The sequence below is a fragment of the Bradyrhizobium nivariense genome (genome assembly GCF_029846695.2).
Classification (GTDB): Bacteria; Pseudomonadota; Alphaproteobacteria; order Rhizobiales; family Xanthobacteraceae; genus Bradyrhizobium.
This window is the reverse complement of record NZ_JARWCR020000010.1, coordinates 115,344-172,154: the sequence shown is the minus strand read 5'-3', so window position 1 is coordinate 172,154 and position 56,811 is coordinate 115,344. Positions and strand designations below refer to the sequence as shown.

Here is a 56,811-nt window from a genome sequence, read left to right as displayed (position 1 = left end):
CACGACATGCCCGGTCACCAGCGCGTCGCCGGGCGTGTCGATGTCGCCCACCGTTCCGCCCGCTTCGCGCACCATGATCAGGCCGGCGGCGACGTCCCAGGATTGCAAATTGCGCTCCCAGTAGCCGTCGAGGCGCCCGGCGGCGACGAAGGCGAGGTCGAGGGAGGCGGCGCCGAAGCGGCGCAAGCCCGCGACGCGGTCCTGGATCGCGGTCATCTCGCGGCGGAATTCCTCGTGGTCGCCGCGGCCGATATGGGGCAGGCCGCAGGCCACCACGCATTCGTTGAGCTGGCGGCGGCCGGCGACGCGCAGGCGCTGGTCGTTGAGGAAGGCGCCCTTGCCGCGCTCGGCGATGTAGAGCTCGTCATTGGCGGGGTTGTAGATCACGCCGGCGATGATCGTGCCTTCGCGCGAAAGCCCGATCGAGATCGCGAATTGCGGGATGCCGTGCAGGAAGTTGGTGGTGCCGTCGAGGGGATCGACGATCCAGGTGTGGCTCTTGTCGGAGCCCTCGCGCATTCCGCCTTCCTCGCCGATGAAACCGTAGCCGGGGCGAGCCTTGGCGAGGTCCTGGTAGAGGATCTCCTCGGCGCGCTTGTCGGCCAGCGAGACGAAATTCGCCGGTCCCTTCAGCGAGACCTGGAGATGCTCGATCTCACCGAGATCGCGCTTGAGGCTGCGGCCGGCACGGCGCGCGGCCTTGACCATGACGTTGATAGTTGCGGAATACAGCATGAGCTCTGGTCTTGATCGGGGGAAATGGCGCGAAATCGCGCCTGTTTGGGGGATTGGGTGCCCTGCGAGGGGGCCAACGTCAAGTCATTGCTTCAAGTCATTCGGCGTCAAATCATTTGGTCCCGAGCCATTTCCTGGCGGCGGCCTCGGCCTTGCTCCGGTCGTCGGCCGGCAAATCGGACAATTGCTTGTCCAGCTCCGGATCGCCCTTGCCGGCGGTCTTGGCCACCAGATGCCATTTAAAGCCCTCGACCTTGTCCACGGATGTACCCATGCCGTTGATCAGGACCCAGGCCAGCCGGTTCTGCGCGATCGCGCTGCCCTGGCGGGAGGCCTTGCGGAGCAGGGCTACGGCCGCCGGCTGGTTCTTCGGCGTGCCGGTGCCGTTGAACAGCGCGATCGCGTATTCGACCTCGGCATCGACATTGTCGGTCAGCGTGGCGGCCTGGAGCAGACGCACCGCCCGTTCCGGGTCCTTCGGCACGCCAGTGCCTTCCTTGTAAAAGGTCGCGAGCGCGTATTGCGCCTCGGGCAGGCCGGCATCGGCCGCCTGGCGCAGCAGCTCGGCGGAACGCTTGACGTCCTGCGGCAGGGTCTGGCCATCGAGATAGAGCAGAGCGAGGTTATAGGCCGCCTTGGGCTCGCCGAGCTTGGCGGCGGAGGCCATCAACTTCACGGCTTCGTTTTTGTCGACCGGGCCGCCGCGGCCGGAAATCCTGAGCATGGCGAGCGCGAACATCGCCTCGCGGTCGCCGGCGTCGGAGGCGCGCTTGTACCATTGCAGCGCCTTGGCGTAGTCGCGCCGGATACCCATGGCGTTGGAATAGAGCTCACCCAGCATGGTCATCGCCTTGGCATCGCCGGTCTCGGCACGGGCGGTGGCGAGATCGAAGGCGGTCTTGTACTGGCCGCGCTGATAGGCGCCGAACACCAGATCGACGTTGGAATTGTCCGACGGAGGCGCCGGGATCACGGTCGCGGCTGGGGCAGGCTTTGGGGAAGCTGAAGGCTTGGGGGAGGTTGAAGGCTTGGGGGAGGCTGAAGGTTTGGGTGCGGGCGCGGCCTCCTTCTTCTTGGTGACCGGAGGCGGCTTCGGCTTCTGTTTCTCGGCCGGTGGGCTCGGCGTTGCGGCTGGCGGCGTGATCTGGAGCTGCGCGGCCGCGGGCACTGTGAGCAGCAGCGTGGCCAGGATCGTGATGCGCGGAAGCTTCATGTCGGGCGCTAGCCGTGCTCGCGGCTCGCGGGATCTTGGCCCGCAGTCGCATGGGCCTTCTTGATCGCAGCGTCTATCTCGACCAGCGCGGCCTTGGGTCCGCGCGGATCGGCCCAGATGAAATCGCCCACCAGCACGAAATCGGCGCCGCTGGCGGCGAATTCGTGGGCCTCTTCCAGCGAAATGGCAAAGCCGACGCAGGGCGGCTCGAACAGCTCGGCCCACCAATCCAGCCGCTCGGCGATCGCTTGCGACGACGGCCGCTGGCCCTTCGCGTCGGGTTCGCCGAACAGCACGTAATCCGCGCCGATCTCGCCCGCATCCATGGAATGGTGCCGCGTCGTCAGCCCAGCGACGCCGGCGATGCGATCGGGCTTGAGCGATGGCAGCGCCTCCTTCAGCGCGGCGATGCCGGGCAGGTGCGCGCCGTCGGCGCCGCCGCGTGCGACCAATTCGGCATGGCCGTCGATCAATAGCGCCGCGCCCGCTTTCTGGACCGGCGGCGCCAAAGCCTTGATCCGCGAGATCATGGTGCGCTGGTCGGTCTCCTTGAGCCGCAGCAGCACGGCCGCGACGTCGGCGGAGGCGAGCAGGCCGGGCAGCTCGGCCAGAAGCGAAGCGTGATCGTCGACCACAGGTGTCGCGAGATAAAGGCGCGGCGCCGGGCGCGGCGGAGGCGATTTGTTCGACAAGATCTAGGCTGCTTTCTGTTCCAGGCTGCTTTGCCATTCGCCCCTGGAGGCGAGGCCGTTCATCCGCGCGCGATGACTGAATGCGTTTTGTCCGGCTGCGACGTTCTCGGCCTTGCCCGACCAGGCCTTCTGCGGTGCGGCCTGGAGCGCGCGGCCGTAGGAGAAGGTCAGGCCCCAGGGCAGCGGGCCGAGCTTATGCATGGCGTTGAGATGCGCGGTCGCCGCTTCATCCGACTGGCCGCCGGAGAGGAAGGCGATCCCGGGCACCGCCGCGGGCACGCAAGCCCTGAGCAGCCGTATCGTCTTCTCCGCGACCTCCTCGACGGAAGCCTGCTTCGCGCATTTCTTGCCGGAGACGGCCATGTTCGGCTTCAGCACCATGCCCTCGAGCGCGACGCGCTGCACGCGCAGCTCCTGAAACGTCTTGTTGAGCACACGGCTCGTCACTTCATAGCAGCGATCGATGTCGTGATCGCCGTCCATCAGCACTTCCGGCTCGACGATCGGCACGATCTGCGCAGCCTGGCACAGCGCGGCATAGCGCGCCAGCGCATGGGCGTTGACGCTGATCGCGGTCATCGAGGGAATGCCGCTCGCGATATCGATCACCGCGCGCCATTTCGCGAAGCGTGCGCCGCGCTCGTAGTATGTCTTCAAGCGCTCGGCGAGCTTGTCGAGCCCGACGGTGACGAGCTCGCCCGGGCACATCGGCAAGCCTTGCGTGCCCTCGTCGACCTTGATGCCGGGAATGGCGCCGCTCAGTTCGATCAGCTTGACCAGGGGCGTGCCGTCCTTCGCGTCCTGCCAGATCGTCTCGTCATAGAGGATCACGCCGGAGATGTACTGGCTCATGGCTTCCTTCGAGCGGAACAGCATCTCACGGTAGGCGCGGCGGCTCTCTTCGGTCGATGCCACGCCGATCGCGTCGAAACGCTTCTTGATGGTGCCGGAGGATTCGTCGGCGGCGAGAATGCCCTTGCCGGGCACGACCATGGCGGTCGCGATCCTGTTGAGCTCAGTCAGATTCATCGAGATGTCCTCCCAAAACGATTCTGCCCTTGCCGGTGAAAATAGACCGTTCTCGGGCAAATGCCGAGTTAACGTTCGTCGCAGGGTAAGGGGGGAGGGCTTGTTCACCTCTCCCCGCCTGCGGGGAGAGGTCGGATCGCCCTTGCGATCCGGGTGAGGGGGTACAGGTCCCGCAGTCATCTCATCCGCGGATAGAGCCCCTCACCCCAACCCTCTCCCCGCGAAGGGCGGGGCGAGGGAGGGAAAGAGCGTGTCCGGCCTCAAGCCACCGCGCGATCGCCTACGCGACGCGGGGGGCGAGCTCGCCCTTGGCGTAGCGCTTGGCCATCTCGGCCGTGGTCAGCACCTTCTTGATCTTGGAGGCTTGCCCGGCGGTATTGAATTCCTGGAGCCGCTGCTTGCACAGCCTGGTCATCGCTTCCATCGCGGGCTTGAGGTACTTGCGCGGATCGAACTCTTCCGGATTGTCCTTGAGCACTTTCCGGATCTGGCCGGTCATCGCCATGCGGTTGTCGGTGTCGATGTTGATCTTGCGCACGCCGTGCTTGATGCCGCGCTGGATCTCGGCCACCGGCACGCCCCAGGTCGGCTTCATCTTGCCGCCATGGGCGTTGATGATGTCCTGGAGGTCCTGCGGCACCGACGAGGAGCCGTGCATGACGAGATGCGTGTTCGGCAGCTTGCGGTGGATCTCCTCGATCACGTTCATGGCGAGGATGTCGCCGTCGGGCTTGCGGGTAAATTTGTAAGCACCGTGAGAAGTCCCCATCGCGATCGCGAGCGCGTCGACCTGGGTCTCCTGGACGAACTTCACGGCTTCTTCCGGATTGGTCAGGAGCTGGTCGTGGCTTAGCTTGCCCTCGGCGCCGTGGCCGTCTTCCTTGTCGCCCATGCCGGTCTCGAGCGAGCCGAGCACGCCGAGTTCGCCCTCGACCGAAATGCCGCCGAGATGGGCCATGTCGGTGACGGTCTTGGTGACACCGACATTGTAGCCCCAGTCAGCCGGGGTCTTGCCGTCGGCCTTGAGCGAACCGTCCATCATCACCGAGGTGAAGCCGGCCTGGATCGCGGTCATGCAGGTGTCGGGGCCGTTGCCGTGGTCGAGATGCACGCAGACCGGAATATGCGGATAGATCTCGGTCACCGCGTCCATCATGTGCTTGAGCATGATGTCGTTGGCGTAGGAGCGCGCACCGCGCGAGGCCTGGATGATGACGGGCGCGTCGACCGTGTTGGCCGCGTCCATGATCGCCAGCGCCTGCTCCATGTTGTTGATGTTGAAGGCCGGCACGCCGTAATCGTTCTCCGCCGCATGGTCGAGCAATTGACGCAACGTGATCCGAGCCATGTGTCTTTTTCTCCCGTTTGGGCCTGCAAGGCCACTGCTTGAAGGCCGCTAACTATTCGCCGACTGATTACTTGGTGTGCAGAACTTCGACGCCGGGCAGGGGCTTGCCTTCCATCCATTCAAGAAATGCGCCACCGGCGGTCGAGACATAGGTGAACTGACCGGCCACACGGGCCTGGTTGAGGGCCGCGACGGTGTCGCCGCCGCCCGCGATCGAGATCAGTTTCTTGGCCTTGGTGCGCTCGGCGGCATGCTTGGCGGCGGACATCGTGCCGCGGTCGAAGGGCTGCATCTCGAAGGCACCGAGCGGTCCGTTCCAGACCAGCGTCGCCGCATCGTCGATCGCGGCATGGACACGTGCGATCGACTGCGGACCGACGTCGAGGATCATGCCGTCGGCCGGGATCGCGTCGAGGCCATAGGCATGCGACGGCGCGTTGGCCGCGAAATGATAGGCGACCGTGGCGTCGACCGGCAGGATGATGGCGCAGTTGGCGGCTTCCGCCTTCTCCATGATGCGTAGCGCAGTCGCGGCGAGATCCTTCTCGGCCAGCGACTTGCCGATACCGACGCCCTGGGCGTGCAGGAAGGTGTTGGCCATGCCGCCGCCGATCACCAGCGCGTCGACATTGGTCACGAGGTTTTCGAGCAGGTCGATCTTGGTCGAGACCTTTGCACCGCCGATGATCGCGATGACGGGCTTGGTCGGTGAGCCCAGCGCCTTCTCCAGCGCAACCAGTTCGGCCTGCATGGTGCGGCCGGCATAGGCCGGCAGCTTGTGGCCGAGGCCTTCGGTCGAGGCGTGGGCGCGGTGCGCGGCCGAGAACGCGTCGTTGACCCAGATGTCGCCAAGCTTGGCCAGTTCGGCGACGAAGGCGGGATCGTTCTTTTCCTCTTCCTTGTGGAAGCGGGTGTTTTCCAGGCAGAGGATGTCGCCGTCGTTCAAGCCGGCAACGGCCGTGGCCGCGGGCTCGCCGATGCAGTCGTCGGCGAAGGCGACGGGCTTCTTGACGACCTTCGACAGCGCCTCGGCAACGGGCTTGAGCGAGTCCTTGGCATCGCGCCCCTTCGGCCGGCCGAAATGCGCGAGCAGGATGACCTTGGCCCCCTTGTCGGCGAGTTCCGTGATGGTCGGCGCGACGCGCTCGAGCCGGGTCGCGTCACTGACGCGCCCGTTGTCCATGGGCACGTTGAGATCGACGCGCAGCAGCACGCGCTTGCCCTTCACGTCGACGTCGTCGAGGGTGCGGAATGATTTCGTCATTGGAGGCCCTTGTCCCGGGCGCACTTGCGGCGCGCAGTGCCGCCGTGCAGAACCGGGACCCACGTTGCGGCGAGTCCCGCGGTTAAATGGGTCCCGGCTCCGCGAAGCAGCGTTTCACGTTGCATCGCGTCCGGGACACGAGAGCGGAGTTAGATCACCTTCGACATCGCGACGGCGGTATCCGCCATGCGGTTCGAGAAACCCCACTCGTTGTCGTACCAGGACATCACGCGCACCAGCGTTCCGTTCTGCACCTTGGTCTGGTCCTCGTGGAACGTCGAGGAGTGCGGGTCGTGGTTGAAGTCGATCGAGACGTTCGGCGCGGTGGTGTAGCCGAGAATGCCCTTGAGCTGCTGCTCGGAGGCGCGCTTCATCGCCGCGTTGATTTCCTTCGGATCGGTGGCGCGCTTGGCGACGATCTTGAGGTCGATCACAGAGACGTTCGGTGTCGGCACGCGGATCGCGACGCCGTCGAGCTTGCCCTTCAGCTCCGGCAGCACCAGGCCGATCGCCTTGGCGGCACCAGTCGAGGTCGGGATCATCGACATCGCAGCCGCGCGGCCGCGGTAGAGATCCTTGTGCATGGTGTCGAGCGTCGGCTGGTCGCCGGTGTAGGCGTGGATCGTGGTCATGAAGCCGGTCTCGATCCCGACCAGGTCGTTCAGCACCTTGGCAACCGGCGCGAGGCAGTTGGTGGTGCAGGAGCCGTTGGAGACGATCAGATGATCCCTGGTCAGCGTCTCATGGTTGACGCCGTAGACGATGGTGGCGTCGGCGCCGTCGGCCGGCGCGGAGACCAGCACGCGCTTGGCGCCGGCGGTCAGATGCGCGGAAGCCTTCTCCTTCGCGGTGAAGATGCCGGTGCATTCCATCGCGATGTCGACGCCGAGATCCTTCCACGGCAGCTTCGAGGGATCGCGCTCGGCGGTCACCTTGATCTTGTTGCCACCGAGGCTGATCGTGTCGCCCTCGACGGTCACGGTGCCGGGGAAGCGGCCATGGACGCTGTCGAAGCGGAGCAGATGGGCGTTGGTCTCGACCGGGCCGAGGTCGTTGATGCCGACGACCTCGATGTCCTTGCGGCCGGACTCGGCAATAGCCCGCAGGATGTTGCGGCCGATGCGGCCAAAACCGTTAATTCCGACGCGGACCACCATGTTTCGTCTCCTTATGACCGTTCAATGACGGGTGTTCGATAACGCCTATCATCCCGCACAACGCGCTTAGCGCGCCTGCGAGGGTTTTTTTAGGGCGGACGCCCGGTTCGGCCGGGCGGTGCTTGATCATATGAGAAACTACGTAGTCCTTTTTTTTGGCAAGCTCAACTCTCAGGAAACGCGCTTCAGCACGGCGTTCACCGCAGCCTCGGCGGTAATGCCGAAATGCTTGTAGAGCTCCTTTGCCGGCCCGCTCTCGCCGAAGGAATGCATGCCAACGAATTCGCCATCCTGGCCGATCACGGCATCCCAGCCCCAGCGCACCGCCGCCTCGATCGCGACCTTCACCGGCGCGTTCCCGATGATGGCGGCACGCTTGGCCTCTGGTTGCGCTAACAACAGCTCGAGCGAGGGCACCGAGACCACCCGTGACGCGATGCCGCGCTCGGCGAGCTGCTTCTGCGCAGCGACCGCGATCTCGACCTCGGAGCCGGAGGCGAACAGCGTTGCCTTGGCTTCGCCCTGGGCGGCCACCAGCTCGTAGGCACCCTGAGCGCAAGGGCTGTCGTTCGGCGCGGTGGTGCGGAGCTGCGGCAGGTTCTGCCGCGTCAGCGCCAGCACGGTCGGGCCGTCGATGCGGTTGAGCGCGAGTTCCCAGCACTCGGCAACCTCGATGGAATCGCAGGGGCGGAACACGCGCATGTTGGGGATGGCACGGAGCGCGGCGAGATGCTCGACCGGCTGATGGGTCGGGCCATCTTCGCCGAGGCCGATGGAGTCGTGCGTCATCACATAGACGACGCCGGCGCCCATCAACGCGGCAAGGCGCATCGCCGGCCGCGCGTAATCGGTGAACACCAGGAAGGTCGCGCCGTTCGGCGCGAAGCCGCCGTGCAGGAAGATGCCGTTCATGGCCGCGCACATGCCGTGCTCGCGGATGCCGTAATGAATGAAGCGGCCCTTCGGCGTCTTGGCCGAGAAGGCGGTTGCCGACTTCGCCTTGTTGTTGTTGGAGCCGGTGAGGTCGGCCGAGCCTGCCAGGAATTCCATCGGCATGGCGGCGGCAATGACTTCGATCACGGCTTCCGAGGATTTGCGGGTGGCTGCAACCATCGGCTTCTCCAGCAGCTCCTTCTTGTAGGCGCGCACCGCCTTGGCGAGCGAGGCCGGGCGCTCATGGCGCACGCGGCGCTCGAATTCGGCGCGCTTGCGGCTGCCGAGCTCTCCGAGCCGGCCTTCCCATTCCTGGCGCGCCACAGCACCGCGGCTGCCGGCTTCCCGCCACGCCTTCAGCACGTCGTCGGCGACCGCGAACGGCTCGAGCGAGATGCCGAGATTCTCCTTGGCGGCCTTGAGCTCCTCGGCGCCGAGCGCCTCGCCATGGGCCTTCGCCGTGCCGGCCTTATGCGGCGCGCCGAAGCCGATGGTGGTGCGGCAAGCGATCAGCGTCGGCTTGCTCGACTTCTTCGCCCGCGTGATCGCGGCGCTGATCGCGGCCTGGTCGTGGCCGTCGATCTTCTCGGCCGCCCAGCCTGCGGATTTGAAGCGCTTCACCTGGTCGACGGAATCGGAAATCGAGGTCGGGCCGTCGATCGAGATGCCGTTGTCGTCGTAGAGAACGATCATCTTGTTGAGCTTCCAGTGCCCGGCCATCGCGATCGCTTCCTGCGACACGCCTTCCATCAGGTCGCCGTCCGAAGCGAGCACGAAGGTGTGGTGGTCGACGATCTTCTTGCCGAACTCGGCGGCGAGCATCTTCTCGGCGAGCGCCATGCCGACCGCGGTCGAGATGCCCTGGCCGAGCGGGCCCGTCGTGGTCTCGATGCCGTTGGTGCGGAAATTCTCGGGATGTCCGGGGGTCAGCGAGTCGACCTGGCGGAACTGCTTGATCTGGTCCAGCGTCATTTCGGAATTGCCGGTCAGGTACAGCAGCGAATACAGCAGCATCGAGCCGTGGCCGGCCGAGAGCACGAAGCGGTCGCGGTCGGGCCAGCTCGGTGCGGTTGCATCGTATTTCAGAAACTGGGTGAACAGCACTGTGGCCATGTCGGCCGCGCCCATCGGCAGGCCGGGATGGCCCGACTTGGCCTTCTCGACCGCGTCCATCGCGAGGCCGCGGATCGCATTGGCCATGCGGGTGGCATCGACCTGCGTATGGGCCATACGGGTGGCATCGAGCTGCATCATGATGAAAATCCGTCTGGAATGAGGTGCTTGATGGCCGTGTGCGCCGCGCTGGATCGAGCCTGGCGGTCACGGGAGGTTTGGGGGCTGGATAGCATCTCGGTTCCGGGACTCCAAGGCAATCAAACGCCATCCCCGGGCGAAAAGTTGCGCACCGCGCGATCAGGAAAAGCCGCAGCCGGAGATGGTGCAGACCAGGAACCAGCCGGCCGGGATGCCCATGGCCGATCTAGCAGTGCATAGTTTCGCGGCGGCGTTGCGCTTCCCTAGCTTGCCACGTAAATTTCTGCTTCTAACCGCTTGCCGAACCGAGTCTTTTGCCGGGCGGCAAGCCCCAGAAAAAGCCCAAGGAAAAGCCCACGGGCAAGGCCACAGGTTCCGCCGCTGACTGCATGAACGATCGCGTATCCAACAGCTCTGCCATGACGGAGTCCTCCGCCGTCGAGATCGAGATCGCGACCCGCAGGCTCATGGCGGCGCTCGACTCGCTCGAAAGCGCGGTGGAGCGGCGGCGCGATGCCGATCGCGACGAGAACGAGCTCGCGGCGCGGATCCAGGCGCTGGGCGCGGACCGCTCGCGGCTTGCCGACGAGCTCGACGGCGCGCTGGTGAAAGCGCGCAAGCTCGAGCGCTCCAGCCGCGAGATCTCCGATCGGCTGGATTCCGCGATCGTCACGATACGCTCGGTGCTCGATACCGGAGAGGACGGATGAGCCACATCAACGTCACCATCAACGGCCGGCAATACCGCATGGCCTGCGAGGAGGGCCAGGAGGTGCGGCTGCTCAAGCTCGCCGAAAGTCTGGAGACGCGGATTCAGTCGCTACGCGGAAAATTTGGCGAGATCGGTGATGCCAGGCTCACCGTGATGGCGGCGCTGACCGTCTGCGACGAGCTGGTCGACGCCGGCAACCGCATCCGTACCATGGAGCAGGAGCTGACCGAACTGCGGGATTTCCGCAACGCCGCCGTCGAGCGCGCCCGGCTGACCCAGACCGCGGTCGTGAACGCACTGAACGCCGCCGCCGAGCGTATCGAGAAGTCGACCCAGGTCCTGAACCGGACCGTCGGCAACGGGATCGCCATCGGCTGACCGTGGGAGTGCTTGGGGCCCATCCTTCGAGACGCCCGCTTGGGCGGGCTCCTCAGGATGAGGTCTTGTTTCTCGGTAAAATCTCAAACCCTCATGGTGAGGAGCCCGCCCAAGCGGAGCGTCTCGAACCATGCAGGCCCGGCATTTTCGCCGCATCCGGGCGGCCGCGTGGGATCGCTATGGCGATTCGTCAGTAACGTTGTTACATTGCCTGGGCGAGGCTGCGGCGCGCGTCAGGAGCCATTATCCCCGGGGCCTTATCGATCCTTTAGGGAACTGTCCCTGGCCGGGCCCGTGGGCCCGGACATATGGTGCCCACCTACTTTCGTAGGGAACTCCGGGATCGAGTGCTTCAACGGCGTCCGCGGCTTCGTACTTGTACTTTCTGGCAATACGTTCTTCGAATTGCGTCCACGACAAACCGGCGGTCCCATTCACTCTCAGTGTCATGCCCCGCGAAAGCGGGGCATCCAGTACGCCGCGGCGTCGACGTTTGACTATTGGCGTCTCTGGAATACTGGATCGTCCGCTTTCGCGGACGATGACGGCGGAGCGAAAACGCACATGTCCAATTCGAAAGCCGAACTCCGTGCCAAAGCCCTCGCGGCGCGCGATGCGCTGAGCGAAAAGAAACGCACCGCCGCCGCCGCCAAGCTCGCCATGCGTGGGCTGCCGTTCAAGCTCGTGCCCGGCAGCATCGTGTCCGGCTATTCGCCGATCCGAAGCGAGATCGATCCGATACCGCTGATGAAAAAACTCGCCGAGGAGGGCGCTAGGCTCGCGCTGCCTTGCGTCACCGCGCGCGGCCAGTCGCTGATCTTCCGCATCTTCCATCCGAACGATCGCCTGATGCTCGGCCCGCTCGGCATTCCCGAGCCGTCGCCTGGGGCCGCTGAAGTCATCCCGGACATCATGCTGACGCCGCTCGCTGCGTTCGACCGTCTCGGCCATCGCATCGGCTATGGCGCGGGGCACTACGACCACACCTTCGCGCATCTGCGAAAAGCCAAGAACATCGTCGGCATCGGGCTCGCTTTTGCAGCGCAGGAGATCAAGGCGGTTCCGGCACTATCCCACGACGTGGCGCTGGATTATGTGCTAACGGAATCGGATGTTTTCGATTTCCGGAGTTCTGAAGTTGCGCATTCTCTTCGTGGGTGATGTCGTCGGCCGTAGCGGCCGCAACGCCATCGCCGAATATCTGCCCGGCATGGTCAAGGACTGGTCGCTCGATTTCGTCGTCGTCAACGGTGAGAATTCCGCCGGCGGCTTCGGCATCACGGAAGCGATCTATCAGGAGTTTCTCGACGCCGGCGCCGACGCGGTGACGCTCGGCAATCACTCCTGGGACCAGCGCGAAGCGCTTGTTTTCATCGAGCGCGCGGAGCGTTTGGTGCGGCCGGCGAACTATCCGCGCGGTACGCCCGGCCGCGGCGCCGCATTGGTTGAGACCAAGAACGGCAAGCACGCGCTCGTCGTCAACGCGCTCGGCCGCGTCTTCATGACCCCGTTCGACGATCCCTTCGCAGCCCTGGAGCGCGAGCTCGGCGCCTGCCCGCTCGGCATTGCCGCGGACGCCATCGTCGTCGATTTCCATTGCGAGGCGACCAGCGAGAAGCAGGGCATCGGCTTCTTCTGCGACGGCCGCGCCAGCCTCGTCGTTGGCACCCACACCCATGTGCCGACCGCCGACCACCAGATCCTGTCAGGCGGCACCGCCTACATGACCGACGCCGGCATGACCGGCGATTACGACTCCATCATCGGCATGCAGAAGGAAGAGCCGCTGCGCCGGTTCACCTCCGGGATACCGTCGGGCCGCTTCGAGCCGGCGGCCGGTGTCGCGACGCTCAGCGGCGTCGCGGTGGAGACGGATGATGCGACGGGGCTTGCGCTGCGGATTGCACCCGTGCGTGCCGGCGGCCGGCTGGAGCCGACGACGCCGAAATTCTGGCTGAGCTGAACGGTCGCACCACACACTCGGTGTCGTCCTGGCGAAAGCCAGGACCCATTACCAACGGCCGTAGTAATGGGCACATTCGTGGTCGAGGGCGTCGCGCCAAACAGGCCGTCGGGGTAATGGGTCCTGGCTTTCGCCAGGACGACACCAGTGATTATTCCGCCGTCTGCTCTCGCAACTCCGCCACGTCCTTCGCCGTCAGCTTCGAGCCCTTCGTCCCAAACCGCGCCGTGACGTAATTCGCGACCGCGGCGATCTCGTCGTCGCTATACGCATTGCCGAACGCGGGCATCGACAGCGCGCCGTCGGGTGTGTGGCGCTTGGTGCCTGACAGCACGATCTGCGCGACGTTGGTGGCGGCGGGGTCGTTGACGGCCCAGGTGCCGGTCAGCGTTGCCGTCGGCGAGACCGGGCTCTCGCCGCTCCAGCCGTGGCAGCTGGCGCAGGCGCTGGCGAACACGTTCTTGCCGCGTGCATCCGCCGTGACGCCGTCCTTGTGCGAGGCGGGCGCGACAGGTGCCGTGGTAGCGGGCAGATCGGACGAAGGCACCGGCGGCACGCTGCGCAGATAGGCGACGATGCTTCGGATGTCCTCGGGGGCGAACTGGCTAAAACTGTGATCGACAGCTTCGCCCATCGGACCCGAGGCCGAGCCGTGGCCCGGCGCGTGGCCGAGCGAGAGATAGGAAATCAGGTCCTCGTCACGCCAGCTGCCGAGGCCGGTTGCCTTGTCGGAAGAAATATTGAAGGCGCGCCAGCCGGCCGTGATCGCGCCGCCGAACTTCTTGCGGTTGTCGAGCGCAAAGCCGAGATTCCGCGGCGTATGGCACTCGCCGCAATGCGCCAGCGCCTCCGCGAGATAGGCACCGCGATTCCACTCCGGGCTCTTCGACGTGTCAGGCGTAAAACGCGTGTCCGGATTGAATACGGCCGACCAGAAGATCATCGCCCAGCGTTGGTTGAACGGGAACGACAGCGTGTTGTCCGGCGCCGTTGCGCGCACCGCCGGCAGGCTGAACAGATAGGCCTTCACCGCCAGCACGTCCTCGTCGGTCATGGTGGTGTAGGACGTATACGGCATCGCCGGATAGAGCCGGGCGCCGTCGTGGCGCTTGCCGCGCTGGACGGCGTTGAGAAAATCCTGGTCGCTGTAATTGCCGATGCCGGTGTCCTTGTCCGGCGTGATGTTGGTGGAATAGAGCGTGCCGAACGGCAGCTTGAAGCCGAGCCCGCCGGCATAGTCCTTCTCGCCCGGCTTGGTGTGGCAGACCATGCAGTCGGCCGCCTTCGCGAGATATTCGCCGCGCTCGACCAGGCTCGCCTTCTCGAGCTTCGCCGGCACGCCGGTCGGCTTGCCGGCACGGTAATCCGCCAGCGCAACCTTGGGGCCGCCCGCGAAGTCGAGCGGGCCGGGCCCGCGGATGATCCAGACGCCGAGCGCCACCACGACAATGGCGATCACGACGATGCCAGTGAGGATTCGCATCTTGCCGCTCATGCCTTTTTCCCCGCAGCCAGCAGTTTCCGGTCGATCGGCAGGCGCCGCAGCGCCACGCCGGTCGCAGCGTAAATCGCATTGCGCAGCGCCGGCGGTCCCGCCGTCGTGCCGGTCTCGCCAATTCCGCCCGGTGCCTCGCCGCTCTTGACGACGTGAACCTCGATCTTGGGCGTCTGATTGATCCGCAACATCCGGTAGTCATTGAAGTTGGATTGCTGGACGCGCCCCTTTTCGATGGTGATCTCGCCGTAGAGCGCGGCGGTAAGGCCGAAGATCAGCCCGCCCTCGACCTGAGCCACGATCGTATCGGGATTGACGGCAATGCCTGTATCCACCACCGAGGTCGCACGGCGCAGATTGACCTCGCCTTGCTCGTCGACCTCCGCTTCCACGACGGTGGCGATGAAACTCCCGAAGGACGGCTGCAGGCACACGCCGCGCCCGACGCGCGCCGGCAACGGTTGACCCCAATTGGCCTTTTCTGCCGCGAGATTGAGGACGGACAGGAAGCGCGGCTGATTGGCCAGCATTCCACGGCGAAACTCGACGGGGTCCTTGCCGGCCTTGCGCGCCAGTTCGTCCACGAAGCATTCGGCGGCAAACACGTTGTTGTTGGGGCCGACCCCGCGCCAGAACCCGGTCGGGATCGCCGGCGGTTCGGCCCGCACAAATTCGACGTGGAAGTTCGGGATCTCGTACGGCACGTCGGTGGCGCTGTCGATCGCGTCGATATCGATGCCCTTCTGGAACGCCGGCGGCAGCCAGCGCGCGATGATCGCAGCGCCGGCGATCTTGTATTTCCAGCTGGCGATCTTGCCATTGGACAGGGTCGCTGCGATCGTGTCGCGATAGACCGGTCGATAGACGTCGTGCTGAATGTCTTCCTCGCGGGTCCACACCACCTTGACCGGCCCGTCGACCTGCTTGGCGATGCGAACGGCCGCGACCACCATGTCGGGCTCGAGCTTGCGGCCGAAGCCGCCACCGAGCAGGTGCTGGTTGACGGTCACCTTCTCGACCGGGAGTCCGGCGGCCTTGGCCGCCTCCGACTGCACGCGCGCCATGATCTGCGTTCCGGTCCAGATTTCGCAGGAGTCGGGCTTGCAATGCACCGTGGCGTTCAACGGCTCCATCGTTGCATGCGCCAGGAATGGCAGCTCGAACGAAGCCTCGATCTTTTCGCCGGAGGCGAGGCCCTTGGTGATGTCGCCGGTGGATTTGGCGACCACGCCGTCCTTTGCGCTGGCGGCGCGCAAATCGTCCCAGATCGCTTTCGAATCGATCTTCGCGTTCGGTCCCTCGTTCCACTCGATGTCGAGCGCGTCCAGGCCTTTCTTCGCCGCCCACATGTGATCGCCGACGACGGCAACGAGATCGTCGAGCACGACGATCTGCCGCACGCCCGGAATCTTCTTGGCGGCACGGTCATCGACCTTGCCGACCTTGCCCCCGAAAACCGGGCACTGCGCTAGCGTTGCGAACTTCATGTTCGGCACGATGGCGTCGATGCCGTAGACCGCCTTGCCGTTGACCTTCTCGGGCGTGTCGAGCCGCTTGAACGGCTGGCCGATATAGACGAAATCCTTGGGGTCCTTGAGCGGGACGTCCTTGGGCGGCGTCTGGCCGCTTGCGGCAGCCGCAAGCGCGCCATAGGCAAGCGTCCGGCCGCTCGCCTTGTGGGTCACCTCACCCTTCGAGGTCGTGCAACTGGCGGGATCGACGCCCCATTGCGCGGCCGCAGCCTGCACCAGCATGGCGCGCGCACTGGCGCCGGCATCGCGCAGCGGCTTCCAGAACGCTCGGACCGACGTGGAGCCTCCGGTCGCCTGAATGATGAAAATGGGATTGCCGTAAAGCTTCTCGTTGGCGGGTGCGTGCAGCAGTTGGACCTTCGCCCAGTCGGCGTCGAGCTCCTCTGCCAGGATCATTGAGACCGCGGTGTAGATTCCCTGTCCCATCTCGACTTGCGGCATCACCAGCGTCGTCAGACCTTCCGGGTCGATGCGGATGAAGGCGTTGGGCGCGAACTTCCCATCGGTCGCGTCAGGCGGCTGCACCGGCTCGTTGACGGCGGCGCGCAGCGGCAGATGGAAGGCGAGCAGAAAGCCCGTGGCGAGGCCGCCGGTCAGAAGCGTGCGGCGGGAGACGCTGCTATGTGCGATCATGGCGGACCTCACGACTGCCGGCCGGAGGCGGCCTGCTTGATGGCCTCGCGGATGCGCACATAGGTGCCGCAGCGGCAGATGTTGCCGGCCATCGCGGCGTCGATGTCGGAGTCGTCGGGGCTGGGCGTTGCCGCCAGCAGTGCGGCGGCCGACATGATCTGGCCGGACTGGCAGTAACCGCACTGGATCACTTCGAGGTCGAGCCAGGCCTTCTGCACCTTCGCCCCCGCTGGCGTACTGCCGACATGCTCGATCGTGGTGATGGCGCGGTTCGCGACCGCGCTGACCGGCAATACGCAGGAGCGCACTGCCTTGCCGTCGACGTGCACGGTGCAGGCGCCGCACTGCGCGATGCCGCAGCCGAATTTGGTGCCGGTCATGCCGAGGACGTCGCGCAGCACCCACAGCAGCGGCATTTCAGGTGGCGCGTCGAAGGATTTCGTTTCGCCGTTGATGGTGAGAACAGTTGCCATATGCATCCCCTTGCTCGCTCGATCGCTTACGGCGATCTAGTCAGCGAATTTGCGCGCGACAATAATCATAACGATGCGAAACGATGAAGCGTCGAAGTTTTCTGCGATGCATATTTGCGCAGCGAGCCCGTCAGGCCATGACGTTCACGAATTTGTGCGGCGATCGCTGCTGTGATTTTGGGCTAATTGATATGATAACCGTCATTTTCTGACGTATTTTCTTCAGTTGCGCCGTTGCTCGGCGCACATGGCCGTGCGAACTCGCAAAATCATGCGATGACGAAAGTCGTGCGATTATGGAAGTCGATCGACGGCGCGGATTATCGCATATGATCTCAGCGGGGCCTGAGCGAGCGCCTCGTCCTTCGAGACGACCGCTTCGCGGCCTCCTCAGGATGAGGCTGACTGGCAGCTGTGCCTGTCGAAATTGCTGCCACATACTCCGTCCTCATCCTGAGGGCCCGCCGGAGGCGGGCGTCTCGAAGGACGGCCGCAGGGGAGATTCGCAACGCGGGTAAGAACGATGGCGCCGGCAGATGCTGACTCACTCGCGTGAGGGGTCTGACTCTTTATATGCGCAGCTTCGGAATAATAGCAGTATACGCCTGTTTTGCCCGACGGCGCAACGGCCGCACGAGGCGCCTAGATCGACGGCTTCATCAGGCGCTTAAGCCATTGATTCCGCTCGCCCCGGCTACTGTGCATGGGGTTGTTTTCGAGCTTTTTGATTCAGGGACGTCATAGCGCCGTCGCAGTAGGCGCGTCGCGACGGCCCGTCAGCTCTGCCGAAAGCCCATCCGGAAGGCGCCCCAGTGCTTGCCGCGGATCATGATCGGCGAAGACAGATCCTTCATCAGCACGAACTGCCCGCCGCCCATGTCGCGGCGATAGGTCTGGAGCAGGAACGGCTTGGTGTTGGCAGCGACCTTCTTCACTGCGCGATCGGTGAACAGGCGGCGGTTGCGGCAATTGGCGTTATTCCAGACCGGGTCCTTGCCCTGCGGCAGGCGGTAGTTCGGGTTGTGCGTCGGCAGATAGCCGCCCTTGGCCCAGGCGACGCAGAACACGATCCGGGAATCGGATTTCTGGATCGGATCCTGGATCGCGGGCAGCAGGCGGTCGGTGAACTCGACATAGTTGGTGTTGTACTGCTTGGGATCGCTGCCGAAGATTTCCCGGTAGTTCTCGTCCATGAGCTGGTCGAGCGTGATCTCGCCGCGGTCGATTGCGGCTTCGAACTCGGCCGAGATCCGCTTTGCGGTCTCGATGACGACGCGGATCAGCGGCGCATCGGATGTCTCCACGCCGCTGTCGGCGATCAGTGCGATCAGGCCTTCAGACGTGTCGAGCAGTTTTGTCACGCGCTGATCGGCGTGCTTGAGGTCGCGCGAGGAGAGGTCGACGCCCTTGGCAAGCTCGTTGAGTTCGCTGATGACGGTGTCGCAGTGTCCGAGATTGGAGGTCGCCGCGCGTGTGACGCTGCCGATTTCCGCTTCCACGGAGGCGAAGCCCTGCTGGACCCGCGAGATGATGCCGGAGATCTGCTGGGCGCCTTCGCCGGCAGTCTTTGCGCGCTGCGATGCGTCGCTGCTCTCCCCGATCAGGCCTTCGATCTGGCCGTCGAGATCGCGCACGGTGTCGGAGATCTGGTGCGTGGCCTGACGGGTGGCTTCCGCGAGGTTCTTCACCTCGCTTGCGACCACGGCGAAGCCGCGGCCGGCATTGCCGGCGCGTGCCGCCTCGATGGTGGCGTTGAGCGCGAGCAGATTGGTCTGCTTCGCGATCGCCTCGATCGAGCCGGACACCTTTGCCACCTGCGCCAGCGCCGAGCCGACGGCGCTCAAGCGTGCCTCGATCCGCTCCACTGCCGCGACGAGCTCGGAGATATGGCTCACCGCGGCGTCGACTGCGCCGCGCGACTGCGCGATCTCGCCGACAGCCGCTGACGTGGTCGATTGCACCGCCTGTGACGCATTGGCGATGTCGTGGTTGGCCGAGACCATTGTCTCGGCCGTTTCCTGGAGGTGATGGAACCGTTCCGACTGGTTCGCGACGCGGTTTGCGACTTCCTGGACGTTGCCGGCGATGTCGGCGAGTTCCACGCCGAGGCCGCCGATGCGGTCCGCGAGCTGATCAATCAGCCGTTCGGCAAGTGTTCGGTTGGAGTCGGTGTCCAGTACTGCAAGTTGCACGACGGACATGTCTTGAGAGTCCTCCAGTCAGAGCCGTTCGCCGGCTCTCCGCGGCATTCCCATTCCAATTCCAATCCTAAAGGATGATTCGCGGCCGGCGTCTTGCCTGAGCGTGCACTCAGGCGCAATTCGCGCCTTAGCTCTGTGGTTTGGGTATGACCTTGCCGAAAAGCCGCTGCACACTTTTTCGGATCATGTCCTAGAGCTTGTAAGCCGTGCGAAATCCGCCCCAGTGCCGGCCCTGCACGCGGATCGGGACGTCGATCTCGCGCATCATCACCGTATTTCCGTTGCCCATGTCGCGCGCATAGCTCTGGACCAGATACGAGCGCAGGTTGTGCGCGGCCGCCAACCCCGCCGGATCGTTGAAGATCCGCCGGTTGCGGCTGTTGGCCGTGTTCCAGGCGGCATCGCCCGGCCGCTGCGGATGCGAATAGATCCTGTTATGCACTGGCAGGAAGCCGTTGCGATCGACCATGGCGCAGAACGCCATGCGCTGGTCCTTCGCCAGAAAGGCCTCCTGGAACGGCGGCAGCGCGCGGTCGGCCCAGTCCAGATATCTGGTGCGGTATTGCTGCGGATTGGTTCCGGCGATTTCGGCATAATCGGTGTCGAAGAGGTCGTTGATCCCGACATCGCCGCGTGCGACCGCCTGCTCGAAGATCCCGGTCAGCGCGTTACCCGCCTCCATGGCACGGGTGACGAACTCCGTGTTTTCTTCGTGGATCGACCAGAGCCTGTCCTCGATCTTCTCGTTGAGGACGGCATCGGGATTGACGAATTGCGCGCGGGCGCCGGCCTTGGATTGCTCGACCACGCGCAGCCGGCAGGCCCCGACGTCTTCGAGGGTGCCTTCGATCATCGCTTGCGGTGCAAGGCGGCCCGCGTCCGCGCCGCCGATCAGCACGCCGTCCATCGATATCTCGTAGACCGGCAGCATCCCGCGAGCGGTTTCGAGCTTGAGATGGCAGGGCAGCCGCTCGGTCTTGCGGCGGTCGTCATGCGCGCTCTGGCGGAGCAGCACGGCGCAGCGCGATTTCAGTTTCTGTGCGAAGGCGGTCACGGCCTTGCCGGCGCTGGCGACGTTCTCGCCGTGGGTCTCCGCCGCCTTGGTCGCAGCATCGATCTCGGCTGCGCTTTCGCCGACCGAGACGATGAATTCCGACGCACTTGTCGCGTTGCCGGAGACTTCGCTGGTGGTGGCGTTCTGTTCGGCGACCGCGCCGTTGACGGTCTCGAATACCGGGCGGATCGCCTCGATCGCCTGCGAGATGCGGTGCACCGCATCCGCGGAGCCGGCGGCGTCGCGCTGGAGCGCCTCGATCTTCCTGGTGATCTCCTCCGTCGCGCCCTGGGTCTGCACCGCGAGTGCCTTGACCTCGGTGGCGACGACCGCAAAGCCTTTTCCCGCAGCGCCCGCGCGCGCGGCCTCGATGGTCGAGTTGAGAGCGAGCAGCGTCGTCTGCCGCGCGATCTGCGCGATCAGATTGACGACGTTGCCGATGGCGGCCGAGGATTCGCGCAAGCGATCGACATTGGCGCGGGCTTCCTGCGCCGCTGCGCTGGCCTCGTCGGCGAGCTTGCCGGCCTCGCGAACCTGCGCCCCGATGCCCAGCGCCGACTGGGTGAATTTGTCGGCGGCGTGGGCGAAGGTGGAGGCGTTCGATTGCGCAGCGTTGGTCCGGCCGGTCAGGGCGTCGGTGCGATCGCGGATGGCGGCAAGCGTCGTGGCGGTCGCCTCGGCGCCGCCGGCCACCGAATTGGCGGCGCGCTCGAGCTGGCGAATCATCGCTCCCAGCTCGAGTTCCAGCAGTTCCAGGATTTCCTTGGCAGAATCGCCTTCGACGGCCCCGGCAGGCTCGGAATTGGCCACCGGCTGCGCAGCCTGCGGGGCTGCCGCAGGCGCAGCCATGTCCGGCAGACGCTTCCGAAATAGTCCGAATGCCATCAGGTCTCTCTTGTCGGGGAACGGTCGGACGCTATTTTCGCAGGCTGGAATGAAATCAGGGTTAACGATGCCTGACATCTAGGCACGGGCCAGTACGGTGTTACCTTAAAGTCGTAGAGCCTCTTTCTTTCCAGTGGGGTGGCGGCCTATAAGGCCGCGCTTCCCACGCTCACCTTGGCGCACGATTCCGCTAGAGAAGATCACGCATGGCCGGACATTCCCAATTCAAGAACATCATGCACCGCAAGGGGCGGCAGGATGCCCAGAAGTCGAAACTGTTCGGCAAGCTGGCGCGGGAAATCACCGTCGCAGCCAAGCTGGGGACGCCCGATCCCAACATGAACCCGCGCCTGCGCGCGGCCATCATCGCGGCGCGCCAGGAAAACATGCCGAAGGACAATATCGAGCGCGCGGTCAAGAAGGCACTCGGCAATGAGAGCGAGAACTATGACGAGATCCGCTACGAGGGCTATGGCCCCGGCGGCGTCGCCGTCATCGTCGAGGCGCTGACCGACAACCGCAACCGCGCCGCTTCCGACATCCGCTCCTTCTTCACCAAGTCGGGCGGCAATCTCGGCGAAACCGGCTCGGTCTCCTTCATGTTCGACCATACCGGCATCATCGAATACGACCGCAGCGTCGCCTCCGACGATGCGGTGCTGGATGCCGCGATCGAGGCCGGCGCCGACGACGTGATATCGAGCGAAGGCGGCCACGAAATCTACGCCTCGACCGAAGGCTATCGCGACGTTGCCAAGGCGCTCGAAGCCAAGTTCGGCGAGCCGCGCAAGGCCGCGCTGATCTGGAAGCCGCAGAACACGATCGCGGTAGACGACGAGACCGGCGAGAAGCTGCTCAAGCTGATGGACCTGCTCAACGAGCACGACGACGTCCAGCACGTCTACGCCAATTTCGAGGTGTCGGACGCGCTGCTGGCGAAGATGGGCGGGTAGGGGGCCACTTCCCCTGTTACTTCCGTTCTGTTTCTGTTTCCCCCACGGCAGCCAGCCGCTATCACTGGCCCATGACTGCGCTCCCGATTCGCGTCCCCGTTCGCATCATCGGCATCGATCCCGGCCTGCGCCGCACTGGTTGGGGCGTGATCGAGGCCGAGGGTAACCGCCTGATCTACGTTGCCTGCGGCTCGGTGGAACCGCCGGACGATTTGCCGCTCGCAAGCCGGCTGCTCGCGATCCATGAAGGGCTCGCGGCGGTCCTGTCCGATCACAAGCCGATGGAAGCGGCGGTCGAGCAGACTTTCATCAACAAGGACGGCGCTGCGACACTGAAGCTTGGCCAGGCCCGCGGCATTGCCATGCTGGCGCCCGCAATGTTCGGCATCAGTGTTGCCGAATACGCGCCGAACCAGGTGAAAAAGACGGTGGTCGGCGCCGGCCACGCCGACAAGCACCAGATCGCGATGATGCTCAAGATTTTGCTGCCCAAGGCCGATCCGCCGTCCGCGGACGCCGCCGACGCGCTCGCCATCGCCATCACCCACGCCCATCATCGCCAGAGCACGGCGCTCAGGCTGAAGGTGGTGGGGTTATGATCGGCAAGCTCAAGGGCCTGATCGATTCCTACGGTGAGGATTTCGTCCTCCTCGACGTCGGCGGCGTCGGTTACCAGGTGCATTGCTCGACGCGCACGCTCCAGCATCTGCCGTCGCCGGGCGAGGCCGCCGTGCTGTCGATCGAGACCTATGTGCGCGAGGACCAGATCAAGCTGTTCGGCTTCCGCACCGATCAGGAGCGCGAATGGTTTCGCCTGCTCCAGACCGTGCAGGGCGTCGGCGCCAAGGTCGCGCTCGCCGTGCTCGGCACGCTACAGCCTTCCGACCTCGCCAACGCGATCGCATTGCGCGACAAGGCCGCGGTGGCGCGCACGCCGGGCGTCGGCCCCAAGGTTGCCGAGCGCATCGTCACCGAGTTGAAGGACAAGGCTCCGGCCTTCGCCAATGTCGATCCGGCCGTGGTGCATCTTGCCGGCGCCGTCGACGACCAGCGCGCGCCGCGCCCCGTCGCGGACGCGATCTCCGCGCTGGTCAATCTCGGCTACGGCCAGCCGCAGGCGGCGGCGGCGATCGCATCCGCATCGCGCAGCGCCGGCGAGAGCGCCGAGACAGCGCAGCTCATCCGGCTAGGCCTGAAGGAGCTGTCGAAGTGAGTGCGGTCCGCGCCAATCCCGTCGCCGTTCTTTTTCGTCGCCTTTCGCGCGTGGCCGGCATCGTCGTGATTTTCTCCGTTGTGGGGCCGCTGACGATCGCCGCGCTGGTTTCGGTGACGGCGCTCGGTGCCGCGGTGCTGCAGATGTTTCTTGCGCTCCTCGGGCTGGAGGCACTGCGCGCCCTGGTTTCGATCGCGATCGTGCTGCTGGCCATCGCCACGATTCTCGCCTCGTTCCTTCCCGCAGTCGCCGCCGGCTTAATATTCGCGCTGGCCGCGGTCTACGCCGACCTCAACATGATCTGGATGGCGTGGCTCGCCGCGGCCATGGCCGCCGCCGGCTTCGTCGCGTTTGGTATGTTCGTTGTGCCCTCCGAAGCCTCAGCGGTGATCTTGCCGAGTGTCCATTCCGCGCCCGGGGCGGTGAAGCTTTCCGCGATGCTCGCCATCGTCGCCGTCATTCCGGCCAGCCTGTGCTGGTGGCTCGCGAAACCGCTGCACCGTGTTATCCTGCCCGCATGAATACTCCCCCCCGCATGGTCACGCCCGAGCGCCGCAGCGACGATGTCGGCGACACTGCGCTGCGCCCGCAATCGCTGTCCGATTTCGTCGGCCAGCAGCAGGCGCGCAAGAACCTATCGATCTTCATCGAGGCGGCGCGCAAGCGCGGCGAGGCGCTGGATCATGTGCTGTTCGTCGGTCCGCCCGGCCTCGGCAAGACCACGCTGGCGCAGATCGTGGCCAAGGAGCTCGGTGTCGGCTTTCGCGCAACGTCGGGCCCGGTGATCGCCAAGGCCGGCGATCTCGCCGCGCTGCTTACCAATCTCGAAGAGCGCGATGTGCTGTTCATCGACGAGATTCATCGCCTGAGCCCGGCGGTGGAAGAAGTGCTCTATCCCGCGATGGAGGACTTTCAGCTCGACCTCATCATCGGCGAAGGCCCGGCGGCGCGCTCGGTGAAGATCGAGCTGTCGAAATTCACCCTCGTCGGCGCCACCACGCGCGCCGGTCTGCTCACCAATCCCTTGCGCGACCGCTTCGGCATTCCGGTCCGGTTGAATTTCTACACGATCGAAGAGCTCGAGAGCATCGTCACCCGTGGTGCCCGCGTGCTCCATGTCGGCATGAGCGCGGACGGCGCCAACGAGATCGCGCGCCGCGCCCGCGGCACGCCGCGCATCGCCGGCCGGCTGTTGCGCCGCGTGCGCGATTTTGCCTCCGCCGCCGATGCAGCATCGATCGACCGCAAGATCGCCGACCACGCGCTGAGCGCGCTCGAGGTCGACGCCGCCGGCTTAGATGCCATGGACCGTCGCTACCTCACGACCATCGCGCAGAACTACGGCGGCGGCCCGGTCGGCGTCGAGACCATGGCCGCCGCTCTGTCCGAGCCGCGCGATGCAATCGAAGACATCATCGAGCCCTATCTGATCCAGTGCGGCTATCTGCAGCGCACTCCGCGCGGCCGCCTGCTCACCTCGCACGCCTTCCGCCATCTCGGCATCAGCGAGCCCTCGCGCGATGCGGCGGCACAGTTCGGCCTGTTCGGCACCGACGAGAGCGACGACTGACCTGCGCAAGTGCAGAGTGCTCGGGCTGTCATGAATTTCCGGTAATCTCGTGCAGAGGGTCTGCACAAACATACCCCATTTTCGCTCCAATCGGATCGCATCAAGAAGCTGCATCACGATCGGGCTTCCATGATCACGCGTCGTCATCTCATCCGTTCCATCGGCGGCCTGTCCGCTCTCGCCGTCTCGACCGCCGCCTATGGCGTCGGCGTCGAGCCGGTGCTGCGGCTTAGCGTCACCCGCTATCATCCGACCCCGCGGCAATGGCCATCGGATTTTCCGCTGAAGATCGCCGTGATCGCCGACATCCATGCCTGCGATCCCTGGATGTCGCTGGAGCGGATCGAGGCCATCGTCGATCGCACCAACGCGCTGAATGCGGATATCATCGTGCTGCTCGGCGACTATGTCGCCGGCCTGCACCAGGTCACGCGCATCATTCCGGCGAGCGAATGGGCCAAGGTACTGGCCGGCCTCAGGGCGCCGCTCGGCGTCCATGCCGTCATGGGCAATCACGACTATTGGGAGGATAGGACCGTGCAGCAGGCAGGGCACGGGACGACGATCGCGCATCGTGCGCTGGAGGCCGCCGGCATTCCCGTCTACGAGAACGACGCCGTGCGCCTCACCAAGGACGGCCGCCCGTTCTGGCTCGCCGGCCTCGGCGATCAGCTCGCCTTTCTGCCGGCGCGGCGCTTCCGGACAACGGGGCGCTTCGGTGCCGACGATCTCGCCGCGACGCTCGCAAAGGTCACCGACGACGCGCCGGTGATCCTGCTCGCGCATGAGCCCAACATCGCGCCGCGCGTGCCCGCGCGCGTCGCGCTGCAACTGTCCGGCCACACCCATGGCGGCCAGATCCGCCTGCTCGGCTGGTCGCCGGCGGTTTCGCGGCAGCATGGCCTCCGGCTCGCTTACGGTCACTTTCGGCTCAAATGCGACGTCATCGTTTCCGGCGGCCTCGGTTGCAGCCTCATGCCGGTCCGCGTCGGCGTGCCGCCGGAGATCGTCGAGGTGACGCTGGGGCGGGGGCCGGTGGTGGCGTAGTCGCTAAATTTCGGCAGGCGTCTGGGCACATGCCTGGGGCTGCGCTATACTGATCTGATGAATTCTGCCATCGAGAAAGCTGTCGAAGCCCTTGAGTTGCTGCCTGAGGAGATGCAGGGGGCAGCGGCTGATTATCTGTTGTCCCAAGCCAAGAAGTTTCGAGCGCTCAAAGACGCGATTGATGAAGGGATGGCAGACGTGGAAGCTGGACGCGTAGTCCCGTGGGACCTCGGCGAATTCCTCAGGCAAACTCGGGCGAAGCGATAGGGGGCCGCGTGCAGGTTGTTCTGTCCTTGCGCGCTCGCACAGACCTTCTTGAGATCCATTCATATCTCGCCGGGCGTAGTTCGGCTGCAGCGGATCGATTGGCCGCAAGATTCTCAGAGCGGTTCGATGAGCTACGGAAGTTCCCCCCTTATGGGGCCGGATCGGAGTGAGTTGAGGGTGTCACTTCGAGGTTTGTCGATTGACGGTTATATCGCTTTTTACCTCGTCGAGCTTGATCGAATAGTCATTGTGCGAGTCTTGGATGGACGTCGAGATATAGAGCGAGAGTTTTCGAAATGACAGCTCATCTCGACGGCGAGATCCGCGATGGCCGCCACCACATGCAGGTCCGCGTCTATTACGAGGACACGGATTTCTCAGACTGGACGTTGTCGTAACAGATAAACGTGCTGATGTTCCCTGTTTTGGGACAGTTTTCTGGGAAAAGCTGCGGGCTGAAAAGGGCTGCGGCGTTCAAGTACGGGGTGTACTCGTAGGGCATCCGCTTGCGCACCGGATGCACTATAATGCAGTCGAGCAGGTTACGGAAAGCGACACGGGTCTCGATCGCCTTCGGATTTGTCTTGAGCGCGGTGACCAGTCTCTTTGCCTCCGAACAATATCGGTCACCAAACCTCGGATGATCGAACGGGATCACGTTTTCGCCACCGCTGCGGAGCAACCGCAGGCGCTCCTCGACAGTTTCCCGCTCCGCGTCACATTCATCTATCCGCTTGACTAACTCATCCGGCTTGCGACGGCTGTTCGCGATCGCATATGACAAGCGTTCGATCTCAGTGTTCAGCACATGGCACCGACGCTCTAGGTTAGAGCGTTCGCTGTTCTTTTGCTGATCGCTCTTCCGCTCCTCCTTCCAGGCACGCATCGCCTCTTCCATGGCTTTCGGAGAAAGCAATCTTACTTCCATTTTTTCCGCAACATCGTTCAGTAGAACGTCCATATCAAAGCTGCGGGTATGCTCGCAGGTGCTTCGCTGATGCGCGTTGGCGCATGCGGCGCGTGGTCCGCCATTCCGGGAGGACTGAGCGATTCGCATATGGCCATAGCAAACGCCGCACCGAAGCACTCCTGCAAGCGGATGCTCGTTGTTGCGCGGGACCACGGGTCGGCGCCGCGGCTTGCCGGTCGGTCCGAACATGTGGATAGCGCGCTCACTGCGAACCTTCTGCGCTCTATCCCAGAGGGTTTGGGGAACGATCCGCAGATCGGCGTTTTTGACGATGATGTGGCGTTCTTCCGGATTGCGGCGCTTCTGCTTCTTCTGCGTTTCCGGATTGAGAATTGTTGAGCGAACATTCCAATGTATTTCGCCGATATACAGTTCGTTGCCGATAATGCCGCGACCATGGCGGCCGCCAGTGATGCACTGATGATTCCAGGTGGTACGACCAGCCTTGTTCTTATGACGAGTGGCCCCAGGCGAGGGAACGCCTTCGCGGGTGAGATCGGCGGCGATATCTCGCGTTGAACGGCCCGACGTATACTCGATGAAGATACGGCGCACGATCTTCGCTTCGCTCTCATCGATCATCCGCTCGCCAGGCGCGCCCGACCTTGGCCGATAACCATAGGCGTATGAGCCGGGAATTCTTCCGTTGCTGACAGCGTTATCGTGCCCGCGCCGAACCTTGTCGGCGAGCTGTGGCTTGTAGATCGTATTGTAAAGACTTGCGATGCTGATGTCAGTCGCCGTTGCATAAACGCCTTTCTGATCCATCAGCTCAACGCGGTTGAACTCAAACACCTGCTTGAGCCGCTGGATTGTGGCGGGGTCGCGCGACAAGCGGTCGAAATGCTCGACGATGATCACGTCGAAGTCTTGCTTTCGCACACCTTCGAGCAAACGCTGATAGCCATCGCGCTTGTCTTCGGTAAGGCCAGACTTTGCAGCGTCGACAAATTCACCAACGACATCAAGGCTATTGCGTGCGGCGACCTTCCGGCAGAGTAATAGCTGACCATCAATCGAGGTCACTTTTTGCATGTCGCTCGAGTAGCGGGCGTATATCGCGGCCCTCTTTTTTTGTGATGGTGTCGCCATCCCGTTCCTCTATCGACTGCCCCGAAACGCCTTGTTCATCCCGCGCAAGCTGCCGTCCAATGGCACGCGCCAGCTCAAGCCAAATTTCCTCATTGTTGGGATTGTCCCAACTTTGCAGGTGAGAAGGATCAAGCGGTCGCATGATCGCCTTTTGGCCCCGAGGCGATCGGATTCGGGTACGCATTACAGCGAAGCCTTCACAAGCTACCGTAAATTTCTAGCGCGCGCTATGGATAGGCGACAGGGATCACGTGCGGCGTTCGCATGCTCCGTTCGGAGGCTCGATCGAAGCCCCTGCATTCGGCTTTCGCCCGATGCGGATCGCCATCCGGCAGCAGCCTCAGTCGGCAAGCGCCATGACCTGACAAGAGTCATGACAGGGCGACGGATGACTTTTGCTCCTGCAGCGCTCATGGAAGTCTCAATTGGCAATGGCGAGTCTATTCATGTTGACTGTTGCAGTCGTGAATGAAAATGAGATTCTTCGAATGTCGGGCGCGAGCGCGTCGCTGCGAAGGTAATCGTAGGTCGGAGGGAATTTGCTAAGCAAAGCGGAGTAGAAATACTTGTGTCTGAGGGGGCGAGACATCCGATTCATCCGGTTCATAGCTTGACGATGCCGTTTTCGCAGTCATTACACGACGAACGTCATTGAATCGGACGCAAGGCACGTCGGAGTCGCACCGACCCACTGGCGTGCGACTCTGGGACCGGATGGATCTAACTGCTTGCGCGCGCCTGCGACGCAAATCCTCTGCCAACTCCTGGCAACCATCGGAGCCGTCATCTGCCCCGCTGCGGGAGACGAGGCCAAAGCAGCTGACTGCTATTGGACCTGCCCTAACCTTCCAGATATCATATCGAACAACGTACCAGCACTGCGGGCGAGAACCGCTTCGGCGCTTGCCCGCCCGATGCGCACAGCGCGAACGAGAGGGCGCTGCAATGCCCAAGATTTTGATGATTGCTTGGAAAAGCGCGTCCGTGCAAGAGAACGAGTTCTCGAAAACCCAACAAGGGAAATCGCACTGTGACAGCCTCTCTTGACGGCGAAATTCGCGATGGACGCCATCAGATGCAGGTCCGCGTCTATTTCGAAGATACGGATTCCGGCAAAATTGTGTATCACGCGAATTTTTTACGCTTCATGGAACGCGGCAGGACGAATTACTTGCGCCTGCTCGGAACGAGTCAGCACGCGCTGCTCCAAGAGGCGCGGAACGATGCGCCCGGCTTTGCCTTTGTAGTCCGGTCGATGACAATCGATTTTCTAAGGCCGGCAGTCTTGGACGACGTGCTTGACGTCGTTACTCTCCCGCAAGAGGTGAGAGGCGCGTCAATTACCTTACTGCAGGAATGCAGGCGCGCAGAGGATCTCTTGGTCACGGCGCGTGTACGTGTGGCGTTTATCTCAGGCGGAAGAGCGCAGCGTATCCCGAAGGCGCTGCGGCTTGCTATGGAAGGGCATAAATGAAATCTGCTCCTAATTCAAGCCTTGGCCGTCCGGCGACAAACGAAGAGGTGCGTCGCGCCGCGGATCGGAGGCGCATAACTCCTGTGCTCTGTAGCGTGCAAATCGGACAGACCGGATGCGCTGTTGGCAAGCTCGCAGCACGCCGTGCCCGTGCTCACTTGGCCCCGTGTGCAAAGAAAAGACGAAGGTCGGCGTGAAGGCGCGCCAGCGCCCGGCCCGGGACCTTTCCAAACGTCTGGATGCCGCGCTCGTCGCGGATGAATTTGGCAGCACCGGTGGTCATACCCGCCGCCAGCAGCGCATTAATGCGTGCTTGAACTTCGGGCACATACCGAATCTCTCCGGCATCAAATCGCTGGCAAAACTGACATCTGAGCGAGTTCACGCATCGGACCAGCGGATAGGGGGCAACTGATGGAGAGTTGCGCCTCAATGTAGCTGTGCTAGTACGCCCACTCTCGAATCGAGGAGCTAAGAGTGGCGAAGAAGGCAAAGAAGACAGCTACGAAGAAGAAACCTGTGCGTCGTGAATACACGAAGGCTGACGTGAAGGAGCTACGCGCTCATTCGAAAGCGAAGACTCCGGTTGCGAAAATTGCGAAGCTCACAAAGCGCTCCGAAGGCTCACTTCGCCAAAAGGCGCTCAAGCTTGGAATCCGGCTCGGTCACCAGCGCTAGAAGTCGGCATCATGACGCGCTTCAATAGAGTGTTCTCGACCAGAACGTTGTTGCAGATCATCTGCGTTCTTGTCGCTGTTGTCACAATGAAGTTGTTGGGCGCTCATTATGACTGCAGCTGGGCAGCCGCAGTTGCGGTTAACAAGAACACCTTGGCAGGCTGAGCAGAAAAGAAGTACGCCTAGTGGCGAGCTATCACGCGGCGTTCAACCGTACGAAGTAACGGCGCCTTCAGAACCGCAGGGCGAAGAGGACCAGTCAAAAATCTAGTGCGGGCGATTTCCCCATATGTGCGGCAGGACTCGAACCAGCAACCAGGCCGTTACGAGCGGTAAAATAACGAATAGCTTCGTTGATTTTACTGCCTTTCCGGTTGATTTTGGTCTCATTGGTTGTGGTTTGTCGAGTTCGTTTCTGGTGCGAAACTGGTGCAGTTCTTCCAATCGAAGCTTGGACTTAGGGCGTTGCGTTCTGTTAGTGATAACGTGGGAAGGCATCTTGATGCCGGCGACGAGGCGAATTCTTTATGCCATTTTGCCGGCTGATCGCCGCGGCCTGCCCAGGTCAGCGTCTCGGTCCGCGCGCTATCGGTAGCGAGCAAAAAAGGGTTCATCGGAAAGGAAGCTAGGCGATAGATCGTGAGTTTCTTCGAGCGTCTAAAGACAGAAGCATCCGCTGAGTGGCGGGCCTATACCGAGCATCCCTTTAGGAACGGATTGGCAGACGGATCGCTCGCCGAAGCGGCGTTTCGTCACTACCTCGGAACTACCTGTTCCTCATCGAGTTTGCGCGAGCCTACGCGCTCTCGGTCTACAAGTCGCCCAAGCTCGCCGACATGCGTGAAGCAGCAGCCGGCCTCTCGGCAATCCTTGATGTCGAGATGAACCTTCATGTGAAGCTCTGTGCCGGTTGGGGTCTATCGCCGAGCGACCTTGAACAGACCCCCTCCGGGGGTCGGGATGCTGGCTTACACACGCTACGTTCTGGACGCCGGAATGCGTGGCGATCTGCTGGCACTCAAGGTGGCACTTGCCCCCTGCGTGATTGGGTACGCGGAGATCGCAACGCGGCTCGCCTCGCGACCCGATGCGGACGCTGCGGCTAACCCCTATCGCGTTTGGATCCTCTTACGAGCCGGCAGCGGTTCGCCTATTGCGCGTAGGCGCATTTTCCATGGAAGTGTGCTGACCAGTGATTGGTCGTTTGCGTGTTACGTGTGGAACTACTTTTCTATCAATTACTCGCGGCGTATAGAGGCTCGCGACGTGACCGTGGCCTTCGATGAAGGCACCAGGAAACCATTCGTGAAATCGAAGTGCGCGGAAAGCGCGGCTACGGCCCCTGCAGAGCACGCAGAAGTTCGGCCGGGAGGGACGTCCCCGCACGCTTTACAGCTTGCGGCACAGCTACATCTGCTTCCGCCTGATGGAGGGCGCCGACATCTACATGGGCCAAGAACTGCCGGACCAGCGTCGAGATGATCGAGAAGTACTATGCTGCCCACCTGAAGGACGTGCTGGACGCCAGCGCCATCAACGTCCGGAAGAAGAAGTCGCCGAAGAAGGAAGTGGCGGAAATCCGCCGAGGCGAGCTGGAAACCCTGCGCTAGGCTGCTCAAACCATGTGCGAAAACTATTGGATTCTCTTGGCCTTACGCGAATTGCGCCGTATAGATGGACGGATGCGGGCGTGGCGGAACTGGTAGACGCATCGGACTTAAGCCATTGAGTGCCCTAGGGGAAACCCCAGGAGCAGAACGGCTCAAAGTCGGGGAAACCTTCACTGGCAATCCCGAGCCAAGCCCCCGCCAGGGGGAAGGTGTAGAAACTAGACGGGCAGCACCTACAGCGCACAACGCCAGGGTGAAGGGATAGTCTAGACCACGAACGCCGGATCGGCGGCGGCGGCCGAAGTGGTACGAAAATCCGTGGGGCCGCAAGGCCTGTGCCGTTTCGAGTCCGGCCGCCCGCACTAGATTCATCATTGGATATCTGCCACTTTCCGCGCCATCCCGATGAAGCCGTCCTCGAGATCAGATATCGCAAGATTCGCGTCTTGCCACCGATCGGAAAGCAGAAGCGCTACCCGGCGCTGACCTTGACGGTGATCCATGCCGAAGAGCGCGTGACGCCGAAGAACAGAAAGAAAATCGAGTGGAAGCTGATCACAGATCTGCCTGTTAGCTCCCGCACCGACGCCATTGAGAAGCTCGAATGGTATGCTTTGAGATGGAAGATCGAGGTGTTCCACAAGATACTCAAATCAGGCTGCAAAGCCGAGGAGTCGAAGCTTAGGACCGCCCAGCGTCTGACCAATCTGATCTCGCTCTTTTGCATCCTGAGTTGGCGGGTCTTCTGGATGACGATGCTCAACCGTTCCGCTCCAGACGCGCCACCAACCCTCGCGTTGACGGCGACCGAAATCGGCGTGCTCGATCGCCTCGTCAACGACAAACCAAAAGCGAGAAAGACGCTTTCGCACTATCTCATCAAGATCGCCCGGCTCGGCGGTTATCTCGCCCGCGCCAGCGATCCGCCGCCTGGCAATACGGTCATGTGGCGCGGGCTGTCGCGCCTCACCGACATCGCGTTAGGCGCCTTGGTCGGAGGAGAATTTGTGGGTAATTGAAACCTCACCGGACGCTTACCAAACGAGGGCAGCATCGAGCGTGATCCAGCGTGATCGCAAGGGAATAGCGGGGTGGTTGTGCATGAAACCACTGCCGCTTCTATCCAATTCTAACGCGTTTTAGTTCTTGGGATCGAAGAGGCACTGGGGACGCCAATAGGGGATGATCTTGACGTTGCACCATCGACACTCTCGTGACCTGCCTTTAGCCGGGCTAGCGACCTGCGCGTCGGCGCGAGCCGTCAGCATCATTGAAGCAAGAAGCAGAAAAGGCGCGATTATCGTTTTCATGGTGACGGTGGCATGTTTGTGACAGTTATTTGCGGTTGCACACTCACCTTAGACGCCGCGCTAACCGCGCTGTCATGATGTGCTTGGGCCGCCGTTTCAGCTTCCGATTACTGAGACTGTCCAAGCAAGGTAAAGCTGCGGCCATATAAGAATGCAAGTGACAATAACTGCAAGAGCACGGCCCCACCATCTAAGTGAGCGCCAGTCGAAATCGGTTCCGAGCGCGAGAAGTGGCTCAATCGCGACAGTTTGGCCCGTCTAGGAAAGGATCTCTGCGCGTATCCTCCGTACCGACCTCGCGCGAGCTTTACCGCCCCCTCTGCGAGCTGCGCCTCCGCACGGCCACCCATCTCCTCGCAGAACGCGGGAAGACCGTCTTCCTCGCGGAGAAGGTGCTGGCCAACGTCGTCGCCTGCGACGCGAAGGTGATGGTGCTCGCTGTCATCGTCGGCATTGGCACCGGGCTGTTCTCCCAGTTCACCACCGCTTATGGCGGCGGCCAGCCGACGATCGAGCAGGCGCTCTCGGTCGTGCTCGCAGCGCTCGCCATGCTCGGTCTTGGCATCTTCGGGCCCGGCATCGCAACCGGTCTAGTGTCAGGGGCGCCGCAGCTTGGCGCGGGCGCTGTGGTCGGAACTGGCCTCTCCGTCGCCGGCACGGCCGAGTGATATCTGCTGATGTGGTCTTCATCCTCCGGCTTACGCCACAACGATTGCAGCGCTGAACAATCCCAATTTGATTGGAGAGCCAGTCCGACTGATGCGGGCGCTCGCACCCATTTGGTTGAAATCCTGCGTAGCAGCGTCAAAAATGCTTAAAGTTCTGCAAGTTTTCGTTCCAGCTTCGCGAGTTTGCAGAAAAACAAACTGCCCCTTGGGTTAAACGAGGGGCTTGAAAATCAGGAGATTGCACATGAAGGTCGGTGTTCCAAAGGAAATCAAGGCGCACGAATACCGCGTGGGTTTGACCCCTGGCGCCGCCCGCGAATATGTAGCTGCCGGTCACAGTGTACTTGTCGAGACCAATGCGGGTGCCGGCATCGGCGCGACGGATGACAAGTATCGCAAGGTGGGCGCAACGATTGTGAGCTCAGCTCATGAGGTGTTTGCAGCAAGCGAGATGATCGTAAAGGTGAAGGAGCCGCAGCCTTCCGAGTGGACTCAGCTGCGCGAGGATCAGATCCTTTTCACCTACCTGCATCTGGCACCAGACCCGGAACAAGCGAAAGGGCTCTTGGAATCGGGATGCTCTGCCATCGCCTATGAGACCGTAACGGATGCGCTTGGTGGCCTTCCGCTGCTTGCGCCGATGAGCGAGGTGGCGGGAAGGCTTGCGGTAGAAGCGGCAGGCAGCGCCCTCAAGCGCTATACCGGCGGACGGGGACTGTTGATCGGCGGCGTTCCTGGCGTGCAGCCGGCTCGCATCGTCGTGATTGGAGGGGGCGTTGTTGGGACTCATGCGGCACGCATGGCGGCGGGCTTAGGCGCCGAGGTCACAATCCTCGACCGCTCGATCCCCCGTCTTCGCGAACTGGATGAACTGTTCGAAAGTCGCATTCGTACCAGATTTTCCACGATCGATGCTGTCGAAGAGGAGGTCCTTGCAGCCGACGTAGTCATCGGCGCGGTCCTCGTCCCCGGTGCGAGCGCGCCGAAACTTGTCAGCCGCAGCATGCTAGGCTCGTTGCGCAAGGGGTCCGTTATCGTTGACGTCGCCATCGATCAAGGTGGCTGTTTCGAGACATCACGCCCGACCACGCACGCCGATCCCACTTACGAGGTCGATGGCGTCATTCATTACTGTGTCGCCAATATGCCCGGAGCCGTCCCGCTCACTTCGAGCCAGGCATTGAACAATGCCACGTTACCCTTTGGGTTGGCTCTCGCCAACAAGAGTTTTGCGGCGGTGCTCGAAAATCCGTGTCTGCGGGCAGGCCTTAACGTCTATCGTGGCCGGCTCACGTACAAGGCCGTGGCCGAGAGTCTTGGCTTGCCATTTTCACCGATCGAACAGGCTGCGGCCTGATCCCAGAAGTCCCTATGGGACGTTTCCTCCCTGACTTGGGCCACTCCTCGGAGTGGCCCGTTTTTTTGAGGTGAGGGCACCGGACGCTTCGTTGGAGTCTTTCAGGAGCGAGAGTTCAATATCCTGACCAGGCGCAGTTTAGCTTTTTCGTTGAGCTGCTTCAAGGCGCTTTGCGAACAAGTCGACCAACTGCGAAGCGCGCTGTGAGCTCTGAGAAGCGCGCTGTGAGCTCGGAGAAGCGCGCTGTGAGCTCTGAAACGAGCTCACCCCAACCATTCTGCGGCGCGCGCCGGGGGAGGAGTTGACGCGGAAGAGGCATCTAGACCAAGCTCGTTACGAGCTCCATGGCTCGATACCTCCCGATCAGGCCGATGCTGTCTTGGACTTGTCAAGATAGTTGTCGCAGAGTTCGTCGATCAGCTCCTTGCCGAGGTAGCGAGTTCAGCCTCATAGGCTGCACGAGAGACGACCTTTCAGACCAGGTGACAGGCGACGAAGCGGCCGGGCGCAACCTCCCTCAGAGGCGGTCGTCTTTCCGCGCAGACAGGCTTGGCCAATGGACAACGCCCTCTCAGCCTGCAGCCGGGCGCGATATCGATAGGGCTTGGAATTTCCCCCGACAAAGCGAAATCGTCGCGCCTTGCGTCGGGATCCGGAATCGGAACGGCCGCCAGCAGAGCTCGCGAGTAGGGATGCAACGGGCTTGCAAACAGATCCTTTGTGTCTGACATTTCCACAATGCTGCCGAGATACATCACTGCAACGCGGCTCGCGAGGTACTTCACTGTGGCCAGATCGTGTGAAATGAAAAGATAGGACAGACCGAGTTGCTCGCGCAGCTTCTCCAACAAGAGAATCGCGCGCGAGCGTAGCGACACGTCCAGTGCGGAGGTAGGCTCATCAAGAACAACGAACCGGGGATTCGTTGCAATCGCCCGAGCTATATTGACCCGCTGGCGTTGACCGCCCGAAAGCTCGTGCGGATATCGGTCTAACTGGTCGCGGCCTAGTCCCACCTCTTGCATGAGCTCCTCAACGCGCTCCCGCCGGTCCTTTGCCTGAAGCTCGGTGTGAAGCTTGAGCGCCTCCTCGACCATCCGCCTCACCGACAGCCTGGGATTGAGCGAGGCAGTCGGATCTTGAAACACCATCTGGATGTCGCGGCGCAAAGGCTTCATGGCATGCGCATCAAGCGTCGCTATCTCCTTGCCATCATAGCGGACGGATCCCGCCGTCGGCTCGAGCAGCCGGACCAGGCAGCGCGCAACGGTCGATTTTCCACACCCGGACTCGCCGACCAAGCCGACGGTTTCGCCGGCCTCGACGTCGAAGGAGACGGAATCGACCGCCCGCACCACAGGCTGCTTCTGACCGCGCAGGCGCGCGAGTGTGCCGGCCATCCCGCCGAGCGGAAAGTGCATTTGCAGATCACGAATCTCAATGAGTGCCACGGCGTTCCTCGAATCCATAACATGCAACAACATGGCCGGGACCGGCCTCGACCATTGCAGGGCGCGAAGCGCGACAGCGGTCCATCACCCACTCACAGCGTCCGGCGTAACGGCACCCGCTCGGCGGGTTGACCAGCGAAGGGACCGACCCGGGTATGGGCTCGAGAACGACGTCCCGATCTACCCTCGGTATCGACCGGACGAGCGCCTTGGTATAGGGATGGGCGGGATTATGGAATAGCTCCCGTACGGGAGCGCATTCCACGACCTGGCCCGCATGCATAACGGCAACGCGGTCGCATATCTCGGCAACGACGCCGAGATCGTGCGTGACGAGCATGATCGCAGCACCTGTTTTCGCGCTCAATTCGCGCAGCAGATCGAGAATCTTGGCCGCGATCGAAACGTCGAGCCCGGTCGTTGGCTCGTCCGCGAGCAGGAGCTGAGGTGAGGTCGCAAGCGCCATCGCTATCATGATGCGTTGACACATCCCCCCCGAAAGCTGATGCGGATATTGCTTGGCTCGCTTTTCCGGCGCCGGGATCTGGACAAGGCGCAGCATCTCCAGCATCCTCTTGTCCGCCTCGCGTGCGGACAAGCCTGCGTGGACCATCAGCAAGCGTGAAATCTGCTTTCCAACAGTCAGTAGCGGATTGAGCGCGGTTCGCGGCGTTTGCGATATCATCGCGATCTTGGCGCCGCGCATCCGCCGCATCTCTTCCTCTGGAAGAGTGCCAAGATCAACGCCCTCAAAGTGGACCTTTCCTGAAACCACGCGTCCTGGCGGACGGATCAGGCGCAGAACAGCGAAAGACGTGACCGACTTGCCCGAGCCGGACTCGCCAACCAGTCCGAGAACCTCGCCTCGGCGAATCGTCAGGTTGATGTGATCGACAGCTTTAATTGCGCCCTGGTCGATCTCGAAATGAACCGTCAGATCAGAGATTTCAAGAAGTCCGGTCATCGCAGCCCCCTCATGCGTGGGTCCAGAAGATCACGCAGTCCATCGCCGATAAGATTGAATGCGAGAACAGAAATCATGATCGCAAGGCCGGGAAACAGGAACAGCCACCATTCTCCCGTGACGATCTGCGAGGCGCCTTCCGCCGTCATGACGCCCCATTCGCTCTGCGGCGGCTGAATTCCAAGGCCTATAAAAGACAGGGAGGCCATCGTCAGGAGTGCAAAGCCCGTCGAAAGGGTCGCCTGGACGATCAGCGGCGGAAGACAGTTGGGCAGCAGGTGAATCAGCACAATCCTCCAGGTTGGATTACCGAGAGTGCGAGCAGCATCGGCATATTCCATCTCACGAAGCCGAAGCATCTCCCCACGCGTCAGCCGCAGGTAGGCCGGGATTTGCGTGATCGAGATCGCAATGGCGACATTCGTGGTGGAATTGCCAAGCCCCGCCGTGATGCCCATGGCCAGTACGAACGCCGGAAAGGCCATCAGCGCGTCGACGACGCGCATCGCGATCGTATCAGCCCAGCCTCGGCTGTATCCGACGACGGCTCCAAGCAGCCCTCCGATGGAAACGGCAACAAACGTCGCCGCAAAGGCAACCAGCAGGTCGACACGTGCGGCAAAAATGATCCGCGAGAGTTGATCGCGGCCGAACTCGTCAGTGCCAAGCGCATGATGCCAGGAGGGAGGCTGCAGAGAGGCTGCAGGGTCGGTGGCATCGGGCGCGTAGGGCGCCATGATCGGGGCCAATATCGCGGCCGCTGCGATCAGCACGATGACACACAGGGCCGCAAACGAGACGGGATTACGCTGAAGCCGCCGCCACGTCAGAGGCGAAGCGGCTGGTTGCGAAATCGGGGTGGACACAGACAATGATGAGGACATCAGCTGAACCTTATCCGGGGATCAACAAGGCCGTACGCAATATCGACCGCCAGATTGACCACGACACACGTCACCGCGACGAAGAGGATGAAAGACTGGATTGGCGCCGAGTCCTTCGTGAGCAATGCAGTCACCGCGTAATTGCCGATACCCGGCCATGAAAACACGCTTTCCACGACCGCATTTCCGGCCATCAGAAATCCAAAAACGATTCCGGAAATCGTGATGACGGGTATGAGCGCATTTCGCAGGGCATCCCTGTAGATCACCGTTCGCGCCGGCAACCCGGCCGCCCACGCTGCCTTGATGTAATCGGACTCGAGGATCTCAAGCATGGTGGATCTCACCATGCGGGCGACCGGCGCGATCGCGCTGAGCCCGAGGGTAGCTGCAGGGAGCATGAGCTGATGCAGGCTTGACCGTAGGGTGATCCAGTTGCCGGTAATCAGGGAGTCGATCACATAAAGGCCGGTTACGTGTGCGGGAGGTTCGATACCGGATCCCAGGCGTCCAAGCGGAGAGGGGGCCAAGTTGAGCATGTAAAAGAAGACGTAAACGAACAGGAGCCCCGTCAGGAAGCTCGGCATCGCGACACCCATGATGCCGACCACTCGTCCGATATGGTCGATCAATGTGTCCCGATGCACCGCAGATAAGACCCCGAGAGGCAGTCCGATCACGATCGCGATGAGAAGGCTCGCCAGATTGAGCTCGAGAGTGGCCGGCAGGCGCTGCAGGAAGTCCTGAGACACCGGCCGTCCCGTCGAGGCACTCTCACCAAGATCGCCTTTGAAGATGCCGGAGACGTAGCGGTAATACTGCTCTGGAAACGCACGATCCAGGCCCATTTGGTGCTCCATCACCGCCAGATGCTCTGGTGTGGCAAAGGGGCCCGCCTTCACCATGGCCGGATTGCCCGGGAGCAGGTAGGTGAGGGTGAAGCAGATCACGCTGACGCCGAACAAGGTCGGCAGAGCCAGCGCAAACCGTCGCATCACATAATTAAAAAAACCCATTGAAGCGATCTCCCGATCGAGACGAAAATTGACGTGTTCAGGCGAGCTTCATGCTGAAAAAGCGCTCATAACTATCCCAGCGCTTCTCAATGCCAACGAGGTCGGTTCGCATGACGCGGGTCCAGTTCTCGTACCAGAGATGTCCCCAGACGGCGTCGCCGATAACGATCTCCTGCAGGCGTTTTGCCGCCGCCAGACGCTTGCTGGTATCGGTTTCGTGCATGTTTTCATCAATCAGCTTGTCAACTTCCGGATTGGAATAGAATGAGCTGTTGGTGCCTTTTGCTGTGCTGTGGAAGTTGAAGAACAAATGATAGAAGGGATCGTTGATCCAGGACTGCCACGACTCGATCGAAAGCTGGTGACCGCCTTTGGTTGCGATCTGTCGGAAGGTGGCCTCGGTTTCCTTGACGATGCTCACCTTGAAGCCGATCTTCTCCAGCTCGGTCTGGAGCCAGACCGAGGCCTGCTCATGCGGCTGCCATCCAGCGCGTACCGCAAGGTCGATCGGAATCGGCTCCTTGCCGAAGCCGGCCTCGCGCATCAACTCCTTGGCCTTTGCGATGTCGTACTTGTACGGACTGATCGTGCTGTCGTAACCAGGCGTCAAACTCGGCACAGGGCTCTTCATCTCGGTGCCAAAACCATACAGCACGCTCGGGATGATGGCCTGAACCGGGATTGCGTAATTGATCGCCTGGCGTACCTTGACATTGTCAAGCGGCGCCTTCTGCGTGTTCATGCAGAGCCAGTGACACAGGGTATCGGGCACGGAAACGGTCTTCAAACCTGGCTCCGCCTCGAGAGCCTTCACATTGCGCGGCGACAGAGTTGATCTACCGACCACCATGTCGATGGCCTTGCGCTTGAGCAGCAGCACGCGGTCGGCTTCGTTCGGTACGTATTTGAAGACTACCCGATCGAAGTACGGCCGGCCACGCCAGTGATCGGCCTGCGCTTCGAGGACGACCTCGACCCCCGGCTGGTTCTTCACCAGCTGATACGGCCCGAGCCCGGCGGTGTTTCGCTTCAACCAGTTGGCAGCCCAGGGATCGTCCGCCGTCGTATTCGCCTTGACCTCATCCGGATCAAGCATCGCGTTGTTCATAAGCGCCATCATGTCCAGCGCCATCGGGCTTGGCGCAGGCATGTTGATCTCGATCGTAAACTCATCGCGCACCTTGAACTGCTCGGGCTTCGTCACCCCCAGAAGCCGCGGAAACAGGAGGCGCATATAACCCGGCGACTGCAGCCCGCGGTCGAGGAGATACTTCACGGTCGTGGCGTTGACATCGCGGCCGCTCGGTAATTTCACGCCTTTGCGGACGTTCAGCACGAGCGTGGAGCCGCCATTTTCGAAGGACCAGGACTGGGCGATGCCGCCCTCGATCTCGCCAGGCTTTGCTTGCGAGACTCCCGGTTTTCCCTCGACCGGCTGCACCTTCCACATCAGCGGACTGTCGTAAACGTTGGCCTGCACGGTGTAGCCGGCCGACGTCTTAAAGGAGGCCGGATCGAGTGTGTCGATGTCGGCATCCCAGGCGACTGTCAGCGTTCGTTTTTCCTGCGCGGCAGCGAAACGAGCTGTGCCGGTGCAGGTGAGGGCCGCCACGCTGGTTGCCGCAAACTTCAAGAAATCCCGACGGCGCGTGTCCCTTGTCATCTCATCCCCTCCTGCTTTGCGCGAAAGATTTGCCGGTCATCCGGTGCGCGATGGCTTGCATTATTGTCATCGTCCTGTTATTGTCAACTGAGTTTCAGTATACGAAACACGGTGGTTGAAAAGTGGGCTCTATCGAGAATGCAGCACAGATCCTTAGGCTTTTTGGCCCTGGCAGGCTTGAAGTCTCGGTGACGGATGTCTCGCAGCTGTTGGATATGCCTAAAAGTTCAGCATCTCGACTGCTCAAGACGATGCTGCTGGAGGGGCTGTTGTCGCGCTCGGAGAATCCGCCGCGCTACAAGGTCGGAAACTTGCTTTTCGAGATTTCGCGCCTCTACAAGCTGAACTCGTCGCTGATTGACGCGGTCGATGAGGCCGTGAGGGAAATCACCCGAGGGACCGGGCATACCGGTTATGTCTCGATCCTTGATGGTGCGGATGTCCTGGTCATCCGGATGCATCAGGGGTCTCACGCCTTGCGCGTATTTACGCCGCTTGGGCAGCGTGCCCCTGCATTTGCGACGGCGATTGGGCGCAGTCTGCTCTCGCGCCTTCCGGATAGTGTGGTGCGCTCCCTTCACGCTGGGGGGCTCACTCCGCCTTCGCCGCGCGCGCCTCAAAACGTCGACGAGTTGGTGGCGGCGCTGGTCCAGCCGCGCCGGTTCGGCTGGGCCGAGGCCCTCGATGAGGCGATCCCCGGGGTCGGTTCGATATCGGTGAGCGTCTCCGATCCTGAAATCGGCGAGACGGTGGGCTTCTGTATTTCCTATCCGGCCTCGCACGTGAGCGATGAGGAGAGGAATCTCGCGATCACGCTGCTTACGACTGCCGCCCAGCGCATCGCACACCGCTTCGGCGATCAGTTTCTCTTGCAGCGGGCGCAGCGCGCTCTTGGTGGTGGCGGCCCGGTTGCTGCGTGATCTGTTCTTTTATCGCCGCGATGGATGCGGCTCGGAGGCTCTAGATGAAACAATTGAGTCCAGAGGATATCGAGGCGCTCTCGATCGGTGCCTGGATTCTCGGAACAGGCGGCGGCGGGAGTCCGTATCACGCGCTGCTGAACTTGCGGCGCTTCTACGATGACGGCGTTCGCCTCGATCTGATCGATCCCGACGAGCTGGACGATGATGATGCGATCGCGGTTGTCTCCATCATGGGCGCTCCGCTTGTTTTCCAGGAGCGTCTGGTCGACAGCCGGCTGATCGCTCGCGCCGTTTCGGCCATGGAAGAGCATCTTGACCGCAAGTTCAGAGCGGTCATGGCCGTCGAAATCGGTGGCGGCAACGGCATGCAGTCCTTGCTCGCTGCCGTTCACCTGAAAATTCCGGTTGTCGATGCCGATGCAATGGGGCGGGCCTATCCCGAAGCGCAGATGACGAGCTTTGCGGTCGGCAATCTCGCTCCCTATCCGCTGACCTCGGTAGATCCGCGAGGTAATGAGGCCATCGTTGGCAAAACCTCCTCCTGGAAGTGGATGGAGCGTGTCAGTCGTAAGCTTTGTACCGAGTTCGGATCCATTGTCGCGACCTGCAAGGCGCCGCGCTCCGGTGCTGAAGTGAAAAAATGGGCCATTCCTCGCACCACATCCAAGGCCATCAATCTCGGACGGGCGGTTGCCGAGGCCAACCGGCAGCATGCCGACCCGATAGCGGCCATTCTAAAGGCGGAGTCCGGTAAGTTCCTGTTCTCTGGCAAGGTCGTTGAGGTCGAGCGGCGGACAACGGAGGGTTTTCTGCGCGGCCGGACTGTCGTGGAGGGGCTTGGCGATGATCATGGCAGCCGGATCCGGATCGACTTCCAGAACGAGTGGATCGTCGTCTGGCGTGATGGGCAGGCGCTCGTCTCGACGCCAGACCTCATTTGCGTTCTCGACAGCGAATCCGGCGAGGCGATCGGAACGGAAACCATTCGCTACGGGCAACGCACGACGGTGATCGCGCTCCCAGCGGCTCCAGTCTTCCTCTCGCCGCGCGGGCTCGACCATGTCGGTCCCCGTGCCTTTGGTTATGACATCGATTTCAAGTCGGTATTCTCCTCATGAGACGCATTGGTATTGACGTAGGTGGGACCAACACGGACGCCGTGCTGATCGACGGCGGAAAGGTCGTGCAGGGCGTGAAAGTCGCCACCACGGCCGACGTCACCAGCGGTGTGGCTGCGGCGATCGATGCACTCGATCTGAGCGCCGAACTTGCAACTAGCATCGACGCGCTGATGATTGGTACGACCCACTTCATCAATGCGGTCGTCCAGCGCCGTCATTTGACCAAAGTGGCGGTGATCCGGGTCGCGCTCCCCGCCACGAGCTCTTTGCCGCCCTTCACCGATTGGCCGGCTGACCTGGCTGAGCTCGCCAATGGCGGGGTCTGGCAGATTGAAGGCGGCCACGATTACGACGGCCGCAGGTTCGCCACTCTGGATATTGCCGCCGCCAGGCGAATTGCCCGCGAAATCCGCAACCTCGGCCTCGAATACGTCGTGGTCAACGCACTGTTCTCCCCACTCGATCCGTCCGACGAAGAAGAGGTCGCCGCCATCCTGCGCGAGGAGATTCCCGATGCATCGGTGACCTGCGCACATCTGCTCGGCGGGATCGGATTGCTCGAGCGCGAGAATGCGGCAATCCTCAATGCCTCTCTCATTGCGCTTGCGCAGAAGACCATCGCGGCCTTTGAGCATGCCAAGTCGAAGGTCGGACTTAAGGCGCCGCTTTTTGTCACGCAAAATGACGGCACCGTCGCGGAGGCCTCTCGTGCCGCCGCATATCCGGTGTTCAGCTTCGCCTCCGGTGCGACCAACTCGATGCGGGGTGCGGCCTATCTTTCCGGGCTCAAAGATGCGGTGGTGGTCGATGTCGGCGGCACGACGGCCGATTTTGGATTCTTGCGGAACGGCTTTCCCCGTGAAGCCAACACCGTCGTTCACATCGGAGGCGTGAGGACCCTGTTCCGCATGCCGGATCTCGTTTCCATCGGACTTGGCGGCGGCAGCCATATCGACCTAGAAGCGGCAACGATCGGGCCGCTCAGTGTTGGGTACCGCCTGTCCACGGACGCGCTTGTGTTCGGCGGCAATAGCGTGACCTCGACCGACATCGGCGTTGCCGCCGGACTGATCGACCTCGGCGATCGCAAGCGTGTGGCACACATCACCGCTGATGACGTGAAGAGGGTTCTGCGCCGCTGCAAGGAGATGCTGGAAGCGAACGTCGACCGGATGAAGACAAGTGCTTCAGACGTCACGCTCATCGCGGTCGGTGGGGGCGCCTTTCTTGTTCCGGAAGAATTGCAGGGCGTCGGGCAGGTGGTGCGCGTTCAGCACGGGGGCTGCGCGAACGCGGTTGGCGCAGCCATCGCCCAGATCAGTGGTGAAGTCGATCAGGTCTTCCAGGGGCTGACGCGAGAGGAGGCCGTCGGCTCAGCACGCAAGCTTGCCGAATCCCGAGCGGTGGAGGCCGGCGCGGATTCGGAATCACTGGCCCTGGTCGAGGCGGAGGATACGCCGATCGCATATCTGCCCGGCAATGCCATGCGCGTCCGTGTCAAGGTCGTCGGCGATATCAGATCAACCCGTATTGAGCAAACAGCCAAGGAGAAAGTCATATGCCAGTCCGTTTCTTGATCAGCACGCTCAAGGAAGGTGTCGATCCAGTCGAATACGAGGCCTGGGTCCGCGAGCGCGACTACGCTCTTGTGCGTAGCCTCGACAATTACGTGAGCTACAAAGTTCATCGCATTCGCCGCCCCATCCAGGGCGCCGAGACCGCAACGTGGCAGTACATCGAAAGAATCGAAGTCAAGAGCCTGGAGCAACACGACAAGGACCTTGCCTCATCTGCCGGTGTTGCGCTGCGGGAGGAGCTTTATGGCAAGTTTCTCGATCGCTCAAAGAACATCTATTTCGTCAGCGACGAGATAGAATGAATTCGTTGCCCCGTTGAGCTCTGCCTGATCCAAGACGTAAGCGCAAACAGGACATCAAGATGACCCTCGATCTGCTAATTCTCGGCAACGCGCCCATGGTCAAGATGCTTGATCGCGTCAAGCTCGCCGAAGCGAGCGGATACGATACGGTCTGGCTTGCCGATGAAAGGTTTTATCGGGAGGTCTATTCGTGCCTGGGATATTTTGCGCAAAATACGTCGCGGGTCAGGCTCGGGCCTTGCGTGACAGATCCCTACGCGAGACATCCGGCGCTGACGGCCATGGCGATTGCGACGCTCGACGAGATTTCGAACAAGCGCGCAATCCTGGGCATCGGCGCCGGAATTTCCGGCTTTGCCGAGCTCGGCATCGATCGCAAGAAGCCCGCGCGCGCGATCAGCGAAGCGATCGAGGTCATTCGCATGCTCCTGCGCGGCGAAACCGTCACCTACGAGGGAGAGGTCATTCAGTTCAAGGAGGGCAAGCTGAATTTCGCTCCCATTCGCGCCGAGATCCCGATCTATGTGGCCAGCAACGGGCCGCTCGGCCAACGAACCGCAGGCGCTTGCGCCGATGCCGCGTTCATGGAGGCAGGGGGCAATGCTCCCGAAGTCAAGGCCTTCCGTGCGAGACTGGATGACGGGGCGAGGAAGGCGGGCCGCGATCCCAAATCCGTCAGGCTGATCGTCAGGCTCAATGCCTGTATTGCCTCAGACGGTCAGGCCGCCCGTGACACGCTCCGGCCGACGGTTGCAAGACTGCTGGGTGCGGGACGTCTCAAATTTGAAACGGCCGAAGAGCAGGGGCTTACCTTGCCGGAGGACGCGCTCGCCTCGGTTCAGGGCGCCCATTACGCCGCCGGCGTGACGCCTTATCTTCCTTTGCTGCCGTATGTGACCGATCGCCATATCAATGCCTTCACTCTGGCCGGCAATGTCGAGGAGGTGACCGCGCGCGTGATCGAGCTGCGTCAAGCCGGCGTCGACGGGATCATCATCATGCCCTTCGCGCCCGAAGGAGGCGCGATCGAGGACACGATCGCCAAGATGGGCTCCGAGGTGTGGCCTGCTGCCCAAGACAAGCAAGGGAGCAGGCCATGAGCTTTGATCTTCATCGCCCGGCTACCGTCACCGAAGCCATCGACCTTGCTCAACGCTTTGCGCCGACCGCGCGCTATGTTGCCGGCGGGACCGATACAGTCATCCAGATCAATCGGAAGAAGATCGATCCCGTACATCTGATCGATGTCGCGTGCCTGCCCGGCATGAGCGAAATCACCGAGACCGCCGAAGCATTCACCCTTGGCGCGCTGACGAGGTACCGCACGATCGAAACCCATGCTGCGTTTCGGGGTAATTTGCGGGCGCTGCTGGAGGCTGCCAGCGTCGTCGGTGGCCATCAGGTACGAAACATCGCAACCATCGGCGGCAACATCGTCAATGCTTCGCCTGCCGCCGATTTTGTGCCGCCGCTGCTCGCGCTCAATGCCAGTCTCGACATCACAGGTCCCGATGGACGGCGCTCTGCCCCCTTACGCGACTTCATCATCGGTCCGGGAAAGACCGGCCTCATGCCCGCCGAGATCGTCACAAGCATCCGATTTGCCAAGCTTCCAACCCGATCCGCAACCGCCTTCCTGAAGGAAGGACGCCGGCGGGCCATGGAGATATCGGTGGTTTGCGTTGCGGCTTGCTTGACGCTGGAGGCTTCCACCTCGCGCTGTGCTTCAGTGCGCCTGGCCATCGGGGCAGCGAGCCCAAAGGCGTTCCGGCCCGAACAGGCGGAGAGCTATCTCCTAGGCAAGCCCGCCGGCAAGGAAAGCTTTGCGGAGGCGGGCAAGCTTGCGGCAGAGGCGTCCAGTCCGATCTCTGATGTCCGCGCGTCGGCCGGCTATCGCCATGGTCTTGTCGCGATCATGGTCGAGCGCGCGCTTGAGACGTGTCTGCAACGAATTCGGGAACAGGATCAATGAACCGAACAATTCTCAATATCGTTGTCAACGGCGAGAGCCATCAGCTGCTCATTGAGCCCCATTGGACGTTGCTGCAGGTCTTGCGCAACGAGATCGGCATGATGGGCACCAAGGAAAACTGCCTGGAAGCTGAGTGCGGCGTCTGTACGGTGCTGCTCGATGGAAGGGCCGTGAACTCCTGCATCCTGCTCGCAGGCCAAATTGACGGATGCTCGATCACGACGATCGAGGGGATCGGCGATCCCGAGCATCTGCATCCCCTTCAGGAGGCGTTCATCGAATGCGGCGCTGTTCAGTGCGGATACTGCATCCCGGGAATGATCCTGACGGCAAAGTCATTCTTGGATGAAAATCCGGGCTGCCGACCCTCGCGCGACGAGATCAGGGAAGCCATCGCAGGGACGCTATGCCGCTGTACAGGCTATCGCAAGATCGTTGATGCCGTGGCAACCGCAGCAGACCGCATCGCACTCTCGGGAGTCAAGCAATGAACGCTCATACCCATCGCGTCGTCGGTCGCCGCCTGCCCCGGCGGGATGGTGTTGGCAAGGTTACCGGAAAGCACGTTTATGCTGCGGATTTCAAGTTGCCCGGCATGCTCTACGGCAAGATCCTGCGCAGTGCTCGCGCGCACGCGCTGATCAAGAGGATCGATACCTCGCGCGCCGCTGCAATCGCCGGCGTGCGTGGCATTATCACCGCCGCTGACATCCCGCAGGTCCGTTACGGAGCGGCGGTACGCGATACGACCGTGTTCGCAACCGATCGCGTCCTGTTCATGGGACATGCAATCGCCGCGGTTGCTGCCACCTCTCTCGAAATCGCGGAGCGCGCGATTGAGGCCATCACGGTTGAATACCAGGATCTGCCGGCGCTGTATGACCCGGAGGAGGCGCTCACAAGCGATATCCGCATCCATCCAGATTGGGAAAGCTACAAGGCGCTGCCGATCATTTCGCGCAAAGGCAACATCGCAGGACAAGCCCGTATTCACGTCGGCGACGTCGAAGGGACCTTCGCCACGGCTTATAAGGTCTACGAGCATCGGTTCACAACCTCGCTGCAGCATCCAGGATACACCGAGCCGCGAGTCGCGACCGCGGACTGGGACGCCAACGGGATCGTGACGGTCTGGTGCAACACTCAATTGCCGTTTGACACGCAAACGACATTGGCCGAAATCCTCGATCTGCCGGCCGCGCGGGTGCGCGTGACTGTGCCAGGTATTGGCGGCGGCTTCGGCGGCAAGCTGAGGATCGGTGTTGAGCACTTCGCAGCTCTCCTCGCGCGCAAGACCGCGCGCCCGGTCAAGGTGATGTCGACGAGCGAAGAGGAGCTCACAGCGGCACTTCCGCGTCAGGCTTCCGTCGTCCTGCTCAAAACTGCCGTGGACAAAGAAGGGCACCTTCTTGCCCGAAGCGGCAGGATCATCGTGGATTGTGGGGCTTATGCAGGCTCAGGTCCCGGCACAGCTGCAATCGCACTTCAGGTCATGGCGGGTCCTTACAAGACCGGAGCGCTCGCGTTCGAAAGCATCGCTGTCTACACGAACAAGGTCCATTCGGGCTCGTTCCGTGCGCCGGCGGGGCCGATGGCGAATTTCGCGATGGAAAGCCAGATCGACATGATCGCGAAGAATCTCGGCTTGGATGCTCTCGAAATGCGCCTGCGCAACATCGTCAAGGAGGGAGATCCAGGTCCTTCCGGCGAGACGCACACGTCCGTGAGCATTGAGGAATGTCTGCGCAAGGCGGCCGATGCGATCGGCTGGCACGATCGCAATCCCGAGCCAGGACGCGGCAAGGGCATTGCGTGCAGCTGGTGGATGACGACCGGGGGCTCTTCTGGTGTCTATGTCAAGATCAATCCCGACGGCAGTGCGACACTCGTCAGCGGCGCCGTCGAAATTGGCACTGGCGCCCTCACGGGAGCTGCTCAAGTGCTTGCCGAAGAGTTGTCCCTTGATCTGACCGACATCAACGTGACAGGTGTCGACACCCAGGCCGCGCCGTTCGACTACGGCGCTCAGGGTAGCCGCACGGCGTTCTCCGTCGGAAATGCGTGTCTGGCTGCCGCTCGCGAGCTACGACGCCAGATGTTCGAGCTTGCAGCCAACCAGCTACAAGCGCCGATCGAGGACATGAAGCTGCAGGACAAGCACGTAGTCGCCGGCAACAAGTCGATTTCGATCGCGGAGCTGGCGCGCATCTCGCGTCTCGCCGGCGGCGGGCTCATCGCGCATGGCACGGCCATTTCGCCTGCGCCAGCCTATGATCCGACACGCGTCAAGAACCATCCGCTTCCGGTATGGAATACACCGAGCTACCATGCCCATGCCGTCGACCTTTCGGTCGATCAAGCCACGGGCAAGGTGACGATCAATCGATATGTCGTAGCCCAGGACGTCGGCTATGCAATCAACCCGACTTACATCGAAGGCCAGATCGAGGGCGGAGTGGCGCAAGGTATAGGTCAGGCCCTGTCGGAGGAGATCGTTTATCAGGACGGGCGCGTCATGAATGCGAACCTGACTGACTACAAGATGCCGACGGCAATGGACGTCCCGGACATCGAGAGCATTATCGTCGAATGCCGCTCCGTAGCCGGTCCTTACGGCGCCAAGGGCGTCGGCGAGCCACCCTGCATCGAACCACCGGCCGCAATCGGCAATGCGATCGCAGCGGCGACCGGCTGCTGGCCAAATTCGCTGCCGATGACCGCTGAAAAAATTGCTGCTACAATGCGAGCCCGGCAGCCATGATCCGCGTCGAGGTCAACATGCATGGATATCTTCGCCGGTTCCTGCCCGGCGGTGTCGGATCCATTCAGCTTGACCTCCCCGAGGGGACGACAATTCTCAAGGTGATCGACTCCTTGAGCGCCGAGCATGAGGTCTGGCTCGCATCAATTGGTGACACGGTCGTGCCGTTATCGGCTGAGGTCAAGGAGGGGGCTGAGCTCAATTTCTTTCCCTATCTTGAGGGCGGCTAGCATGAACTCCTTTTGTCAGGGAGAGGCCGAGAATTGTCGACCTACGGCCGCGCCGGCCTTGAAGAGTACGTTCACGTGAAGAGGCGGTGTCGTGTTCGGCCTTGTGTCAATAAGGTGCGGCAGGCTCAAGCAAAGCAGATGTTTTCGCGGAAAGACGCCATGCCGCAAGCAAAGGAGTGTAATACAAATGTCGAACGCGCCCCTTCCGACTTTGTCGATCGTCGGCGGCACTGGAGACCTCGGATCGGGCCTTGCCCGCAGCTGGAGCCGCGCCGGATACTCCGTGATCCTTGGATCGCGCTCGATTGAGCGCGCTCAGGATGCGGTCGCGCTCCTGAAGTCGGACGGGTTCGCCAATGTCAGCGGTGACACCAACGCTGCCGCCGCGGCGAACAGCGATATTGTTGTCGTTGCCGTACCTTTCTCCAACTACGAGGCAAGCTTGGCCGAGATCAAGGACGCGGCCAAGGGCAAGATCGTTGTCACCGCGGTCGTGCCGCTCGTGCCGCCGAAGGTATCTGTTGTTCAACTTCCGAGCGCCGGGTCGGCTGCCCTGGTCGCGCAATCGCACCTTGATCCGAGCTCGCGGGTGGTCGGCGCCTTCCACAATGTCGGCTCACAGAAACTCCATGCCGGAGGCAAGGCGGACTGCGACGTCCTCGTGTTCAGCGACGACCCGGAGGCCCGCAAGGAGGTGATGCTGCTGGCGGATGCGGTGAGCAATCGCGGCATCGATGGCGGTGCGCTCGCGAACTCGGCCGCAGCCGAGGCTCTCACCTCCGTTCTGATCGCGATCAACCGCAAATACAAGGTGAAGGGTGCCGGCATCACGATTTCCGGCCTGACGTGAATGGAAAACCGCAGGGGCGTTCGCAACGATGCTCACAGCCCTCGATACTCTTGACCGTAAAATCTTAAGCCAACTCATTCGGGATGCCCGAATAAGTCAGTTGGCGCTTGCCGAACGTGTCGGTCTCTCGGCAACGTCTTGCGCGAGGCGCGTGCTACAAATGGAGAAAGCCGGGATCATCAAGGGTTACTCGGTCGTGATCGATGCAAACTCGCTTGGCTTTCCCTTGACCGTGATCGTCCAGATCACGCTCGACCGCCAAAGTGAGGATGCGCTCAAGGTTTTTGAGACCGAAATCCAGAAGTGCCCCGACGTTATCGCCTGCCATCTGATGTCTGGCACGGACGACTATCGGCTTTTGGTGCTGGCGCGCGACATGGAGGACTACGAACGCATCCATAAGCAGCATTTGTCGCGCCTACCCGGTGTGGCAAGACTGCAATCGAGCTTCGCAATGCGTACCGTCATAAAGCGGTCGATTTCTCCGGCGGCGCTTCATGGCTAGCAACCGGTCGCGCAGCGGAGCTCGGAGTGCAGGCAGGAGATGGTGCAGGCGGTCGCAAACCCGCGTCAGCACGCCATGCCAACCTCAAAGACTTGTCCGCAAGCCTTGGCGGCCGGACGATGCTCAAGGAGAAGCAGACGAGATCTGAAGCTGAGGGGGCAGGTCCTCGAGATCGCATTTGAGGTGAGATGCCCACGCTTTAGAAACACGAGAAAAATTCGGGACATGGGCGCCGAAGGAAGGAAGAGCTCGCGATGACGAGGAGCATCACATACACCGCCCTTCCGGGAATTCCTTTAATGGGCCCGGGCGACGATCTGGTTGGTGTCATTGCGGCTGGCGTGATGAGCGCGGAAATCGCCGTCGCGTCAGGTGATATCTTCGTCATCGCACAAAAAATCGTGTCGAAGGCGGAAAACAGGTACGTCTATCTTGACGATGTGAACCCTTCCGACCGCGCGATCGAGCTTGCAAAGACCGTCGGCAAGGATCCCCGGCACATTGAGGTAGTGCTCTCGGAATCCACCGAGGTCCTGCGCGCAAGGCAGAACGTGATCATCGTTGTCCACCACCTTGGCTTCGTGATGGCGAACGCCGGGATCGATGAATCCAACATCGAGCAGGATCGCGGTCATCGCGTATTGTTGCTGCCGGAAGATCCGGATGAGAGCTGCCAGCGCCTGAAGGCCGGCCTCGATCGGCGGTTCGGTGTCGATGCCGGCGTCATCATAAACGACAGCTTTGGGCGCCCCTGGCGCAACGGCGTCGTTGGCGTGGCGCTCGGAAGTGCTGGTCTTCCTGCCCTTCAGAGCATGATCGGCGAGCCCGATCTGTTCGGGCGGCCCATGCAGGTGACGGAGATCGCCGTCGCGGATGAGCTGGCAGCCGCCGCCTCGCTCGTGATGGGACAGGCGGCCGAAGGCCAACCTGTCATCCATGTCCGTGGATTCTCCTCTCGGGCCCCAATCAATTCGGCGTCCGCGCTCCTGCGTGCGAAAGAACGGGACATGTTCAGATGAACGGGCGGTCAAAGTTTGTGCCTACGGAAGGTCGCGTACTGGCACTCTGCGGGGGCGTCGGAGGGGCAAAGCTTGCTACTGGATTGCAGCACATGCTCGGAGAGAGACTGACCGTGGTCGTCAACGTGGCCGACGATTTCGAGCATCTCGGACTCCATATCTCGCCTGACCTGGACACAGTCCTTTATACGCTCGCAGGTCTCAGCGACCCGCAGCGCGGTTGGGGCCGATCCGATGAGACCTGGAACTTCATGGAGGCTTTGAAGGAAATCGGCGGCGAGACCTGGTTCTTGCTCGGCGATCGCGACATGGCGATGCATGTGGAGCGGACCCGCCGTCGCTTAAGCGGTGAAAGTCTCACAGCCATTGCCATCGATATTGCGCGCCGGCTCGGTATTCGTTCAGCCGTGCTGCCCGTCACCAACGACAAGCTTTCCACCATTATCGACAGCACGGAGGGCGAACTCGAATTCCAGCGCTATTTTGTCGGACGTCGCTGCGAACCGGTTGTCAAGCAGATCCGGTTCAGCGGAGCGCAAAACGCTTGCCTGAGCGAGCAGGTGCTTGCGTCACTCGACGCCGAGGATCTCCATCTTATCATCATATGCCCTTCCAATCCCTATCTCAGCGTCGATCCGATCCTGGCTGTTCCTGGGATGGTCGAAAAGCTGCGTGCGACCAGCGTTCCCGTTGTGGCCATTTCCCCAATTATCGGCGGTCAGGCAATCAAAGGGCCGACGCGCAAGATCATGGACGAACTTGGCCTCGAGCCGTCAAATGCGGAGATTTCCAGACATTATGCAGGGCTGCTCGATGGTCTCGTCATAGACATCGCCGATGTCGCAGGGGCGGGCGATCTTGCGGTTGATGTACACCCGGCACCTACGATCATGACAGACTTGCAGTCGAAGATCACGCTCGCCGAGCATGCGCTTGCCTTCGGCGAGAGCCTTCGCGCAACGCACAAACGGCGGATCAGGCCCCCTTCGAAACGAGGCGCATCATGACAAGACGTAATGCATGGCTGATCATTCCGGCAAAATCGTTCTCGTGCGCGAAGCAGCGGCTCTCGCCATTGCTGACGCCATCCGAGCGCGCCCTGTTGGCCCGATCGATGCTGGCCGACGTTCTGAGCGCGGCATGCGGCGTGATGAAACTGAACCATGTCGCTGTGGTCACCAGTGCTGAGGATGTCGCTCAAGAGGCGACTCGTCTGGGGGCTCTCGTGATTGATGACGCCGGTGCGGACGGAACCAATGCTGCAGTGGCAGCCGGGCTCGCCGCCATCGAAAGTCGTGGAGGCGAACTCATCCTCGTTCTGCCGAGCGATGTTCCGGCAATCTTGAGTGAGGACGTTTCAACGCTTCTTCAAGCCGCACAAGGCGACGCCGTGGTGATCGTGCCGGCGCCGCGCGATGGCGGCACCAACGCGGTTGCGTTCACCTTGGCGCGACCATTACAGCCGTGTTTCGGCCCCGACAGCTTTGCCCGCCACATCGCCGCAGCCGATCGCCTCGGCATCGAGCCCATCTTGTGCCGCAATGCAAGGATTGGGCTTGATCTCGATGCTCCCGCCGATCTCTTTGATTTTCTTGACCTGAACACGACCACAGCCACCGATCGCTATTTGCGTTCGATCGATCTGGCGCAAAGGCTGCTCGGGGAAAGCGCCGGCCACAGCGGGCGCACAAGCGTCGATGCGGCGCACGAAGTGTGCTCGAAACTGGTTGTCCAAAATGGGGAGAGCTCCGCCGGACTGCGCGGAGCGTGAGGAGCCTGAGAATGGTGGATCGGATGTTCCTGGAATCGCTGAGACGAAGTGACATTTCCGCTTCCGAGGCCCTGTCTCTCGTCAGCGACGTGTCCCTTCACGATCTCATGCGGATGGCGGCATCAAAGCGGGATGAGGCCCACGGCAGAAAGATCTCCTACTCGCGCAAGGTCTTCATTCCGCTTACGCAGTTATGCCGGGATGTCTGCCACTACTGCACATTCGCCCATCCTCCCCAAAAAGGGCAGCGCGCCTACCTCACGATAGATGAGGTGCTGGCGATCGCGCGTGCCGGTCGCGAGGCCGGCTGCAAGGAGGCGCTGTTTACGCTCGGTGACAAGCCTGAGCTGCGCTACCGCCAGGCCGAGCGTGAACTGCACGAGATGGGCTTTGCATCGACCCTCGCTTACCTCAAGGAAGCCGCGCGCTTGGTTTTCTGCGAGACTGGCCTGTTGCCGCATCTCAATCCAGGCCTGATGGAGGCCGATGATATCGGGGCCTTGCGCAAAGTCTCCATCTCGCAAGGGATCATGCTCGAGAGCGCCTCCGCAAGGCTGTGCGGGCCCGGGGGCCCGCATTTCGGTTCACCTGACAAGGACCCTGCAAAGCGGCTACGGATGATTGAACTCGCTGGCCAGCTCTCTGTGCCCTTCACGACCGGATTGCTGGTCGGTATCGGCGAGACGCCGCTTGAACGCATCTCCTCGCTGCTTGCATTGCGCAATCTGGACGGACGCTACGGGCATATTCAGGAACTCATTATCCAGAACTTCAAGCCGAAGCCGGATACCCGCATGAGGCACGCGCCGGCGCCAACAATGGAAGACCATCTGTGGACCATTGCGCTCACGCGATTGCTGTTCCGGTCTGATATGAACATCCAGGCGCCGCCCAATCTCAGCCCGGGCGTACTGGACATGATCTTGGCCGCTGGCATCAATGATTGGGGCGGCGTGTCCCCGGTGACACCGGACCATGTCAATCCCGAGGCGCCTTGGCCGCATCTCGCACGTCTTTCCGAGTCCACCGCTAAATGCAGCAAGACGCTCGTTGAACGCCTCGCAGTCTATCCGGCCTATGCGCGTCAATATGCACGCTGGACTGACACATCGCTGCAGAAGAGCCTGCTCGGCCTCGTCGACGGAAATGGCTGGCCGCGTCGGGACGAATGGTGCCCTGGAACCAGGTGCGATCCGCCTGCCGGCGAGCTGGCGATGCTGTGTGAAGAAACCAACTTGCCCGCCGTCTTAACCGGCAGGTTTCGAAGAATTATCGCGAAGGCTCAATCTGGGACACGACTCGAAGAAGCAGAGATCGTGTCACTGTTCGAGGCCGAGGAGCGCGATTTCACGGCCGTGTGCCGCGCTGCTGATGAGCTGCGCCGGTCCATCAATGGCGATGCCGTTAGCTATGTCGTCAACCGCAACATCAACTACACCAATATCTGCTACTTCAGGTGCCAGTTCTGCGCGTTCTCGAAGGGGAAACTCGCCGAGAACTTGCGCGGGCGGCCGTATGATATTTCGATGGATGAGATCGGGCGGCGCGCCCGCGAAGCCTGGGAGCGCGGCGCCACCGAGGTCTGCATGCAGGGGGGCATCCATCCCGCCTACACCGGCGCGAAGTATCTTGAGATTTGCCGGTCCGTAAAGCAGGTCACGCCGGACATGCATATCCATGCCTTCTCGCCGCTCGAGGTGTTCCAAGGCGCCAAGACGCTCGGGAGTTCGGTCGATGAATTTCTGCGCGAGTTGAAGAACGCCGGTCTTGGCACATTGCCTGGGACGGCTGCAGAAATCCTGGACGACGAGGTCCGCGCGATTCTGTGTCCCGACAAGATCAACACCGCGCAATGGCTGCAGATCATGGCAGCGGCGCATAGAGTGGGATTGCGCAGCACCGCGACGATCATGTTCGGCCATGTTGACCGTTACGAGCATTGGGCAAGACATCTGTTGCGCATCCGGGATGTTCAGGCCGAGACCGGTGGCTTCACTGAATTTGTCCCATTGCCGTTCGTCCACATGGAAGCCCCGATCTACTTGAAAGGGCGATCGCGCAAGGGGCCGACCTTCCGCGAAGTCGTTCTCATGCATGCGATCGGACGGCTTGTCTTCCACACGAAGATCTCCAACATCCAGACGTCTTGGGTGAAGCTCGGCGAAAAAGGCATTCGCGCCTGCCTTGAGGCTGGCGTGAATGATCTCGGCGGCACGCTCATGGACGAGACGATCTCGCGTTCAGCCGGTGCCCAGCACGGCCACGAGATGGCTCCAAAGCAAATGGAAGAGCTCATCCGTGCGATGGCGCGCCTGCCGCGCCAACGTACGACACTGTATGGCGATGTTGCTGATGATCGTTATCTCGCCTCGCTGGACCCGCCAGAGCTCAAACCGATTGTTACTGGACTGGACGACGACGGCGGTGGGGGAGGCGTTGCAGGGCCCCCTGCTCTTGAGATGACCTAGCGGGAGCGCGGACGTCCCGAGCGAACTTCAAGCGATGCCAATGCGCCGCCGCGGAGGCTTGACAAAGATTGTGATTTGTGATCACATATCGTAGATATAGGAGGAAGCCCGGAGTGAGCCGCATCATCGCGCCAGTGCACGCTTTCGGCTGGGCCTTGATCGCCCAACAAGGGTC

55 protein-coding genes, 1 other RNA gene and 3 pseudogenes (2 of these 59 running past the window's edge) are annotated in these 56,811 nt (G+C 62.1%); 39 read left to right on the top strand and 20 right to left on the bottom strand.

The window, feature by feature from the left end; all coding sequences use genetic code 11:
- From QCM77_RS11465 to tkt, 8 genes are all read right to left on the bottom strand, one after another.
- On the bottom strand, positions 1-735 hold the 5' portion of the coding sequence (locus QCM77_RS11465) for an inositol monophosphatase family protein (RefSeq protein ID WP_279683545.1). It extends 57 nt beyond the left edge of the window; only the first 735 of its 792 coding nucleotides appear in the window; the start codon lies at positions 733-735; its stop codon lies off the left edge, out of view.
- A gap of 112 nt (positions 736-847) precedes the next feature.
- Entirely contained in the window at positions 848-1,948 is a 1,101-nt protein-coding gene (locus QCM77_RS11460; RefSeq protein ID WP_279662522.1) for a tetratricopeptide repeat protein, read from the bottom strand.
- Between the two features lie 8 nt (positions 1,949-1,956).
- On the bottom strand, positions 1,957-2,640 hold the full coding sequence (locus QCM77_RS11455) for a thiamine phosphate synthase (RefSeq protein WP_279683544.1): 684 nt from the start codon (positions 2,638-2,640) through the stop codon (positions 1,957-1,959).
- Between the two features lie 3 nt (positions 2,641-2,643).
- A complete protein-coding gene (locus tag QCM77_RS11450) occupies positions 2,644-3,669 on the bottom strand; it encodes a class I fructose-bisphosphate aldolase (RefSeq protein WP_279662524.1) in 1,026 nt (341 codons plus the stop codon).
- Positions 3,670-3,949: 280 nt separating this feature from the next.
- A complete protein-coding gene (gene fba / locus QCM77_RS11445) occupies positions 3,950-5,017 on the bottom strand; it encodes a class II fructose-bisphosphate aldolase (protein ID WP_279662525.1) in 1,068 nt (355 codons plus the stop codon).
- A 67-nt stretch (positions 5,018-5,084) separates the two neighbouring features.
- A complete protein-coding gene (locus QCM77_RS11440; RefSeq protein WP_279683541.1) occupies positions 5,085-6,281 on the bottom strand; it encodes a phosphoglycerate kinase in 1,197 nt (398 codons plus the stop codon).
- 149 nt (positions 6,282-6,430) lie between these two features.
- A complete protein-coding gene (gene gap, locus QCM77_RS11435) occupies positions 6,431-7,438 on the bottom strand; it encodes a type I glyceraldehyde-3-phosphate dehydrogenase (protein WP_279683539.1) in 1,008 nt (335 codons plus the stop codon).
- Between the two features lie 171 nt (positions 7,439-7,609).
- Positions 7,610-9,625 (bottom strand): transketolase, encoded by a 2,016-nt coding sequence (gene tkt / locus QCM77_RS11430; RefSeq protein ID WP_279683537.1) that lies wholly within the window; start codon positions 9,623-9,625, stop codon positions 7,610-7,612.
- A gap of 389 nt (positions 9,626-10,014) precedes the next feature.
- Between tkt and QCM77_RS11425 the strand changes: the two genes are divergently transcribed.
- The 5 genes from QCM77_RS11425 to QCM77_RS11405 all read left to right on the top strand — a co-directional run bounded on the left by QCM77_RS11425 (position 10,015) and on the right by QCM77_RS11405 (position 12,678).
- On the top strand, positions 10,015-10,335 hold the full coding sequence (locus tag QCM77_RS11425) for a DUF4164 domain-containing protein (protein ID WP_026232773.1): 321 nt from the start codon (positions 10,015-10,017) through the stop codon (positions 10,333-10,335).
- Entirely contained in the window at positions 10,332-10,715 is a 384-nt protein-coding gene (locus tag QCM77_RS11420) for a cell division protein ZapA (RefSeq protein ID WP_279662529.1), read from the top strand. Before QCM77_RS11425 ends, QCM77_RS11420 begins: the two co-directional genes overlap by 4 nt.
- Positions 10,716-10,930: 215 nt before the next feature.
- Positions 10,931-11,090: non-coding RNA, 6S RNA (gene ssrS / locus QCM77_RS11415), on the top strand.
- Positions 11,091-11,279: 189 nt separating this feature from the next.
- Complete coding sequence (locus QCM77_RS11410) at positions 11,280-11,876, top strand: 5-formyltetrahydrofolate cyclo-ligase (protein WP_279683536.1); 597 nt, start codon at positions 11,280-11,282, stop codon at positions 11,874-11,876.
- Positions 11,854-12,678 carry a TIGR00282 family metallophosphoesterase gene (locus QCM77_RS11405; protein ID WP_279683535.1) on the top strand — a complete coding sequence of 275 codons (825 nt, stop codon included), beginning with the start codon at positions 11,854-11,856 and terminating at the stop codon, positions 12,676-12,678. The genes QCM77_RS11410 and QCM77_RS11405 overlap by 23 nt, the downstream gene beginning before the upstream one ends.
- A 151-nt stretch (positions 12,679-12,829) precedes the next feature.
- On the opposite strand, the gene QCM77_RS11400 is transcribed toward QCM77_RS11405, so the two are convergent.
- The 5 genes from QCM77_RS11400 to QCM77_RS11380 form a co-directional block, all read right to left on the bottom strand.
- Entirely contained in the window at positions 12,830-14,173 is a 1,344-nt protein-coding gene (locus tag QCM77_RS11400; RefSeq protein ID WP_279683533.1) for a c-type cytochrome, read from the bottom strand.
- Positions 14,170-16,338, bottom strand: coding sequence for a xanthine dehydrogenase family protein molybdopterin-binding subunit (locus tag QCM77_RS11395; protein WP_279683532.1), 2,169 nt, complete (start codon positions 16,336-16,338; stop codon positions 14,170-14,172). The genes QCM77_RS11400 and QCM77_RS11395 overlap by 4 nt, the downstream gene beginning before the upstream one ends.
- Before the next feature lie 8 nt (positions 16,339-16,346).
- Positions 16,347-16,811, bottom strand: a complete 465-nt coding sequence (locus QCM77_RS11390; RefSeq protein WP_279683530.1) for a (2Fe-2S)-binding protein — start codon at positions 16,809-16,811, stop codon at positions 16,347-16,349.
- Between the two features lie 776 nt (positions 16,812-17,587).
- Positions 17,588-19,012 (bottom strand): methyl-accepting chemotaxis protein, encoded by a 1,425-nt coding sequence (locus QCM77_RS11385; RefSeq protein ID WP_279683529.1) that lies wholly within the window; start codon positions 19,010-19,012, stop codon positions 17,588-17,590.
- 190 nt (positions 19,013-19,202) lie between these two features.
- Complete coding sequence (locus QCM77_RS11380; RefSeq protein WP_279683527.1) at positions 19,203-20,951, bottom strand: methyl-accepting chemotaxis protein; 1,749 nt, start codon at positions 20,949-20,951, stop codon at positions 19,203-19,205.
- A gap of 206 nt (positions 20,952-21,157) precedes the next feature.
- Here QCM77_RS11380 and QCM77_RS11375 point away from each other — a divergent pair, with 206 nt between their 5' ends.
- From QCM77_RS11375 to QCM77_RS11330, 10 genes and pseudogenes are all read left to right on the top strand, one after another.
- Positions 21,158-21,904, top strand: a complete 747-nt coding sequence (locus tag QCM77_RS11375) for a YebC/PmpR family DNA-binding transcriptional regulator (RefSeq protein ID WP_279662540.1) — start codon at positions 21,158-21,160, stop codon at positions 21,902-21,904.
- A 71-nt stretch (positions 21,905-21,975) separates the two neighbouring features.
- A complete protein-coding gene (ruvC, locus tag QCM77_RS11370; RefSeq protein WP_279662541.1) occupies positions 21,976-22,503 on the top strand; it encodes a crossover junction endodeoxyribonuclease RuvC in 528 nt (175 codons plus the stop codon).
- Positions 22,500-23,117, top strand: a complete 618-nt coding sequence (ruvA, locus tag QCM77_RS11365) for a Holliday junction branch migration protein RuvA (RefSeq protein WP_279662542.1) — start codon at positions 22,500-22,502, stop codon at positions 23,115-23,117. Before ruvC ends, ruvA begins: the two co-directional genes overlap by 4 nt.
- Positions 23,114-23,638 carry a hypothetical protein gene (locus tag QCM77_RS11360; RefSeq protein ID WP_279683525.1) on the top strand — a complete coding sequence of 175 codons (525 nt, stop codon included), beginning with the start codon at positions 23,114-23,116 and terminating at the stop codon, positions 23,636-23,638. Before ruvA ends, QCM77_RS11360 begins: the two co-directional genes overlap by 4 nt.
- Positions 23,635-24,687 carry a Holliday junction branch migration DNA helicase RuvB gene (ruvB, locus tag QCM77_RS11355; RefSeq protein ID WP_279662544.1) on the top strand — a complete coding sequence of 351 codons (1,053 nt, stop codon included), beginning with the start codon at positions 23,635-23,637 and terminating at the stop codon, positions 24,685-24,687. The genes QCM77_RS11360 and ruvB overlap by 4 nt, the downstream gene beginning before the upstream one ends.
- A 129-nt stretch (positions 24,688-24,816) precedes the next feature.
- A complete protein-coding gene (locus QCM77_RS11350; RefSeq protein WP_279662545.1) occupies positions 24,817-25,734 on the top strand; it encodes a metallophosphoesterase in 918 nt (305 codons plus the stop codon).
- A 57-nt stretch (positions 25,735-25,791) separates the two neighbouring features.
- A complete protein-coding gene (locus QCM77_RS11345; RefSeq protein ID WP_279662546.1) occupies positions 25,792-26,001 on the top strand; it encodes a hypothetical protein in 210 nt (69 codons plus the stop codon).
- A complete protein-coding gene (locus QCM77_RS11340; RefSeq protein ID WP_347882366.1) occupies positions 25,956-26,171 on the top strand; it encodes a type II toxin-antitoxin system RelE/ParE family toxin in 216 nt (71 codons plus the stop codon). Before QCM77_RS11345 ends, QCM77_RS11340 begins: the two co-directional genes overlap by 46 nt.
- Positions 26,128-26,301 (top strand): type II toxin-antitoxin system RelE/ParE family toxin, encoded by a 174-nt coding sequence (locus QCM77_RS11335; RefSeq protein WP_347882365.1) that lies wholly within the window; start codon positions 26,128-26,130, stop codon positions 26,299-26,301. Before QCM77_RS11340 ends, QCM77_RS11335 begins: the two co-directional genes overlap by 44 nt.
- Positions 26,298-26,381: pseudogene (locus QCM77_RS11330) on the top strand (acyl-CoA thioester hydrolase); the annotation flags it as partial. The gene QCM77_RS11335 and the pseudogene QCM77_RS11330, both read left to right, overlap by 4 nt.
- Here QCM77_RS11330 and QCM77_RS11325 read toward each other — a convergent pair.
- Positions 26,360-28,006 carry a recombinase family protein gene (locus QCM77_RS11325; RefSeq protein ID WP_279683521.1) on the bottom strand — a complete coding sequence of 549 codons (1,647 nt, stop codon included), beginning with the start codon at positions 28,004-28,006 and terminating at the stop codon, positions 26,360-26,362. The pseudogene QCM77_RS11330 and the gene QCM77_RS11325 overlap by 22 nt on opposite strands.
- Complete coding sequence (locus QCM77_RS11320; RefSeq protein WP_279683519.1) at positions 27,984-28,205, bottom strand: hypothetical protein; 222 nt, start codon at positions 28,203-28,205, stop codon at positions 27,984-27,986. Before QCM77_RS11320 ends, QCM77_RS11325 begins: the two co-directional genes overlap by 23 nt.
- 888 nt (positions 28,206-29,093) lie before the next feature.
- On the opposite strand from QCM77_RS11320, the gene ybgC reads away from it, so the two are divergent.
- The 8 genes and pseudogenes from ybgC (at position 29,094) to ald (ending at position 35,159) form a co-directional block, all read left to right on the top strand.
- Positions 29,094-29,537, top strand: a complete 444-nt coding sequence (gene ybgC, locus QCM77_RS11315) for a tol-pal system-associated acyl-CoA thioesterase (protein WP_279683517.1) — start codon at positions 29,094-29,096, stop codon at positions 29,535-29,537.
- A gap of 193 nt (positions 29,538-29,730) precedes the next feature.
- Entirely contained in the window at positions 29,731-29,952 is a 222-nt protein-coding gene (locus QCM77_RS11310; protein ID WP_279683516.1) for a hypothetical protein, read from the top strand.
- Between the two features lie 62 nt (positions 29,953-30,014).
- The gene (locus tag QCM77_RS11305; RefSeq protein ID WP_057848204.1) at positions 30,015-30,215 is read left to right on the top strand and encodes a hypothetical protein; all 201 of its coding nucleotides are present in this window, start codon (positions 30,015-30,017) and stop codon (positions 30,213-30,215) included.
- A 638-nt stretch (positions 30,216-30,853) separates the two neighbouring features.
- Positions 30,854-31,357: pseudogene (locus tag QCM77_RS11300) on the top strand (TenA family protein); the annotation flags it as partial.
- A 335-nt stretch (positions 31,358-31,692) separates the two neighbouring features.
- On the top strand, positions 31,693-31,824 hold the full coding sequence (locus QCM77_RS11295; protein ID WP_279683510.1) for a hypothetical protein: 132 nt from the start codon (positions 31,693-31,695) through the stop codon (positions 31,822-31,824).
- Between the two features lie 374 nt (positions 31,825-32,198).
- Positions 32,199-32,843, top strand: coding sequence for an IS4 family transposase (locus tag QCM77_RS11290; protein WP_511337191.1), 645 nt, complete (start codon positions 32,199-32,201; stop codon positions 32,841-32,843).
- 593 nt (positions 32,844-33,436) lie between these two features.
- A pseudogene (locus QCM77_RS11285) lies at positions 33,437-33,796 on the top strand (type IV secretion system protein); the annotation flags it as partial.
- A gap of 250 nt (positions 33,797-34,046) precedes the next feature.
- The gene (ald, locus tag QCM77_RS11280) at positions 34,047-35,159 is read left to right on the top strand and encodes an alanine dehydrogenase (protein WP_279683507.1); all 1,113 of its coding nucleotides are present in this window, start codon (positions 34,047-34,049) and stop codon (positions 35,157-35,159) included.
- A 473-nt stretch (positions 35,160-35,632) separates the two neighbouring features.
- Here the strand turns inward: ald and QCM77_RS11275 are convergent, their stop codons facing one another.
- Genes QCM77_RS11275 through QCM77_RS11255 form a run of 5 tightly spaced genes read right to left on the bottom strand, consistent with a single transcriptional unit; the run spans position 35,633 to position 41,137 of the window.
- Entirely contained in the window at positions 35,633-36,610 is a 978-nt protein-coding gene (locus tag QCM77_RS11275; RefSeq protein WP_279683505.1) for an ABC transporter ATP-binding protein, read from the bottom strand.
- Positions 36,597-37,574 carry an ABC transporter ATP-binding protein gene (locus tag QCM77_RS11270; protein ID WP_279683504.1) on the bottom strand — a complete coding sequence of 326 codons (978 nt, stop codon included), beginning with the start codon at positions 37,572-37,574 and terminating at the stop codon, positions 36,597-36,599. Before QCM77_RS11270 ends, QCM77_RS11275 begins: the two co-directional genes overlap by 14 nt.
- Positions 37,571-38,458, bottom strand: coding sequence for an ABC transporter permease (locus QCM77_RS11265; RefSeq protein ID WP_279683503.1), 888 nt, complete (start codon positions 38,456-38,458; stop codon positions 37,571-37,573). Before QCM77_RS11265 ends, QCM77_RS11270 begins: the two co-directional genes overlap by 4 nt.
- Positions 38,458-39,474 carry an ABC transporter permease gene (locus tag QCM77_RS11260; protein WP_279683501.1) on the bottom strand — a complete coding sequence of 339 codons (1,017 nt, stop codon included), beginning with the start codon at positions 39,472-39,474 and terminating at the stop codon, positions 38,458-38,460. The genes QCM77_RS11265 and QCM77_RS11260 overlap by 1 nt, the downstream gene beginning before the upstream one ends.
- 37 nt (positions 39,475-39,511) lie before the next feature.
- Positions 39,512-41,137, bottom strand: a complete 1,626-nt coding sequence (locus QCM77_RS11255) for an ABC transporter substrate-binding protein (RefSeq protein ID WP_279683499.1) — start codon at positions 41,135-41,137, stop codon at positions 39,512-39,514.
- Between the two features lie 122 nt (positions 41,138-41,259).
- Here QCM77_RS11255 and QCM77_RS11250 point away from each other — a divergent pair, with 122 nt between their 5' ends.
- From QCM77_RS11250 to QCM77_RS11175, 16 genes are all read left to right on the top strand, one after another.
- A complete protein-coding gene (locus QCM77_RS11250) occupies positions 41,260-42,057 on the top strand; it encodes an IclR family transcriptional regulator (RefSeq protein WP_279683497.1) in 798 nt (265 codons plus the stop codon).
- Positions 42,058-42,101: 44 nt separating this feature from the next.
- Positions 42,102-43,178, top strand: coding sequence for an S-methyl thiohydantoin desulfurase family protein (locus QCM77_RS11245; protein WP_279683495.1), 1,077 nt, complete (start codon positions 42,102-42,104; stop codon positions 43,176-43,178).
- Positions 43,175-44,758: a hydantoinase/oxoprolinase N-terminal domain-containing protein gene (locus tag QCM77_RS11240; protein ID WP_279683493.1), complete on the top strand. Its 1,584-nt coding sequence runs from the start codon at positions 43,175-43,177 to the stop codon at positions 44,756-44,758. The genes QCM77_RS11245 and QCM77_RS11240 overlap by 4 nt, the downstream gene beginning before the upstream one ends.
- Positions 44,755-45,060 (top strand): RedY/HapK family protein, encoded by a 306-nt coding sequence (locus QCM77_RS11235; RefSeq protein WP_279683491.1) that lies wholly within the window; start codon positions 44,755-44,757, stop codon positions 45,058-45,060. Before QCM77_RS11240 ends, QCM77_RS11235 begins: the two co-directional genes overlap by 4 nt.
- Positions 45,061-45,119: 59 nt before the next feature.
- Positions 45,120-46,160 carry an LLM class flavin-dependent oxidoreductase gene (locus QCM77_RS11230; RefSeq protein ID WP_279683490.1) on the top strand — a complete coding sequence of 347 codons (1,041 nt, stop codon included), beginning with the start codon at positions 45,120-45,122 and terminating at the stop codon, positions 46,158-46,160.
- The gene (locus tag QCM77_RS11225; protein WP_279683488.1) at positions 46,157-47,032 is read left to right on the top strand and encodes an FAD binding domain-containing protein; all 876 of its coding nucleotides are present in this window, start codon (positions 46,157-46,159) and stop codon (positions 47,030-47,032) included. Before QCM77_RS11230 ends, QCM77_RS11225 begins: the two co-directional genes overlap by 4 nt.
- Complete coding sequence (locus QCM77_RS11220) at positions 47,029-47,523, top strand: (2Fe-2S)-binding protein (RefSeq protein ID WP_279683486.1); 495 nt, start codon at positions 47,029-47,031, stop codon at positions 47,521-47,523. The genes QCM77_RS11225 and QCM77_RS11220 overlap by 4 nt, the downstream gene beginning before the upstream one ends.
- Positions 47,520-49,793 (top strand): xanthine dehydrogenase family protein molybdopterin-binding subunit, encoded by a 2,274-nt coding sequence (locus QCM77_RS11215; RefSeq protein WP_279683484.1) that lies wholly within the window; start codon positions 47,520-47,522, stop codon positions 49,791-49,793. The genes QCM77_RS11220 and QCM77_RS11215 overlap by 4 nt, the downstream gene beginning before the upstream one ends.
- On the top strand, positions 49,790-50,023 hold the full coding sequence (locus QCM77_RS11210) for a MoaD/ThiS family protein (protein ID WP_279683482.1): 234 nt from the start codon (positions 49,790-49,792) through the stop codon (positions 50,021-50,023). The genes QCM77_RS11215 and QCM77_RS11210 overlap by 4 nt, the downstream gene beginning before the upstream one ends.
- A gap of 187 nt (positions 50,024-50,210) precedes the next feature.
- The gene (gene npdG / locus QCM77_RS11205; RefSeq protein ID WP_279683480.1) at positions 50,211-50,873 is read left to right on the top strand and encodes an NADPH-dependent F420 reductase; all 663 of its coding nucleotides are present in this window, start codon (positions 50,211-50,213) and stop codon (positions 50,871-50,873) included.
- A 28-nt stretch (positions 50,874-50,901) separates the two neighbouring features.
- Entirely contained in the window at positions 50,902-51,378 is a 477-nt protein-coding gene (locus QCM77_RS11200; RefSeq protein ID WP_279683478.1) for an Lrp/AsnC family transcriptional regulator, read from the top strand.
- Positions 51,379-51,632: 254 nt separating this feature from the next.
- Entirely contained in the window at positions 51,633-52,397 is a 765-nt protein-coding gene (gene cofE / locus QCM77_RS11195; protein WP_279683476.1) for a coenzyme F420-0:L-glutamate ligase, read from the top strand.
- A complete protein-coding gene (cofD, locus tag QCM77_RS11190) occupies positions 52,394-53,404 on the top strand; it encodes a 2-phospho-L-lactate transferase (RefSeq protein ID WP_279683474.1) in 1,011 nt (336 codons plus the stop codon). The genes cofE and cofD overlap by 4 nt, the downstream gene beginning before the upstream one ends.
- Positions 53,401-54,168, top strand: a complete 768-nt coding sequence (cofC, locus tag QCM77_RS11185) for a 2-phospho-L-lactate guanylyltransferase (RefSeq protein ID WP_279683472.1) — start codon at positions 53,401-53,403, stop codon at positions 54,166-54,168. The genes cofD and cofC overlap by 4 nt, the downstream gene beginning before the upstream one ends.
- Before the next feature lie 11 nt (positions 54,169-54,179).
- Entirely contained in the window at positions 54,180-56,636 is a 2,457-nt protein-coding gene (cofH, locus tag QCM77_RS11180) for a 5-amino-6-(D-ribitylamino)uracil--L-tyrosine 4-hydroxyphenyl transferase CofH (protein WP_279683470.1), read from the top strand.
- Between the two features lie 113 nt (positions 56,637-56,749).
- Positions 56,750-56,811: the 5' end (the start) of a hypothetical protein gene (locus QCM77_RS11175; RefSeq protein WP_279683468.1), read on the top strand. Its footprint extends 367 nt past the window's final position; only the first 62 of its 429 coding nucleotides appear in the window; its start codon is at positions 56,750-56,752; its stop codon lies beyond the right edge, outside the window.

Coding starts and splice junctions, on each gene's coding strand:
- QCM77_RS11460 (WP_279662522.1), bottom strand. CDS start 1,948: ATGAAGCTTCCGCGCATCACGATCCTGGCCACGCTGCTGCTCACAGTG.
- QCM77_RS11450 (WP_279662524.1), bottom strand. CDS start 3,669: ATGAATCTGACTGAGCTCAACAGGATCGCGACCGCCATGGTCGTGCCC.
- fba (WP_279662525.1), bottom strand. CDS start 5,017: ATGGCTCGGATCACGTTGCGTCAATTGCTCGACCATGCGGCGGAGAAC.
- QCM77_RS11440 (WP_279683541.1), bottom strand. CDS start 6,281: ATGACGAAATCATTCCGCACCCTCGACGACGTCGACGTGAAGGGCAAG.
- gap (WP_279683539.1), bottom strand. CDS start 7,438: ATGGTGGTCCGCGTCGGAATTAACGGTTTTGGCCGCATCGGCCGCAAC.
- tkt (WP_279683537.1), bottom strand. CDS start 9,625: ATGATGCAGCTCGATGCCACCCGTATGGCCCATACGCAGGTCGATGCC.
- QCM77_RS11425 (WP_026232773.1), top strand. CDS start 10,015: ATGAACGATCGCGTATCCAACAGCTCTGCCATGACGGAGTCCTCCGCC.
- QCM77_RS11420 (WP_279662529.1), top strand. CDS start 10,332: ATGAGCCACATCAACGTCACCATCAACGGCCGGCAATACCGCATGGCC.
- QCM77_RS11410 (WP_279683536.1), top strand. CDS start 11,280: ATGTCCAATTCGAAAGCCGAACTCCGTGCCAAAGCCCTCGCGGCGCGC.
- QCM77_RS11400 (WP_279683533.1), bottom strand. CDS start 14,173: ATGAGCGGCAAGATGCGAATCCTCACTGGCATCGTCGTGATCGCCATT.
- QCM77_RS11395 (WP_279683532.1), bottom strand. CDS start 16,338: ATGATCGCACATAGCAGCGTCTCCCGCCGCACGCTTCTGACCGGCGGC.
- QCM77_RS11390 (WP_279683530.1), bottom strand. CDS start 16,811: ATGGCAACTGTTCTCACCATCAACGGCGAAACGAAATCCTTCGACGCG.
- QCM77_RS11385 (WP_279683529.1), bottom strand. CDS start 19,012: ATGTCCGTCGTGCAACTTGCAGTACTGGACACCGACTCCAACCGAACA.
- QCM77_RS11380 (WP_279683527.1), bottom strand. CDS start 20,951: ATGGCATTCGGACTATTTCGGAAGCGTCTGCCGGACATGGCTGCGCCT.
- QCM77_RS11375 (WP_279662540.1), top strand. CDS start 21,158: ATGGCCGGACATTCCCAATTCAAGAACATCATGCACCGCAAGGGGCGG.
- ruvC (WP_279662541.1), top strand. CDS start 21,976: ATGACTGCGCTCCCGATTCGCGTCCCCGTTCGCATCATCGGCATCGAT.
- ruvA (WP_279662542.1), top strand. CDS start 22,500: ATGATCGGCAAGCTCAAGGGCCTGATCGATTCCTACGGTGAGGATTTC.
- ruvB (WP_279662544.1), top strand. CDS start 23,635: ATGAATACTCCCCCCCGCATGGTCACGCCCGAGCGCCGCAGCGACGAT.
- QCM77_RS11350 (WP_279662545.1), top strand. CDS start 24,817: ATGATCACGCGTCGTCATCTCATCCGTTCCATCGGCGGCCTGTCCGCT.
- QCM77_RS11345 (WP_279662546.1), top strand. CDS start 25,792: ATGAATTCTGCCATCGAGAAAGCTGTCGAAGCCCTTGAGTTGCTGCCT.
- QCM77_RS11335 (WP_347882365.1), top strand. CDS start 26,128: ATGAGCTACGGAAGTTCCCCCCTTATGGGGCCGGATCGGAGTGAGTTG.
- QCM77_RS11325 (WP_279683521.1), bottom strand. CDS start 28,006: ATGCAAAAAGTGACCTCGATTGATGGTCAGCTATTACTCTGCCGGAAG.
- QCM77_RS11320 (WP_279683519.1), bottom strand. CDS start 28,205: ATGCGACCGCTTGATCCTTCTCACCTGCAAAGTTGGGACAATCCCAAC.
- QCM77_RS11295 (WP_279683510.1), top strand. CDS start 31,693: ATGATCGAGAAGTACTATGCTGCCCACCTGAAGGACGTGCTGGACGCC.
- ald (WP_279683507.1), top strand. CDS start 34,047: ATGAAGGTCGGTGTTCCAAAGGAAATCAAGGCGCACGAATACCGCGTG.
- QCM77_RS11270 (WP_279683504.1), bottom strand. CDS start 37,574: ATGACCGGACTTCTTGAAATCTCTGATCTGACGGTTCATTTCGAGATC.
- QCM77_RS11265 (WP_279683503.1), bottom strand. CDS start 38,458: ATGTCCTCATCATTGTCTGTGTCCACCCCGATTTCGCAACCAGCCGCT.
- QCM77_RS11260 (WP_279683501.1), bottom strand. CDS start 39,474: ATGGGTTTTTTTAATTATGTGATGCGACGGTTTGCGCTGGCTCTGCCG.
- QCM77_RS11255 (WP_279683499.1), bottom strand. CDS start 41,137: ATGACAAGGGACACGCGCCGTCGGGATTTCTTGAAGTTTGCGGCAACC.
- QCM77_RS11245 (WP_279683495.1), top strand. CDS start 42,102: ATGAAACAATTGAGTCCAGAGGATATCGAGGCGCTCTCGATCGGTGCC.
- QCM77_RS11240 (WP_279683493.1), top strand. CDS start 43,175: ATGAGACGCATTGGTATTGACGTAGGTGGGACCAACACGGACGCCGTG.
- QCM77_RS11230 (WP_279683490.1), top strand. CDS start 45,120: ATGACCCTCGATCTGCTAATTCTCGGCAACGCGCCCATGGTCAAGATG.
- QCM77_RS11225 (WP_279683488.1), top strand. CDS start 46,157: ATGAGCTTTGATCTTCATCGCCCGGCTACCGTCACCGAAGCCATCGAC.
- QCM77_RS11220 (WP_279683486.1), top strand. CDS start 47,029: ATGAACCGAACAATTCTCAATATCGTTGTCAACGGCGAGAGCCATCAG.
- QCM77_RS11215 (WP_279683484.1), top strand. CDS start 47,520: ATGAACGCTCATACCCATCGCGTCGTCGGTCGCCGCCTGCCCCGGCGG.
- QCM77_RS11210 (WP_279683482.1), top strand. CDS start 49,790: ATGATCCGCGTCGAGGTCAACATGCATGGATATCTTCGCCGGTTCCTG.
- npdG (WP_279683480.1), top strand. CDS start 50,211: ATGTCGAACGCGCCCCTTCCGACTTTGTCGATCGTCGGCGGCACTGGA.
- QCM77_RS11200 (WP_279683478.1), top strand. CDS start 50,902: ATGCTCACAGCCCTCGATACTCTTGACCGTAAAATCTTAAGCCAACTC.
- cofE (WP_279683476.1), top strand. CDS start 51,633: ATGACGAGGAGCATCACATACACCGCCCTTCCGGGAATTCCTTTAATG.
- cofD (WP_279683474.1), top strand. CDS start 52,394: ATGAACGGGCGGTCAAAGTTTGTGCCTACGGAAGGTCGCGTACTGGCA.
- cofC (WP_279683472.1), top strand. CDS start 53,401: ATGACAAGACGTAATGCATGGCTGATCATTCCGGCAAAATCGTTCTCG.
- cofH (WP_279683470.1), top strand. CDS start 54,180: ATGGTGGATCGGATGTTCCTGGAATCGCTGAGACGAAGTGACATTTCC.